Source organism: Ruegeria sp. CDSA221 (genome assembly GCF_059611825.1).
In genome coordinates this window covers 57672-114134 of the sequence record NZ_JBXWPK010000009.1, presented here as the reverse complement: position 1 = coordinate 114134, position 56463 = coordinate 57672, and the positions used below count along the sequence as shown (strand labels likewise).

Sequence of the window (56463 nt, the reverse complement as noted above, 5' to 3'; positions counted from 1 at the left end):
ACGGCCTGATGCAACAACATGCCAAGGCCATCTACGGGTGTGCATCCCGCCTGTTCTGCTGTTTCCAGCAAGCGTGTCTTAAGTGGCGCATAGACCAGATCGGTGACTATGGCACCGGGCTGTAACCCGTCCAGAGGCACCCGCAGCTCGGGCTGGCCGTGCATCCCAAGCGAACTTGTGTTGACCACAAGTTCCGCATCTTCAACCACGTTGCCCGCTTTCAACCAATCCACCACCGTTATGGTCGTACCAAACTCTTCCTTCAGGCGATCTGCACGTGTGCGCGTCCGATTGGTCAAGAAAATCTCGGGCACACCTGCATCGACCAACGCTTGAAGAACAGCACGCGCGGCGCCTCCGGCACCAAAGACAACCGCGGGACCATCCGCTGGAATCCAATCTGGGGCGCCGCTGCGCAGGTTCTGCATGAACCCGTACCCATCGGTGTTATCCGCATGGATCGAACCGTCGGGCTGAAACACAAGCGTATTAGCAGCCCCGATCTGCTTGGCCCGGTCCGAAGCCGTATCCGCCAGATCCAAGGCCACCTCTTTATGGGGCACTGTGATGTTGGCCCCGACAAATCCGGCTTTGGGCAAAGTTCGTAGAACAGCCTCAAGATCATCCGGTGCGACATCCATGGGGATATAGTGACCGGCCAGGCCATAAGTTTTCAGCCAATGGCCATGCAGTATTGGGGATTTCGAATGGGAAATCGGATGCCCGATCACACCCGCCAGCGGGATCTGCTTGCCACTCATTGATCAATCACCCCTTTGACCGCCAGAAAATTCAACAGCTCCAATAGGGGCATACCCAAAACGTTAAAATAGTCACCGTCAATGGTTGCGAACAGCCGCACGCCTTCTTCCTCAAGCTTATAGGCCCCGACTGCGTGGCGGATGCTGTCCCAGTTGCGCGCAACATAGTCGCGTAGATAGGCGTCCGAACTCATCCTCATCCGCAGGCGCACCTGACCTACATGTCGCCAGATCGGCTCGCCATTCTGATAGATGACGGCTGCGGATAACAGCATATGCCGCTTGCCCCGCATCGCTTTGAGCTGCGCCAGCGCATCCTCGGGCGATTGCGGTTTGGACAAAAGCTGACCTTCGAAATCCAGCACCTGATCACATCCCAGAACCATCGGCCCCGGCACCTTGTCGCTGACCTTGCGGGCTTTCATCTCTGCCAGAGTATCGGCAATATCACGTGGAGATGCCTCTTCGGCCAGCAAAGCCCGTTTGGCGGTCTCTTCGTCCACGCGTGCAGTTTGAACGGTAAACCGCACGCCCGCATTCTCTAGCAACTGCGCACGAATGGATGACCCCGAGGCCAATATGATGGGGACAGAAATGTGGAAAACCCCCTGAGCAAATGGTTGATCGTTCAAGGATGGTTTGTATGGTTTTCCTGTTGACACGCAAGCCCGGTGTTTTCGCGAAAAACTTCTATGAGTCGCCCGAACCCTGTCCAGTCTGGACAAGGATAACTTTGAACATCGGGACAAGCGGGATATCCCAGCTTATTCATCAAGTTATCCCCGGAAGTCTACGCATTACATATTCATAACATATTGTTTTATTGTAGTTTTTTATGAAATCAACAGAAACACCCAGTTCTCGGGTGAAACTATCCACCTGGGGAAAACAGATGGGTAAATAAGTAATCCACGGAATTTAATCTCCCTACAAAACCATCATCCTTTCTCTTTTCCTATTTTTTTTATAGGGAGAGATCCAAACCACGCCCGGAGCTGGAATGACTGATCTTCTTTTCACCATCTATCCCTGGGTGAAGTCCCTGCACATCATGGCCGTGATCTCTTGGATGGCCGGTTTGTTCTATCTGCCTAGATTGTACGTCTATCACGTAGAAAAAGCCCAAGGCGTTGACGGGGCGCAGGAGATCTTCTTTGAAATGGAAGAAAAGCTGCTGCGGGTGATCATGCGCCCGGCGATGTACGTGGCCTGGGCCTGCGGCCTGATCATGGTATTCACACCAGGCATAGTCGGCTGGGATTTTGCCTGGCCCTGGGTCAAAGGCGCAGCAGTGATTGCGATGACTTGGTTCCACTACTGGCTGATGGTACGTCGAAAGGACTTTTTAGAGGGCCGAAATACGCTCACTGGGCGGCAGTATCGCATGATGAACGAGGTGCCCACTATTTTGATGGTTATCATCGTTCTGGCGGTCGTTCTGAAGTTCTGAGCAGCTATTTGACTCTTTGTAGGTAAGTGCTTATTTATCGCGTAACACGCCCGTCCGGGCGGCGTATCTTCCGTATTGAAATTCCAGTCCGAGCCGCATCCATGCGGCCAAGGTTCTTATCATCATGTCTAATGAATCCCTCAATCTGGCCGATCTGAAAGCCAAAAGCCCCAAAGACCTTCTGGCGATGGCCGAAGAGCTTGAGATCGAAAACGCCTCGACCATGCGAAAAGGCGAGATGATGTTCCAGATTCTGCGCGAACGCGCAGATGAAGGCTGGACCGTGGGCGGCGATGGCGTACTTGAGGTTCTGCAAGATGGGTTCGGGTTCCTGCGTTCGCCCGAGGCGAACTATTTGCCCGGTCCTGATGATATCTATGTCTCGCCAGAAATGATCCGCCAGCATTCGTTGCGCACCGGTGATACGGTCGAAGGTGATATCAAGGCGCCGGACGAGAACGAACGGTATTTCGCACTGATCAAGGTCACCAAGATCAATTTCGAAGATCCCGAGAAAGCCAGGCATAAAGTTGCTTTCGACAACCTGACACCGCTTTATCCGGATGAGCGCCTGAAGATGGAAGTCGAAGATCCAACCATCAAGGACAAGTCCGCCCGTGTCATCGATCTGGTTTCGCCGATCGGTAAAGGTCAGCGGTCGTTGATTGTGGCACCGCCACGGACCGGTAAGACGGTGATCCTGCAGAATATTGCGAACTCGATCGAAAAGAACCACCCTGAGTGCTATCTGATCGTCCTACTGATCGACGAGCGGCCGGAAGAGGTGACTGACATGCAGCGTTCGGTGAAGGGCGAGGTCGTGTCGTCGACCTTTGATGAACCCGCCACCCGCCACGTTGCCGTATCTGAGATGGTTATCGAAAAAGCCAAGCGTTTGGTCGAACATAAACGAGATGTTGTTATTCTTCTCGACTCGATCACAAGACTTGGTAGGGCATTTAATACCGTGGTTCCATCCTCGGGTAAGGTTCTGACCGGCGGTGTAGATGCAAACGCTCTGCAACGGCCTAAGCGGTTCTTTGGTGCGGCACGGAATATCGAAGAAGGCGGCTCGCTGACCATCATCGCCACTGCGCTGATTGATACCGGCAGCCGGATGGACGAAGTCATCTTCGAAGAATTCAAAGGCACTGGTAACTCGGAAATCGTTCTGGATCGTAAGATCGCAGATAAGCGTGTGTTCCCGGCCATCGACATCCTCAAATCTGGCACAAGGAAAGAGGACCTGCTGGTCGACAAAGGCGATTTGGCGAAAACCTTCGTTCTGCGCCGCATCCTCAACCCGATGGGCACCACCGACGCGATCGAGTTCCTGTTGTCCAAGTTGAAACAGACCAAGACAAATGGCGAGTTCTTCGATTCGATGAACACCTGACACAGGTCCCGGACGCAAGCGAGGCGGTCGAATGGATACGATATTCGCCTTGGCCAGCGCGCAAGGCAAGGCAGGGGTGGCGGTCATCCGTCTCTCGGGCCCCTTGGCGCATCCTGCCGCGGCTGCTCTTTCCGGTGCTGCTTTGCCCTCCCGCGGAATTCGGGTGCGCAGCCTGTATGGCAAAGACGGATCGCGCCTGGATGATGGGGTAGTTCTGACCTTCCAGGCCCCGGCCAGCTTTACTGGCGAAGACGTGGCAGAGCTACAGATTCACGGCAGTACAGCGGCGGTCAACGCCGTCATGCGCTGCCTTGCGGACATGGACGATTTGCGCCTAGCCGATCCCGGGGAATTTACCCGCCGTGCCTTGGAAAACGGCAAAATGGATTTGACACAGGTCGAGGGCCTTGCCGATCTGATCGACGCTGAGACAGAAGCTCAACGCAAGCAAGCACAGATCATTCTGGCCGGAGAGCTTGGAAATTTGGCTGAACGCTGGCGGCGCGATTTGATTCGCGCCGCATCGCTGCTTGAGGCAGTGATTGATTTTGCCGATGAAGAGGTGCCAACCGATGTTACCCCTGAAGTACGCCAGTTGATCACAGATGTCATTGCAGATTTACAACGTGAAGCTGAAGGGGTTCGTATTGCAGAACGCATTCGAACCGGGTTCGAGGTTGCGATTGTTGGCTTGCCAAATGCCGGAAAGTCGACATTGCTGAATGCTCTGGCCGGTCGCGATGCAGCGATCACGTCGGAATATGCCGGCACAACGCGCGATGTGATTGAAGTTCGAATGGACCTTGAGGGACTTCCCGTTACTTTGTTGGATACAGCGGGCTTGCGGGAAACCGACGATCACGTCGAAAGCCTGGGAATTGAGCGGGCCAAAAAGCGCGCCGAGGCCGCCGATCTGCGCGTATTTCTGACTGATGATCCAAAAGAGCTGGGCGTTCAGATGTTGGAAGGAGATATTCAGGTTCTTCCGAAGTCCGATCTGAGAAACAGTTCTGATGAAGGAATCTCAGGGAAAACCGGGCAGGGTGTGGATCGGTTGATTTCCAACATATCGCGTGTTTTGGGTGATCGTACTACTACCCATGGTATCGCCACGCGTGAAAGGCATCGTATAGCGCTGATCACAGCGCGCGACGCACTTAGTGCTGCAATCGCTGTTCTGGAATCAGGTCCCGACCTGTATGATATTGCAGCCGAGGAACTGAGGACCGCGATCCGCGCTTTGGAAGCTCTGGTTGGCAGAATTGGTGTAGAAGACTTGTTGGATGAAATATTCTCAAGCTTCTGCCTGGGAAAGTAAGGAGTGTTTCACGTGAAACATTCGGATTTTGACGTCGTCGTTATCGGAGCGGGCCACGCCGGAACAGAGGCGGCCCATGCGGCCGCCCGGATGGGTGCGACTACCGCCCTTGTGACTCTGTCGGCCACTGATATCGGCGTAATGTCCTGTAACCCGGCTATTGGGGGCCTCGGGAAAGGGCATCTTGTTCGCGAAATTGACGCGTTGGACGGGGTGATGGGGCGCGTCGCAGACCAGGCGGGAATTCAGTTTCGTTTACTGAATCGCCGTAAAGGCCCCGCTGTGCAGGGGCCCAGAACGCAGGCAGACAGGGCTTTGTACCGAGCTGCGATGCAGCGAGAAACCACGGCACAGCCGGACCTCAGCGTCGTAGTCGGCGAGGTGACAGATTTCCTGGTGAATGGACCTGCTGTTACCGGAATTCGATTGGCGGATGAGTCTGAAATACGGGCCGGCGCTGTGATCCTGACGTCTGGGACATTTTTGCGAGGCGTTATTCACATTGGTGACGTATCGCGCCCTGGCGGACGTATGGGGGATCGTCCCTCGGTAAAGCTGGCCGAGCGTTTGGATAGCCTTAACCTGCCGCTAGGACGCTTGAAAACGGGGACACCGCCCCGGCTGGATGGTCGGACGATTGATTGGTCAGGTCTCGAAAGTCAGGACGGCGATGATGAACCTACGCTGTTCTCATTCCTCTCGATGGGGGTGGTGGCGCCGCAGATTTCTTGTGGGATTACGCATACCAATGCCAGAACACATGAGATCATTGAAAAGAACCTTTCCAGATCGGCGATGTATGGGGGGCATATTGACGGTATAGGCCCCAGATATTGCCCTTCGATCGAAGATAAGATTGTGCGGTTTGCGGATAAGGAATCTCATCAGATTTTCCTCGAGCCAGAAGGTGTGAATGATCACACAATCTATCCGAATGGAATTTCTACCTCACTGCCACAGGATGTTCAGGTCGATTATGTCAGATCCATTAAGGGGCTGGAAAAGGCAGAGATCCTCCAACCTGGCTACGCCATCGAATATGACTACGTAGATCCTCGCGTTCTGACATCATCACTGTCGTTGCCTGAGGCGCCAGGACTATATCTTGCGGGTCAGATTAACGGCACCACAGGATATGAGGAAGCTGCAGCTCAGGGAATGGTGGCTGGCCTCAATGCTGCCCTTCAGGTCTTGGGTCGGGATCCAATCCATTTCACGCGTTCCGACAGTTATATTGGCGTCATGGTCGATGACCTGACCACTCGCGGAGTGGCGGAACCTTATCGGATGTTTACCTCACGGGCAGAGTTTAGATTGTCTTTGCGCGCCGATAATGCCGACCAACGACTGACACCTATTGGCCTACGCCTAGGTTGCGTAAGCGAGACACGCCGCAAGCACTTCTCTGAAAAGATGGAGAAGTTGGAGGCTGCAAAAAAGAAGCTCACAGATCATACCTATACTCCGAAAGAAGTGCGAGAAGCTGGTATCGAGGTCAATCAGGATGGCAATCGCCGCGATGGTATGGCGATTTTGGCCTTTCCTGATGTGAGCTTTGAGGACCTTGTTCCCTTGATTCCTGAGTTGCAGGACGTTGATTCAGGCATTCGGCAGCAAGTGGAACGCGATGCGCTATATGCGAATTATATCGAGCGGCAAAGACGTGATGTAGAAGCGATGAAACGCGATGAAGCCTATGAGATTCCGCGTGATTTTGACTTCTTCGCATTGGATGGGCTGTCGTCAGAGATGAAGCAGAAGTTGTCCAACGCCCGTCCCGAGAATGTAGCGCAGGCAAGCCGGATAGAGGGTGTGACACCGGCTGCGCTGACTCTGGTGTTGGCCAAGCTTCGCCGCGATCAGAGGGTGCGCAAAGCATGAAGGAAGAGCTGTTTGACGGTCTGAATGTTTCACGTGAAACATTTGATCGACTGGCAACATATGTTGCCCTTGTCGAGCGCTGGAACCCGAAAATCAACCTCGTATCGCGCAAAAGCTTGTCCGAAATCTGGACACGGCACATTCTGGATTCCGTTCAGGTTTTTCGATGTGCCGAGAACTTTTCGCATTGGGTTGATATTGGAAGTGGTGGTGGGTTTCCCGGTATGGTCTGTGCAATTATGGCGATCGAAGAAGCGCCAGGCGCAAAATTCACCTTTGTTGAAAGCGATCAGCGAAAATCTGCGTTTTTACGCAATGTATCCCGGGAATGTGGCGCAAACTGTAAAGTGGTGGCGAAACGCATTGAAGCGGTGGACCCCCTGAATGCAGATGTTTTGTCTGCCCGCGCCTTGGCAGATCTCGGGGTATTATTATCTTTTTGTGACAGACATTTAGGCGATTCTGGCGTCGCTTTGTTGCCGAAAGGTGTAAGCTGGAAAAAAGAGGTACAGGATGCGCAGGAAGAATGGAATTTCACCTGTGATCCGATTACAAGTTTAACAGAACCCCAAGCCGTCATCCTCAAGGTCAAAGGAGTATCACGTGGTTGATCTATCTCGTCCCTCAGGCCCCCGGATCATAGCGGTAGCCAACCAGAAGGGCGGGGTTGGGAAGACGACAACAGCCATAAACTTGGCAGCAGGCCTGGCCGAGGCCGGATGCAGGGTTTTAGTGGTTGATCTGGATCCACAGGGGAATGCTTCAACCGGTTTAGGTGTCGAGGATCGAGATTGGACAACTTATGACCTGATTCTGGATGATGCGCCTTTGGATGCGGTCGTTCAGGACTCGGAGATTGAAGGCATTCTCGTTGTCCCCGCTACGGTAGACCTCAGTTCCGCCGATATTGAACTGATTTCGAACGAAAAACGCAGCTATTTACTGCATGATGCGTTACGCCAGACTGCTATTGATAAGTACGATCTGGATTTCGTCCTGATTGACTGTCCGCCATCGCTGAATCTTCTGACGGTAAACGCGATGGTCGCAGCGCATTCCGTACTGGTGCCATTGCAAAGCGAGTTCTTCGCATTAGAGGGTTTGTCCCAGCTCATGCTGACCATTCGCGAGGTGCGACAGACTGCGAATCCAGACCTCAGAATCGAAGGTGTTGTGCTAACTATGTATGACAACCGCAACAACTTGTCCCGTCAGGTCGAAAAAGACGCACGTGACAATCTGGGCGAGATGGTATTTAAAACCAAAATACCCAGAAATGTGCGGGTCAGTGAGGCTCCGTCATACGCGTTGCCGGTTTTGCAATATGACTCGGGGTCTCTGGGCGCGATGGCCTATCGGCATTTGGCCCGGGAAGTCATGCATAAGAACAATAAAACCGCAGTCTGAGCGGTACTAGGAGGACCCTGTGACAGCCAGAAAATCAAAACCAAGAGGGTTGGGTCGCGGGCTTTCGGCGTTGATGGCAGATGTCACACAAGAGCCCCAGGGACGCGTGCCAACTGATTCACGGCGGCCGGACCTGACGATTCCAATCGAAAAGCTTCACGCAAACCCAAATCAGCCGCGCCGCACCTTTGCCCGGGAACATCTGGATGAGCTTGCCGCTTCGGTCAAAGAGAAGGGGATCATTCAGCCGTTGATCGTCCGCGAGATTGCCGAAGGCGATTATGAAATCGTCGCGGGTGAACGCCGCTGGCGCGCGGCGCAAATGGCGCAGTTGCATGATATCCCCGTTATCGTTCGCGATTTTGATGACACTGAGGTTCTGGAAGTCGCCATTATCGAAAACATTCAGCGCGCGGATTTGAATGCGGTGGAAGAGGCGGCCGGCTATAAGCAGCTGATGGACCGCTTTGGTCATACGCAAGAAAAGCTGGCTGAAGCATTGGGCAAAAGCCGCAGTCATATTGCCAATTTGCTGCGCCTGTTGTCCCTGCCAATGGATGTACAAACCCTTGTAATAGAAGGAAAATTATCGGCTGGCCATGCACGGACGCTGATCACGGCCGAGAATGCCTCGGATCTTGCAAAGCAAATTGTCAAAGACGGGCTGTCGGTGCGGGCAACGGAAGCGCTGGTGAAGAAGCAACAGCAGGGGGATGCGGCCCGACCGGCACCAAGGTCTCGGGATCTGAATGCGGGTAAAGATGCGGATACCCGGGCGCTGGAGAAGGATCTTTCCGCGATTCTGGCGATGAAAGTGGCGATCAATCACAAAGCGGGCTCGGAAACGGGGCAGGTGGTCCTGACCTATGAGAACCTAGATCAACTGGATGATCTTTGTTCCAAGCTCAGCCGCTAGGGCGGGTCCAGATAAAGAACATCACGCCGCCTAGTACAATCGCCTGGATGATCAGGACATGAGACGGCGCAGACATCATGACCGATAGTCCAAATACGGCGGTGACCGACAGGGTGGCCGCCTTTTTTGCGGCCGGACGAATCGCGCCTGAACTCTGCCAATCGACGATCATTGGGCCAAACAGTCGGTGCGTTATCAGCCAGCTATGCAGCCGTGAAGACGAGCGGGCAAAGAAGAAGGCGGCGAGAAGCAGAAATGGAACCGTTGGTAGTAGGGGAAGCACCACCCCAACAGCGGCCAGCCCGACACATAACAATCCAAGCCCTGCCCACAGATATTGCATGGTCTATCCCAAAAGTTCGCGGATCACCGCGTTCAAGACGGCCCGCCCGTCGGTTGTGGCCATCAGTTTACCATCCAGCATTTGAACCATGCCGATATCCTGAAGATGGCCCAATGGGTCTTGTGGTAAGGGGTGGCCTGATATTCCCATATATCTATCTATATCTAGCCCGTCGGCAATCCTAAGACCCATCATAAGGTATTCACTTGCCTGATCTTCACGCGACAATGCGGCGCGTTCTTTCTCTCCGCTACCACAGGAAGCCGCGTCCAACCACCGCTGCGGATTCAGATAGGTTTCAGTCGCGTATTTCTGGCCATTCTGAGTGATCCGCCCATGGGCGCCGGGGCCAATGCCGACATAGTCACCATAGCGCCAATAGATCAGATTGTGCTGTGATTCCGCGCCGGGGCGGGCGTGGTTCGATACCTCATAGGCGGGCAGACCATGAGCCTCGCAGATTTCTTGCGTGGCCAGATACATATCGGCGGCGCTATCATCCAAGGGCAGGCCGCGTAGCTTGCCCACGGCATAGCGATCACCAAAGGCGGTTCCGTCTTCTATGGTCAGTTGGTACAGCGACAGGTGATCGACCGCCATCGACAGGGCTTCGGTCAACTCTGCGCGCCAGGCATCAAGGGTTTGATGTTGTCGCGCATAGATCAGGTCAAAGCTGACCCGTTCAAAACAATGACGGGCTATGTCATAAGCAGCCCGCGCTTCGGCCACGCTGTGAATGCGGCCCAACCGGCGCAGATCGTCATCATTCAGCGCCTGAACCCCCATTGAGATACGGTTGACGCCTGCTTCCCGGTAGGCAGCGAACCGTCCCGCCTCGACCGAGCCGGGATTGGCTTCAAGTGTGATTTCCATGTCATTGGCGGGGTGCCAAAGGGCGCGGGCGGTATCAATCACTGCGGCGACGGTTTCGGGATCCATCAGAGACGGGGTGCCGCCGCCAAAGAAGATGGTGTTCAGGACACGGTTCGGGGTTTCGGAAGCACTACGGCGCAGCTCGACCAGATATGCATCAAGCCATTGTTTTTGATCAATATTTTTGGAAACATGGCTGTTGAAATCGCAATAGGGGCATTTGGCCTCGCAAAAGGGCCAATGCACATACAGGCCAAAGCCCCCATTGCGCCAATCATCCGCCAAAACAGCCTTTCACGAACATCTCAACCGCGCGACCGCGATGGCTGATCTTGTTCTTTTCCCAGCGATCCATCTCCGCAAAGGTAATGTCATGACCCTCGGGCACAAACATTGGATCATAACCAAAGCCGTCCGCACCGCGAATGGGCCAGACCAAGTGACCGGGGGCGATGCCTTCGAACACCTCATCATGCCCGTCGGGCCAGGCCAAAACCAGCGTGCAACGAAATTGTGCAGTGCGGGGATGGGCGGCGTTCTTCGCCTCAAGCTCCTCATGTGCGCGTGTCATCGCCACAAGGAAATCGCGGCGATTGCCGGTTTCTGCCCAATCGGCGGTGTAGACGCCCGGCGCCCCGTCAAGCGCGTCGATGGTGATCCCGGAATCGTCCGACAGGGCAGGAAGGCCGGTGGCTTTGGCGGCGGCATGGGCCTTGATCCGGGCATTGCCGACGAATGTATCCTCGGTCTCTTCCGGTTCAGGCAGGTCCATGTCCGCGGCGCCGATAACAGTGACGCCAAAGGGTTCAAGCAGATGTGCCATCTCCTCAAGCTTGCCTTTGTTATGCGTGGCCACCAGCAACCTGTCGCCGTCGAACTTGCGGGTCATGCGGTGGCGGCCTTTTGCGCAGCAGCCAGTTCACTAACGCCCTGTTCAGCCAGATCCATTAGTTGATCCATCTGAACGCGGCTAAAGACCGAGCCTTCGGCGCTCATTTGAACTTCGATCAATTTGCCGGACCCGGTCATGATAAAGTTGCCGTCCACGCCGGCTTCGCTGTCTTCGGGGTAATCCAGATCCAGCACCGGTTGACCGGCGTAAATACCGCAGGATACGGCTGCAACCGGGTCAACCAGCGGGTCCGAGATCACGTCACCCGTTTTCATCAGCTTGTTGACCGCAAGACGCAGCGCAATCCAACCGCCTGTGATCGAGGCACATCGGGTGCCACCATCAGCCTGGATCACATCGCAGTCGACGGTGATCTGGCGTTCACCCAAGGCAACCCGATCGACACCTGCGCGCAGGGCACGGCCAATCAAACGCTGGATTTCCACGGTACGACCACCCTGCTTACCGCTGGCAGCCTCGCGCCGCATCCGTGTATTGGTCGCACGGGGCAGCATGCCGTATTCAGCGGTAACCCAGCCCAGGCCCGAACCCTTGATGAACGGTGGCACGCGATCTTCGATCGTGGCAGTGCACAACACATGGGTATCGCCCATCTTAATCAGGCAGGAACCTTCGGCATGTTTGGTAAATCCCGTTTCGATTGAAACGGCGCGCATTTCGTTTAGATCACGTCCTGAGGGTCGCATGGGAATTCCTTTGTTTGCTGGTTTGGGGATACCGCCCCGCAGCGTCAGGATGCAACCCTGATTGACCTTTCGCCTACCTGCTATTTAATGGCCATCCAGCAGAGGATTGCCGATGAGTGACGCAAGCAAAATTCTGAACGAGATGAATGACCGGTCGCGCGAGGTGTTTCGCCTGATCGTCGAAAGCTATCTGGATAGCGGTGAGCCTGTCGGCAGCCGTACCCTGACGCGCACTTTGTCGGAAAAAGTCAGTGCGGCGACGGTTCGCAATGTGATGCAGGATCTTGAGTTTCTGGGCCTGCTCGACAGCCCTCATGTCAGTGCGGGGCGGATTCCGACGCAACACGGGTTACGGATGTTCGTGGACGGATTGCTGGAGGTCGGTGATCTGGGCGCGGATGACCGGCAGAAGCTGGACGACACACTGGGCGCTAACTCGGGGGATGTCGGCGGGATGCTTGATCGTGTCGGCGCGGCCTTGTCACACGTGACACAAGGGGCCTCGCTGGTTTTGACGCCGAAACACGAAGCGGAAATCAAACATATCGAATTTGTGTCGCTTGGGCATGACAGGGCCCTGGTGGTTTTGGTCTTTTCCGACGGTCAGGTGGAAAACCGGCTGTTCAAGCCGCCACCCGGGCAAACGCCCAGCTCGATGCGGGAAGCGGCGAATTTTCTGAACGCGCTGATCGAGGGCCGCACCATCAGCGAGGTTCGCCGTCAGATGCTGACCCAGATCGATGTGCGGAAACAGGAAATTGACGTGCTGGCCCGTGAAATGGTCGACAGCGGCATGGCCGCATGGGACGGGGATGATGGCGACTCGGCTCGTTTGATCGTCCGAGGGCGGGCGAATCTGCTGGGTGAACGTGGCGAAGCAGATGAGTTGGAGCGCATTCGCACCCTGTTTGACGACCTCGAACGCAAGCGCGACATCGCCGAATTTCTGGAATTGACCGAAGAAGGCGAAGGTGTGCGCATTTTTATCGGGTCTGAGAACAAACTTTTCTCACTTTCGGGTTCCTCTTTGGTGGTGTCTCCATATATGAACGCTGATCGTAAGATAATCGGTGCGGTTGGGGTCATCGGGCCCACACGTCTGAATTATGGACGGATCGTGCCGATCGTGGATTATACGGCGCAACTGGTCGGCAAACTGATATCCGACCGGAGCTAGAGGGTAAGAGATGGCAGAGCCCAAGAACGAAGATTTTCTGGACGATATCGCAACGGCCGAGGCCGAAGAGCTGGCTGATGAATTTGCTGAGATCAGCGAAGAAGCGCTGGAGCTGGATGAGCTGCGCGCCGAGCGCGACGACTACAAAGACAAATTCATGCGTGCATTGGCCGATGCGGAAAACGCGCGCAAGCGCGGCGACAAGGCACGGCGCGATGCTGAACAATATGGCGGCTCGAAACTGGCTCGTGACATGCTGCCGGTCTATGACAATATGAAACGCGCGCTTGAGGCCGCAACCGACGAGCAGAAAGAGGTCGCAGGCGCTTTGCTGGAAGGTGTTGAACTGACCATGCGCGCGCTTAAGGACGTGTTTCAGAAACACGGGATTCAGGTGATCACGCCAGAAGTTGGCGATCGGTTTGACCCCAATGTGCATGAGGCGATGTTCGAGGCCCCTGTGCCCGGAACACGCGCTGGTGACATCATCCAGGTATCTGCAGAAGGCTTTATGCTGTACGACCGGCTCTTGCGCCCCGCGCAGGTGGGTGTGTCGTCCACGCCGGCAAGCTAAGCACCTAAGATATCAATCAATTATTGAGGCGGTCAGGATCTGGCCGCCTCTTTCAATTTATAGATCAGGTCCAATGCCTCGCGCGGGCTTAGCTCATCCGGCAAGATCTCACCCAACATATCCGCAACGGGTGAAGCTTTTGGGGGAGGCGGTGGCGGCGGGGCAGCCGAGAACAGCGGTAGATCGTCGATCAAAGCCTTTTGCTTGCCGCCTTCGCGTTCGGTTTTCTCCAGCTGGTCCAGCACAACGCGGGCACGTTCGACAACGGATGCCGGCAGGCCAGCCAGTTGCGCCACCTGGACACCATAAGATCGATCCGCGGCGCCTTTGTGAACCTCGTGCAAAAAGATCACCTCGCCCTCCCATTCCTTGACCGCAACGGTGGCGTTGTCGACACCTTCCAGATTTCCGGCCAGCGCGGTCAGCTCGTGATAATGCGTTGCAAACAGCGCGCGACATTTATTGGCGGCGTGCAGATGTTCGAGCGTGGCCCAGGCGATGGAAAGCCCGTCATAGGTGGCCGTCCCGCGTCCGATTTCATCCAGGATGACCAGCGCGTGATCGTCGGCTTGATTGAGGATGGCGGCGGTTTCGACCATTTCAACCATAAAGGTCGACCGACCCCTGGCCAGATCGTCAGATGCCCCGACACGGCTGAACAGCTGGCTGACCACACCGATATAGGCTTGTTCGGCTGGAACATAGCTGCCCATCTGTGCAAGCAAGGCGATCAGCGCATTCTGCCGCAGGAAGGTTGATTTACCCGCCATGTTTGGGCCGGTCAGCAACCAGATTGCAGCACCATCTTCCGCGCTGAGATCACAATCATTGGCGATAAACGCGTCACGGCTTTGTTGGCGCAGCGCATGTTCAACAACCGGATGCCGCCCGCCCTGAATATCAAAGGCACGAGAGGCATCGACCTGCGGGCGACACCAGTTCTCGCCCCGTGCCAGATCGGCCAGCGCAGTGGTTAAGTCCAGTTCTGCCAGCCCGCGCGCGGCTTGGTTCAGCTGCGCAGCACGGGTAAGAATCTCATCAGAAAGCCTTTGATAGAGCCGCTTTTCGATTTCCAAAGCATGGTTGCCCGCATTCAAGATACGGGTCTCGATCTCGGAGAGTTCGACAGTGGTGAACCGCACCTGATTGGCCGTGGTTTGCCGGTGGATATAGGTTTCGGAGAACGGCGGGTTCAACATCTTTTCGGCATGGGTTGCCGTGGTTTCAATGAAATAGCCCAGCACGTTGTTATGCTTGATCTTCAGTGAGGTGATGCCGGTGTGCTCGGAGTATTTCTGCTGAAACCCGGCGATGACGGATCGACCTTCGTCGCGCAGGGTGCGCGCCTCATCCAGTTCCGCGTCATAGCCGGGGGCAATGAAGCCGCCATCGCGCGCCATCAGGGGCGGTTCGGCCACAAGCGCCTCATCCAGCAGGGTCAGCAGATCATCAAACCCCGTCAGGTTTTGCACTGCAGTGGCCAGCAATACCGGCAGATCTCCGGCATTGCACAGTTCGGCGATGGCTGCGGCCTGCGCCAGCCCGTTGCGGATGGCGGCCAAATCGCGAGGGCCGCCACGATCTAGCGACAGGCGCGACAAGGCGCGGTCCAAATCGGGGGTTTTGCGCAAGGCATCGCGCAGATCTTGGGCGATCAGGCTGTCATCGGCTGTAAAACTTACCGCATCCAACCGCCCGTGGATCACATCCAGATTGCGCGAGGGGCTGGACAGGCGCTGTTCCAACAGCCGCGCGCCGCCCGGCGTCACCGTACGGTCAACCACCGACAAAAGCGATCCGGCGCGCCCACCAGACAGCGACCGGGTCAGCTCCAGATTGCGGCGCGTTGCGGCGTCGATTTGCACCACGCGGTCCTCGGATTCTTTCAGCGGCGTTTGTAGCAGTGGTAATTTGCCTTTTTGCGTGATCTCCAAATAGTCAATCAATGCGCCCATAGCGGACACTTCGGCCCGGCCAAAATTTCCAAACGCGTCCAGCGCGCCCACGTGAAACAAAGCGCAGATGCGCTTTTCAGCCGCCGTGCTGTCGAAACTGGCACGGCCGATGGGCGTCAGTGAGATGCCCAGATCGCGGGCAGGTTCGTGCAGGACCTGTTCGGCCCCGTCCGCCACGATCAGCTCCGACGGGGCCAGCCGTGCCAGTTCAGGGCTTAGGCGCACAGAGGTCAAAGGCATCACGTGAAACGCCCCGGTTGAGATATCGGCCCAGGCAAGCGCCGCTTCATCCCTCACCTCGGCATAACAGGCCAGAAAGTTGTGGCGGCGCGCCTCTAGCAGCGCGTCCTCGGTCAGTGTTCCGGGTGTCACCAGCCGGACAACACCGCGCTTTACCACTGATTTAGAGCCTCTCTTCTTGGCCTCAGCCGGGCTTTCCATCTGTTCGCAAACGGCCACGCGAAAGCCTTTTCGGATCAGCGTCAGCAGGTATCCTTCGGCGGCATGGACCGGCACACCGCACATCGGGATGTCTGCGTCGTTGTGCTTGCCGCGTTTGGTCAGGGCGATGTCCAGCGCCTCAGCGGCGTTGACGGCATCCTCGAAAAACATCTCGTAGAAGTCGCCCATCCGGTAAAACAGAAGGGCGTCGGCATGGGCCTCTTTGATTTCGAGATATTGCGCCATCATCGGCGTGACTGTGGACAAGGCTGATCCCTTTTGACGGCGTTCGGTCGCGACCTTACAAATCCGCCATCTGGTGCGAAAGGCAAAAGTATTCTCGTTGAGGCGCGCGCGTGCCTGCGCTATGAGGCAGAAGCCCCGTAGTTGCAGAGAAACGACGTATCAAATGCCCAAAGCGAAGATCACCAACGAAGAGGCGCTGGCCTTTCACCTGGATCCAACTCCTGGCAAGTGGGAGGTACAAGCCACCGTTCCCATGACCACGCAGCGCGACCTGTCGCTGGCCTACAGCCCCGGCGTGGCTGTTCCATGTGAAGCAATCGCGGAAAATCCAGAAACGGCCTATGACTATACCAACAAGGGAAATCTGGTCGCCGTGATTTCAAATGGGACGGCGGTTTTGGGTCTTGGTAATCTGGGCGCGCTGGGCTCAAAACCGGTGATGGAGGGCAAGTCAGTCCTGTTCAAGCGTTTCGCTGACGTAAACTCGATCGATATCGAGCTGGACACCGAAGACCCGGATGAGTTCTGCCGCGCCGTGCGTCTGATGGGCCCGACCTTTGGTGGCATCAATCTGGAAGACATCAAGGCGCCCGAGTGTTTCATCATCGAACAGCGCCTGAAGGAAGAAATGGATATCCCCGTCTTCCACGATGATCAGCATGGCACGGCGGTGATCTGTGCAGCGGGCCTGCTGAATGCGCTGCGTATCTCGGGCAAGAAGATTGAAGATGTGAAGATTGTTCTGAACGGTGCTGGGGCTGCTGGGATAGCGTGTATCGAACTGCTCAAGTCCATGGGCGCGCGGCATGAAAACTGCATCGTGTGTGACACCAAAGGCGTGATCTATCAGGGCCGGACCGAGGGCATGAACCAGTGGAAATCGGCCCATGCGATCACCACGGATCTGCGTACGCTGGAAGATGCCATGAAAGGCGCAGACGTCTTTCTGGGCGTGTCGGTCAAAGGGGCTGTGACGCAAGATATGGTAGCCAGCATGGCCGATAACCCGGTGATTTTTGCGATGGCAAACCCCGACCCCGAGATCACACCGGAAGAGGCGCATGAGGTGCGCGTAGATGCCATCGTCGCCACAGGGCGCAGCGATTATCCGAACCAGGTCAACAACGTGTTGGGCTTTCCCTACCTGTTCCGCGGTGCGCTGGATATCCACGCCCGCGCCATCAATGACGAGATGAAAATTGCCTGTGCCCACGCCCTGGCCAACCTCGCGCGCGAAGATGTCCCGGATGAGGTCGCGATGGCCTATGGTAAGTCGCTGACCTTTGGGCGCGATTATATTATCCCGACACCTTTCGATCCGCGCCTGATTCACCGCATTCCACCCGCCGTTGCGCGGGCCGGGATGGATACCGGCGCGGCGCGGCGCCCGATTATCGACATGGACGCGTATGAGCTGAGCCTGAAATCCCGCATGGATCCGACCGCCAGCATTCTGCGCGGCCTGAACGCGCGGGCCCGTCAGGCGCAAAGCCGAATGATCTTTGCCGAGGGCGACGATCCGCGTGTGCTGCGGGCTGCGGTGATGTATCAACGCTCGGGCTTTGGTAAGGCGCTGGTCGTAGGCCGCCCGGATGACGTCAAGCAAAAGCTGGAAGAGGCCGGGCTGGGCGATGCTGTGCGTGAGCTGGAGGTCGTGAATGCCGCCAACACTGCGCATCTCGATACCTATTCTGATTTTTTGTACGATCGCCTGCAGCGTAAAGGCTTTGATCGAAAGGATATTCATCGACTTGCCGCGCGCGACCGGCATGTGTTTTCATCGCTGATGCTGGCGCATGGGCATGGCGACGGTTTGGTCTCGGGCGCGACGCGTAAATCGGCGCATGTGCTGGATCGGATCAACCATGTATTCGATGCAGATGCGGCGCGTGGCGCGGCGGGTGTGACGGCGCTGTTGCACAAGGGGCGGATCGTGCTGATCGGCGACACTCTAGTCCATGAATGGCCGGACGAAAACGATCTGGCCAATATCGCCGAGCGCTCAGCAGCCGTTGCCCGCCATATGGGGCTGGAGCCGCGCGTTGCCTTTGTCAGCTTTTCGACGTTTGGCTACCCGGTGTCGGAGCGGGCCGAAAAGATGCACCGCGCTCCTGCCGTTCTGGATCAGCGTGGCGTAGATTTCGAATACGAAGGTGAAATGACGGTGGACGTGGCGCTGAATGTCGACCAGCAGGCAAACTATCCGTTCCAGCGACTGACCGGACCGGCGAATATCCTGATTGTCCCAGCACGGCATTCGGCCTCGATCTCGACCAAGTTGATGCAGGAAATGGGTGGGGCCACGGTGATCGGCCCGATCTTGTCGGGCATCGACAAGCCGATTCAGATCTGTTCGACCATATCGACGGCCAATGACATTCTGAACATGGCCATTCTGGCCTCCTGCGATATTGGTTAAGCCATGACAATTTGGAATCTAGGCTCGATCAACGCAGACATGATTTATGATGTGCCACACCTGCCTGGCGCGGGTGAGACGCTTTCGGCCAACCGTTTGGATCGGTTTCTGGGCGGTAAGGGCGCGAATATGTCCGTCGCCGGCGCGCGGGCCGGCGCGCGGGTGGCGCATATTGGGGCCATAGGGCTCGACGGGCGCTGGGCGCGTGACAGGCTGACCGAATATGGCGTCGATACCCGGTGGATTGCCGAAGTTTCAGATCCTACCGGGCACGCCATTATCGCCGTAGACGCCGAGGGTGAAAACAACATCATCCTGTTTCAAGGCGCAAATCATGCAATTACGTCAGATCAACTGGGCCAGGCGCTGTCATCGGCGGATCAGGGTGATCTGATTGTGACGCAAAACGAAACCAACTTGCAGGTCGAAGCCGCAAAAATGGGCCGCGAAATGGGGCTGACTGTCTGTTACGCGGCGGCCCCTTTTCAAGCCGATGCAGTGCGGGCGGTTCTTCCGTATCTGGATTTCCTGATCCTAAATGAGGTCGAGGCCGAGCAGCTGCGGCAGGCAACCGGACAAGGCCTGTCCGAGTTGGGGATAGAGCATGTCATTGTGACCCTCGGATCAAAGGGCGCGCGATATCATCATAAGGGGACGACCTCGGATTTTTTGGCTCACAAGGTTCAGGCGGTGGACACAACTGGTGCGGGCGATACGTTCACAGGTTACGTTCTGGCAGGAATGGATCGTGGCATGCCGATGGAGCAGGCCATATTGCAGGCAAACCGGGCTGCCGCGTTGATGGTGACACGGCACGGTACGGCGGATGTCATTCCTGATCTGAAAGAGGTGCGCGAAGCGCGCTTTGATTAAGACCCGGCAAAGGGCGCGTCACTGCCCCACAGCTGTTTGACGCGGGCGTCGCGACCGCAGGCTTTGCGATAGGCCTTATAGGCGTTGCGCTGGCGTTTGGGACCGAACCGCGTAAAGACCAGTTTTTCGCCCTTATAGTAATCCTGATGATAGGCTTCGGCCGGGTAAAACCGGTCCTGTTGCAGGATCGGGGTGACAATCGTTTGACGCAGGGCGTGCTGTGCTTTGGATTTTGCAGCCTCGGCCAACGCCTTTTCGCCTGTATTAGAGACGAAAACCGCTGTGCGGTAACTCTCTCCACGGTCGCAAAACTGACCGCCCGCATCCGTAGGGTCGACCGAGCGGAAAAACAGGTTCAGCAGGGTTTCACGGGAAACACGGTCCGGATCAAAGGTAATCTGAACCGCCTCGTAATGGCCTGTGCCGCCTTTGGACACCTCGCCATAGGTTGGGTCGGCGGTCGCGCCCCCGGTATAGCCCGAGACCGCCTGAACCACGCCCGGCACGGATTCGAAATCGGATTCAACGCACCAGAAACACCCCCCGGCCACGGTCAGCGTCTCGGTTCCGGCAGCCGGTGCAGGCGCGGCGCGCAGCATTGCGACGATGAGGATCAGCGCAAACAGAAGCCAAGGTTTGACAGCGTCAATGTATGTGGTTCGGATCATGGTGGGTCTCCTTCCATGATCAGACTGCCTTGGGAAACCCCCGGGCGCAACGCGCTGACATCTGTTCTCACGCGCTGGTGAGACGAGTTTATCGCCTTAGCCCAGCAACTGCCCCAGCTTCATCGCCACACCCATATTGCCCGTGATCTTGAGCTTGCCCATAGCAATACCGGTCATCGGGTTCAGCTTGCCGGTCAGCAGCTTGGTCAGGTTCTCTTGTGAGATACGGATGGTGCAATCAGTGTCCTGATCCTGCGTCGTCGCCTGATTGTCGGCCAGAACAACCACACCGGCATCACCGCAATCGAATTTCAACGACCCATCAAAGTTCTTGCCATTCAGACCGTTCTGAATACCTTCTGCGATATCCTGCAACATGCCCTATCCTTTCAGTGTTGTGACTTGGGTAAAGACATATCCTGCGGTGGAGCAAGAGTGACCTGACGGGAGGTGGCAAAAATGGACGCATAAAAAACCCGGCATCCTGAGGGGCTGCCGGGTCTTCAGGTCAAAATCTCAGCTGTCTTACTTCGACAGCCGTTTGTCGCGTGCTGCCAGCAGTTTCAGGCGCAGGGCGTTCAGTTGGATGAATCCCGCAGCGTCTTTCTGATCGTAGGCACCAGCATCCTCTTCGAAGGTCACGTGCGCCTCGGAATACAGCGAGTGTTCCGACCAGCGGCCCACGGTCGATGCCAGACCTTTGTACAGCTTCACGCGCACGGTGCCGGTGACATGATCCTGAGATTTGTCGATGGCGGCCTGCAGCATCTCGCGCTCGGGCGAGTACCAGAAACCGTTATAGATCAGCTCTGCATATTGAGGCATCAGCTGGTCTTTCAGATGCATCGCGCCCCGATCCATGGTGATGGATTCGATGCCACGGTGTGCTTCCAACAGGATTGTGCCGCCCGGTGTTTCATAGATACCGCGCGATTTCATGCCAACAAAGCGACCTTCGACCAGATCGAGACGCCCAATGCCGTGCTTGCCGCCATATTCGTTCAGCTTGGTCAGGATGGTGGCCGGGCTCATCGCCTCGCCATTGATGCTGACCGCGTCACCTTTTTCGAACCCGATCTCGATGAATTCTGGTTTATTCGGCGCGTCCTCGGGGTGGACCGTGCGCTGATAGACGTAATCGGGCGCCATATCGGCGGGGTCTTCCAGAACCTTGCCCTCGGATGAGGTGTGCAGCAGGTTGGCATCAACCGAGAACGGCGCCTCGCCACGTTTGTCCTTGGCGATCGGAATCTGGTTCGCCTCGGCAAATTCCAGCAGCTTGGTGCGGCTGGACAAGTCCCACTCGCGCCACGGGGCAATCACCTTGATGTCAGGGTTCAGCGCGTAAGCGGCCAGTTCGAACCGTACCTGATCGTTGCCCTTACCGGTCGCGCCATGAGATACGGCATCCGCTCCGGTCGCCTCGGCAATCTCGACCAGACGTTTCGAGATCAACGGGCGCGCAATCGAGGTGCCCAGCAGGTACAGGCCCTCATACTGCGCATTCGCGCGGAACATCGGAAAGACGAAATCGCGGACGAATTCCTCGCGGATGTCCTCAATATAGATGTTTTCGGGCTTGATCCCCAGCAGCTCGGCCTTCTTGCGGGCGGGCTCCAACTCCTCGCCCTGACCCAGATCGGCGGTGAAGGTTACGACCTCACAACCATACTCGGTCTGCAGCCATTTCAGGATGATCGAGGTATCAAGGCCACCGGAATAGGCCAGAACAACTTTCTTGGGCGCGGACATCTGACTTCCCTTTATGCGTAGAACGACTGGCCCCTAGCGGGTTTTGAACGCGGGGGCAAGTTATCTGCGTTGACGCAGGTCGGGATTTGGGGTGAAACAGAAGGAAAGAAAACAAGGATTGGTTGAAGGGATAGATTTCAGATGTTGGGTTGGAAGATTTTTGCACATTCGGTGCGGATGGTTTTTGGGAATCTCAAACAGGTTTTGCAGATTACGTTCGGGCCATCTTTGGTTGCGACAGCGGTGATTGTCGCCCTGTTTTTTGTATTGGACGTTCCGCTGGATCAACTCAATACAACCACCGGAGAGTTGCCTGCAGGTGTTTCGAGCGGATCGGCGATTGGCTTCCTGGTGGGCTTTATGGTCGTGATATTTGTGACGATGTTCTGGATTGTGGTGTCGTGGCACCGCTTTGTCCTGCTTGAGGAATATCCAAGAGGTATTTTCCCAACCTTCCGGTTCGATAGAATTCTGGCCTATTTCGGGCGGGTTCTTCTGTTGGGTATCCTGATGGCCATCGCGTTCCTGCCGGCGGGCGCGGTACTTTCAGCGCTGGGCGGTGGAGCATTGTCAGTTGTGTTTGTCATTGTCCTTGTCGTCTTCCTCATCATCGGCTTCTACCGTTTGTCCATAATCCTGCCTGCAGCAGCGATTGGGCAACCGTTGACACTTGGGCAAGCTTGGAACAACACCGCCGGTGCGGGTGGTGCGATCATCGTTCTTTTGCTTGTAAGCTTTGTGTTCCAGGTCGTGGTCCAGTTGGTCTTTACAGCGCTCGCTTTCATCCCGGTTCTGGGTGTTTTGCTCTCACTGTTCTTTGGGGTTCTGGTTTTGCCGCTGATCAATGTCAGTATCTTGACCACCATGTACGGCGTGTTCGTTGAAAAGCGCCAGCTGACCTGAACTCGTACACATATGTATTCCTTGCTCTTTCAGCGATGATGGGGCAGGGAAACCGGCATGAGTGATTTCATGACCCGCGCCCGCGCTGCCGAACAGGCGATGCGCTCTGTGTTTCCGGTGACGCCTCTGCAGCGCAATGCCCATCTGTCTGATCGTTTCGGGGCCGATATCTGGCTGAAACGTGAGGACCTCAGCCCGGTGCGGTCCTACAAGATCCGCGGTGCGTTCAACGCCATGCGCAAACAGCAGGGGCAGAACCTGTTTGTCTGCGCCAGCGCGGGAAATCATGCGCAGGGCGTGGCCTTTATGTGCAAGCACATGGATGTGAAGGGTGTGATCTTCATGCCCGTGACGACGCCGCAGCAGAAAATCCAGAAAACTCGTATCTTCGGCGGCGACAATATCGAGATTCATCTGACCGGCGACTATTTCGATGACACGTTGGCCGCCGCGCAGGCGTGGTGCACCGAACAGGGCGGCCATTTTCTGTCGCCCTTTGACGATGTTGATGTGATCGAAGGGCAAGCCTCGCTTGCGGTTGAGATCGAAGCGCAGTTGGGTGGGTTGCCGGACCACATCCTTTTGCCAGTAGGCGGTGGCGGCATGTCTGCGGGCGTGGCTACGTGGTTTGGCGATCGAACCCATTGCCTGTTTGTGGAACCCAAAGGCGGTGCCTGTCTGCACGCGGCAATGGCAGCAGGACATCCGGTGGCATTGGATCAGGTGGACAATTTCGTTGACGGTGCTGCGGTTGGTCGGATCGGTGAAAAACCGTTCGAATTGCTGAAATCCCGTCATCTGTCGGATGCTCTGGTGCTGTCCGAAGACCGCATCTGCACAACCATGATCGAGATGCTGAATGTCGAAGGCATCGTTCTGGAACCCGCCGGGGCCCTCGCGATTGAGGCGCTGAGCGATATTCAGAGTTTTATCCGAGGGAAAACCGTTGTCTGCGTAACCTCTGGTGGCAACTTCGATTTCGAACGCCTGCCCGAGGTCAAGGAACGCGCGCAGCGCTATCTGGGGGTGAAGAAATACTTCATCCTGCGCTTGCCACAGCGCCCTGGCGCATTGAAAGAGTTCCTGAACATCCTTGGCCCCGAGGATGACATTGCGCGGTTTGAATACATGAAGAAATCGGCACGTAACTTCGGCTCGGTTCTGATTGGTATCGAAACCCGCAAGCCCGAAAACTTTGCCCGTCTGTTCGCGCATCTGGATGAAGCCGGGTTCACTTTTACGGATATCACCGAGGACGAGACCCTCGCCCAGTTTGTGATCTGAGCAAATGACCAGACTGCAATGTTGTCTGTCGCAGTGATAGATCAGCTGCAACTGAAACAGACAATATACAGGGCCGGGTTGTCACCCATCGCTAGTGTACCTGTTTGCTGCCTGTACGGCGCCGCTCAGAGCTCGTTCAATCCTGCCTGAAACTCCGTTGCTGAGGTCCGGAATGTGCCGTCTATTTCGGCGATATCGACGGTTGCGGCCTGACCCTGTGCCGAATGGCGCTCACCATCCTGGCAGAGCCTGGCCAATGTCCTGAATCCCAGACTAAGCGCGCTGCCCTTCAAGGAGTGTAGATGCTGTTCGAAGTCAGACCGATCATCATCGACCTGCAAATGCTCCAGGCCTTGTTGCACCTCATCGAGAAAGATTTCCACTACCTCGTCAAACTCGTCGGCGCCGACCTCGTCCCGCAGCTGTCTGACCCTGGACCAGTCGATCATGGCCATCCTTTCCCTAAAGATAACGACCCGATTATCACTACAGGCCGTTGGTAAATCCGTGGTTAAGATGGATGTATTTACGACCTTCACAGGATGTTAAATAGCCGTGCGCTAGGGTCGTCCCGTTCCGCATTATATGGCAGAGCTGAGGGTCAGGTGGCAGAGGTCAGTCAGGCAGAAACAAAGGCAGAGCTGGATTTTGGTGCGATTCGCAAGGTGCTGGTCGTTGATGACAGTCGTCTGCAACGTCGCATCCTTGTGGCCTCGCTGAAGAAATGGGGCTTTGAGGTGCTCGAGGCAGACAGCGGAGAGGCCGCCATCGAAATCTGTGCGGCCATGTCCCCCGACCTGGTCCTGAGCGACTGGGTCATGCCGGGGATGAGCGGGCTGGAATTCTGTCAGGCATTTCGGGCGTTGGAGAATGACGAATACAGCTATTTCATCCTTCTGACTTCAAAAAGCGAAAAGCAGGAGGTTGCGCGCGGACTGGATGCCGGGGCGGATGATTTTCTGATCAAACCTCTTGAGGCCGATGAATTGCGGGCGCGCATATCTGCGGGCGCGCGGATATTGGATATGCAGCGTGAGCTGTCTGATAAGAACCGTATGATCGAGACCGCGCTCGAAGAACTGAAAGTGGTCCATGATGCGATCGACAAGGACCTGATTCAGGCGCGTAAGATACAGGAATCTCTGGTCCCCGAACTCACGCGTGATTTCGGTAGATCGCGTATCAGCATGTTGCTGAAACCTTGTGGGCATATCGGTGGCGATCTGGTGGGAATGTTTTCACCGGGGGTCAACCGTGTGGGGTTTTACAGCATCGATGTGTCCGGCCACGGCATCACCTCGGCGATGATGACAGCACGGCTGGGCGGGTATCTGTCCAGCAAACATTTCGATCAGAACGTGGCGATGGAAAAGCGGTTCGATAAATTTTACGCATTGCTACCACCTGATCAGGTGGCAGAGATGCTCAATTCCCGCCTTATGGCCGATGCTGGCGTCGAAGAGTATTTTACCATGGTCTATGCCATTATCGACCTGCGAAACGGACATCTCAAGATGGTGCAAGCAGGGCATCCGCATCCGCTGTTGTTGCGACAGGATGGTGGGACCGAGTATCTGGGGCAAGGTGGCCTGCCCATCGGACTGTTGCCGGATGTCACGTTTCAGCGAACCGATACCTACATGAAGCCCGGTGACAAGCTGTTGCTATATTCAGACGGGTTCACGGAATGCCGGATGGCGGATGGATCCCTGCTGGAAGAAGAGGGGCTGTGCAGAATGGTGACGGATTGTGCCACCGATCTCAGCGGGCCCGAATTTCTGGACGATATGTTCTGGCGGCTGACACAGGCCATGGATCCGGACCAGGGTATGGATGATGACGTATCTGCGGTTTTCTTTGAATACAGCGGGCCTTAAAGCCCCATCAGGTGTCCCGAAGCGAAATGTCGGTCACCGCTGTTGCCCAGCATCTGCGCGGCATCCGCGCTGTCCAGCCAAAGGGCTTCGTGGAATGGCTCTGAAGGTGGACCTATGCGGCGCACAGGGCGGGCTCGATATATCAAACAGACCTTTTCGGCCCACAGGTCATATTCGGGCATGTATGTGAAACGGCGAAAGGCGCCGACCCGCCGCGGGCCGGCAATCAACCAGCCGGTTTCTTCAAAGACTTCGCGATGCAGGGCGGTGATGGGCGATTCGCCCGGGTCAATACCGCCACCCGGCAACTGCAGATCAGGGCCGGGCTCGGTCTGGCAGGTCAGCAACAGATGTCGTCCTCGAGGCAACAATGCGTATACACCCACACGTCGTGTGTATTTGCGCCCCGCTTGTGGGGTTTCACCGAACCGTCTGATCATGTATGGCCCCTTACAACCCGAAATCTTCGACCTATATGCTGGCGGTATGCCAATCTGTGGCGTTTAAGGAAACCCCATGTCTCTTGGAACAAAAATCGCGTGGGACGACACCGTCCTGCCCTTTCAACTTGATATACCGGATATGCGCGGACGTGTGGCGCGGCTGGACGGAGTGTTGGACGGCATTCTGGAACAGCACGACTATCCCGAAAAGGTCGAGGCTTTGGTGGCCGAGATGGCCTTGCTGACTGCTCTGATCGGCCAGACCGTCGCGTTGCGCTGGAAGCTGTCGCTTCAGGTTCAGTCCAAAGGCGCCGTTCGGATGATCGCAACCGATTACTACGCTCCGCAGGCCGAGGGCGAAGCGGCCCGCATCCGCGCCTATGCCAGTTTTGACCCGGACCGCCTGAACGATTCCACACCGTTTGATCAGGTGGGCGAGGGCTATTTCGCCATCATGATTGACCAGGGCGAGGGCACGCAGCCTTACCAGGGGATCACACCGCTGGCTGGCGGCTCTCTCAGCGCATGCGCAGAGGCGTATTTCGCACAGTCCGAACAGTTGCCGACGCGGTTTTCACTGAGTTTCGGCAAATCAACTGAACCTGGCGTCGGTGAGCACTGGCGCGCAGGCGGCATCATGCTGCAACACATGCCCAAAGCGTCACCATTTGTAGCCAATGCAGAGGGTGACGGTCAGATTCTGTCAGCGGATGATCTGGTTGACGGTGAAGAAGGTGAAAATTGGGGGCGCGTCAATATCCTTCTGGATACTATTGATGACCTTGAACTGATCGGCCCTTCGATTGCGCCAACCGACCTGTTGATCCGGCTGTTTCATGAGGAACAGCCACGGGTTTATGATGCGCAATCGGTTCAGTTCGGCTGCACCTGCTCGGAAGAGCGCGTGCGCCAAAGCCTGTCGATCTATTCGGCGCGCGACATCGAAAAGATGACAACTCCCGAAGGCCAGGTCACCGCCGATTGTCAGTTCTGTGGTGCCCATTACGTATTGGACCCCGTCACCGTTGGCTTCGATGCCGGTGAGGCCTGATCCAACAGAACAGCTGCGGGCGGCCCTGAGCCGCCCCGGCAACGGGTCCAGTGATTTCGATCTGAACCCTGATGCGGTTTTGCCAGCGGGGCGCAAGCTACGTCCAGCCGGGGTTCTGGTTCCGATTCTTGTAACGGATGAGTCCCCGCGCCTGCTTTTGACCAAGCGCTCATCGGCGCTGAAACACCATCCCGGCCAGATCGCCTTTCCTGGCGGAAAACAGGATGAGACCGATCCGGATGTAACCGCAACCGCCCTGCGGGAAGCACAGGAAGAGATTGGCCTTTCCTCGGATTTGCCTGAAATTCTCGGGCATTTGCCTACCCATGAAACCGTGACGTCTTTTGTCGTAACCCCGGTTGTCGCGATCCTACGAGACGGGTTCGACCCAATTCCTGAGCCGGGTGAAGTTGACGAAGTTTTTTCAGTCCCACTTGCGCATGTTCTAAACCCTGCGAATTATATCGTTGAGTCGCGTCGCTGGCGGGGCCAGCGGCGGTATTATTTCACCGTGCCCTATGGCCCTTATTACATCTGGGGGGCTACGGCCCGGATGTTGCGGGGCTTGGCTGCGCGGGTGAGTGAATGATGAAGCTATCAGAAAGCTGGGTTACAAACCCGGCAACCCAGACAGTCTGCGCCGTTTTGATCGATGCCGGTTTTCAGGCGCTTTTCGTCGGCGGTTGCGTCCGCAACGCGCTTTTGGGGGCGCCGGTCTCGGATCTGGATATTGCCACGGACGCTCCGCCCCAGCAGGTGCTGGATTTGATGCGGGCGGCGGGGTTGAAGGCCATTCCAACTGGGATCGAGCATGGCACGATAACTGTTGTCAGCCAAAGCATCCCGCATGAGATCACGACCTTCCGGCGAGATGTCGAAACCGATGGCCGCCGGGCTGTTGTGGCGTTCTCGGACAATGTTGATGAAGATGCCAGCCGGCGCGATTTCACCATGAACGCGCTGTATGCCCGCCCGGATGGGACGCTTTTGGACCCGCTGAACGGACTGCCCGATCTAAAGGCCCGAAAGGTTCGGTTCATAGGCAACGCCCAGCATCGCATCCGCGAAGACTATCTGCGGTCTCTGCGCTATTTTCGGTTCCACGCCTGGTATGGGGATGCCGAAGCCGGGTTTGATCCCGAAGCGCTGTCGGCCATTGCAACCAATCTGGACGGATTGGCAAGCCTGTCGCGCGAACGGGTTGGGGCCGAGTTTATGAAATTGCTGACCGCGCCTGACCCTGCGCCTTCGGTCGCTGCCATGCGCAGCACGGGCGTTCTGGCACAGATATTGCCGGGGGTTGAGGATCGATCACTTGCCCCGCTGATCGCCTTGGAACGGCAGGCTGGGGCAAAGCCCGAGCCGGTCCGGCGGCTTTCCTCCATCGCCACGCCCGAGATTGCCCAGACCCTGCGTCTGAGCAAGGCCCAGATGCAACGCCTGACACGGATGCGGGATGAGGCCGCGGGAACCGCGGGCACTGCCGAGCTTGGGTTCCGTTATGGCGAAGAGGACGGCCTGCACGAAGTTCTGCTGCGTTGTGCTTTGTTGGAACAGCCCTGGTCCGAGGATAAGCGGCAAGCGCTCCGGGACGGGGCGGCAGCGGATTTTCCCGTGCGGGCCGCTGACCTGATCCCTGACTTTACCGGCCCGGCGCTGGGCAAGAAACTGGCCGAGCTTGAGGCGCGCTGGATCGCCTCGGGTTTCACCCTGACGCGCTCCGAGTTGCTGGTCGAGTAAATTGAAGTCTCAAAAGGGGATGACAAGCCGGATCGTTTGTGTTTTCTTGCGCCTGTAACATGAATGGAGGGATGCGAATGTATTACGGGATCTGGTTCGGCTAAAGCCATAACACTTGACCCGTAGGGGTGGTGTTCTGGCGCCATCTTTTTTCGCATGACTTGTTATCTGCTCAATCGGAGCACTCTCTATGTTTCGCTATTTCGAAAATCTCGTCGACCCTTTTGTCGACTACGAAGAAACCGACACGCCGCCGACACGGCTGTGGCCCTTTATGTTGAACTATTCCCGCCCTTTTATGCGGGTGTTCTTCTGGGCCGGATTGATTTCGGTCGTGGTGGCCGCGGTTGAGGTCGGTCTGATCTATTATATGGGTCGCGTTGTTGACTTGCTGTCCGCCCCGCCGGACGAAGTTTGGCAGACCCATAGTACGGAACTGATCCTGGTGGCGCTTTTTGTGCTGCTGCTGCGACCCATGCTGCATGTCGTTGACGTGCTGTTGCTGAACAACACGATCCTGCCGAATTTTGGCACTTTGATCCGTTGGCGCGCGCATAAGCACGTGTTGCGGCAATCGGTGGGCTGGTTCGAGAATGATTTTGCAGGCCGCATTGCCAACCGGATCATGCAGACGCCGCCCGCTGCGGGTGAGGCCGTGTTTCAGGTGTTTGATGCGATTTCCTTCTCGCTGGCATACCTGATCGGCGCAGCCATTTTGTTGATGACGGCTGATGCCCGGCTGCTGTTGCCGTTGTTGATCTGGCTCGTGCTGTATGGGTTTCTGGTGCATTGGACGGTGCAGCGGGTGGGACCGGCTTCGAAGGCGGCCTCAGACGCGCGCTCGGCCGTAACGGGCCGGGTTGTGGACAGCTATACCAATATCCATTCCGTAAAGATGTTTGCCCATGGGGCACAGGAACTGGATTATGCGCGCGAAGCGATCGAGGAAACCCGCCGTACCTTTCAGGCTGAGATGCGGATTTTCACCATCATGGATGCGGTTCTGGTTGCATTGAACGGGCTGCTGATCGTTGGTGTGGTTGGCTGGGCGATTGCTCTGTGGATGCAGGGCAGTGCTACGGTCGGTGTGGTCGCGGCGGCCACAGCCCTGACCCTGCGCCTGAACGCGATGACCGGCTGGATCATGTGGGCGCTGACCAGTTTTTTCCGCCAGCTTGGTGTCGTTGCCGAAGGTATGGAGACAATCGCTCAGCCGATCGACCTGTTGGATGCGCCGCAGGCCAAACCCCTGCATCTGTCCAACGGCAAGATCGAGATTCGTTATCTGTCGCATCATTACGGTCGCAAAACCGGCGGGCTGGACCATATCAACCTGACCATCGAGCCTGGCGAAAAGATCGGTCTGATCGGACGGTCGGGAGCTGGGAAATCGACCCTAGTTAAGCTCCTACTTCGGTTCTACGATGTGGAGCAGGGGGCCATTTTGATCGACGATCAGGACATTGCCCGGGTCACTCAGGACAGCTTGCGCATCCATATCGGTATGGTGCAACAGGACAGCGCGTTGCTGCACCGCTCGGTGCGCGACAATATCCTCTATGGCCGCCCCGAGGCTTCCGAAGAGCAGATGATTGCCGCCGCCAAACAGGCCGAGGCGCATGAGTTCATCCTTGACCTGCAGGACCCGAAGGGGCGTACGGGCTATGATGCGCATGTGGGCGAGCGGGGCGTGAAATTGTCAGGTGGTCAGCGGCAGCGGGTGACGCTGGCGCGGGTGATCCTGAAGGACGCGCCGATCCTGTTGCTGGATGAGGCGACCTCGGCGCTGGATTCCGAGGTCGAAGCATCGATTCAGGAAACGCTCTATGGCATGATGCAGGGCAAATCCGTGATCGCGATTGCCCACCGCCTCAGCACCATTGCCCAAATGGATCGCATCCTGGTGATGGATGGCGGCCGGATCGTCGAGCAGGGCACCCATTCCGAATTGCTGTCACAGGGCGGGCTTTACGCCCAGTTCTGGGCACGGCAATCTGGGGGCTTCCTGAACACGGAGGCAGCTGAGTGAAACTTGCCGATCTCATAGATCCGTTCAAACCCACCGAAACGCCCCCGCCGCAAAGGCTGGGGGCGTTCATTCGCTGGTGCCTGTCCGGAGCTTGGCCGATGATCCTTGTCGCCTCCGTGTTTTCGGCCTCTGCCGGGGCGATGGAGGCCGGAACCGCCTGGATGCTGGGTCTGGTGATCGACATGGCAAACGAAAGCGGGCCGGATGGGGTTTTGACGGCGGGCAATCTTTGGATAATTGGAGGGGTCGCCGCATTTTTCATGCTGCTGCGACCGGCGCTGTTTGGTCTTTCGGCCTTTTCCAACAACTATATTGTCATGCCCAATATCCCGCCCCTGGTTCTGGCCAAGCTGAACCGGTGGACCTTGGGTCAGTCTGTGACCTATTTCGACGACGATTTTGCCGGGCGGATCGCTCAGAAACAGATGCAAACTTCGAACGCGATGGCCTCGGTCGTGTCCGAGACGATAAGCGCAATGGTATTTGCGCTGGCGTCTCTGGCAGGGACTTTGCTTTTGTTAGGGTCTATTCATCTGCTGGTCATGCTGCCCTTCGCCGCCTGGTTGGCGGTGTATTTCCTGCTGATCCGCTGGTATTTGCCACGCATCCGGGCACGCTCAGCGGCGCGGGCCGGGGCGCGGGCGATGGTGTCGGGGCAGGTGGTCGACACGATCACCAATATCAAAACCGTCAAGCTGTTCGCCCATTCCGAGTTCGAGGATCAGGCAGCCCGAAACTCGATGGTCGATCTGCGCGAAAAGATGCTGGCCTTTGGCAAGCTTTCCGCCAGTTTCAGGTTCATACTGATGGTTCTGGCTGGGGTGTTGCCCGTGCTGTTGCTGGGGGTGACCTTGCTGCTGTGGCGGTCTGGGATGGCCAGCGCCGGTGATATCGTCGCGGCGGGCGCGATGTCCGTGCGAATTTCGCAGATGACCGGCTGGGTCAGTTTCACGCTGATGGGGCTCTATGCCAATGTCGGCGAGATTGAGAATGGCATGAAAACCCTGGCCAAACGCGACCGGGTTGAGGATGCAGCCGACGCCACCCGGCTGAGCGCGCCCCAAGGCCAGATCGAGTTTGACCATGTCAGCTTTGCCTATGGCGGTGATATTGGCGGCGTGACTGACGTGACCATGACCGTACATCCCGGCGAAAAGCTGGGTATCGTCGGGGCATCGGGTGCGGGGAAATCTACGCTCGTTTCGCTTCTACTCAGGCTCTATGAAGGGGAAAACGGCGCAATTCGGATTGATGGGCAGGATGTGTCACAGGTAACGCAGGACAGTCTGCGCAGTCAAATCGGAATGGTCACGCAGGAAACTGCGATGTTCAACCGCTCGGCGCGTGAGAATATCCTCTATGGCCGCCCCGACGCCTCAGAAGAGGATATGATTGCGGCGGCGCGAAAGGCCGAAGCGCATGAGTTTATCCTTGGCCTGCGGGATGCCCATGGCCGCAAGGGTTATGATGCGCATCTGGGCGAGCGCGGCGTTAAGCTGAGCGGCGGTCAGCGGCAGCGGATCGCACTTGCGCGCGCCATCCTGAAAAACGCGCCGATTCTGGTGCTGGATGAGGCGACCTCGGCCTTGGATTCCGAGGTCGAAGCCTCGATCCAGACCGCGCTGCATCGCGTGATGCAGGGCAAGACGGTATTGGCGATTGCACATCGGCTGTCGACGCTAAGCGAGATGGACCGGATCGTCGTTCTGGATCAAGGGCAGATCGTTGAAATGGGAAGCCATGACGACTTGCTGGAACAGGGCGGGCTTTATGCCCGGTTCTGGGATCGCCAATCGGGCGGGTTTATTCAGGCCGCCGCCGCCGAATAAGGGTTTTGTTGTGGGTAAAGCCCAGCTATCAGGCCCTCATGACGCAGCATTACAGCATTTTACGCCTTGGTCATCAGGGCGACGGCATCGCCGATGGACCGATCTACGCCCCCCGCACCTTGCCGGGGGAGGTGGTCAGCGGGACATTGGTTGGTCAAGTGCTGAGCGACATACGGGTCGAGACCCCCTCGGACCAGCGGGTCAAAGCGCCCTGCCGTCATTACAAAGCCTGCGGTGGCTGCCAGCTGCAGCATGCCGCGGATGATTTCGTCGCGGATTGGAAAGTCGAGGTCGTGCGCAACGCGCTGGCCGCGCAGGGGCTCGATGCCCCGATGCGGCCCATTCACACCTCGCCTGAACGCTCGCGGCGGCGGGCCACAGTTGCGGTTCGGCGGACCAAAAAAGGCACTATGGCCGGGTTTCATGGCCGTGCCTCGGACACGATTACCGAAATCTCTGATTGTCATCTGCTTGATCCGGCCCTGATTGCAGCTGTCCCCGTGGCCGAGGCGCTTGCCCTTTTGGGCGGTAGCCGAAAGGGGGCGTTGGCCGTTACGTTGACCCTGTCCGAGGGCGGTTTGGATGTCGCCGTCAAAGGCGGCAAACCGCTGGACGGTCCGTTGGAACTGGCCCTGGCACAGGCGACCGAGGCACATGGGCTTGCGCGGCTCAGCTGGGACGGCGAGGTGATCGCCTCGCGCCATGCCCCGGTTCAGCGGTTTGGCGTGGCGGCTGTCGTGCCGCCTCCAGGGGCATTTCTGCAGGCCACGAAGGACGGAGAACAGGCTCTATTAAAGGCAGTTTTGCAGACAACCAAGGGCGCGAAGCGGGTTGTGGACCTGTTTGCGGGTTGCGGGACATTCTCATTGCCACTGGCCGAGGACGCCGAAGTACACGCGGTTGAGGGTGAGGCCCTGATGACCGCCGCTCTGGATCAAGGCTGGCGTCGCGCGCAAGGTCTGAAACGGGTCACGACCGAGGCGCGCGACCTGTACCGCCGCCCATTGATGCCTGATGAGCTGAAGAACTTTGACGCGGTTGTCCTGGACCCGCCCCGCGCCGGGGCTGAGGCGCAGGTGGCCGAGCTGGCGCAAGCGCTGCCCCCGGTCATCGCCTATGTCTCATGCAACCCCGTGACCTTTGCGCGGGATGCAAAAAACCTGATTAACGCAGGCTATACCCTTGAATGGGTACAGGTGGTGGACCAATTTCGATGGTCGTCACACACGGAACTTGCCGCGCGGTTTGCACTAAACCCCGCATCATGACCAAACAGGAGAGTTTCAGAATGGGGCTTGCCCAGCGCCTGCATGATATCACTGAAAACCCGACCTTCGGTCGGTTCATCACAGGTGTCATCATCTTCAACGCCATCCTGCTCGGCATGGAAACCTCACCGACGCTGATGGAGGCCGCGGGTCCCTTGATCGTGGTGTTGGACAGCCTCTGCCTGACCATCTTCGTTGCCGAGATCGCGATGAAGCTGGTCGCCACGGGGCGGCGGTTCTTTACCAATGGCTGGAACCTGTTTGACTTCATCGTTGTTGGCATTGCCCTGATCCCAAGCGCCGGTGGCCTGTCAGTTCTGCGGGCGCTGCGGATCCTGCGGGTCTTGCGGGTGATCTCGGTCGCGCCACGGCTGCGCCGGGTGGTTGAGGGTTTCATCTCGGCCTTGCCGGGTATGGCCAGCGTTTTCCTGCTGATGGCGATCCTGTTTTACATCGGCGCGGTAATTTCAACCAAGCTGTTCTCGGGCACATTCCCGGACTGGTTCGGCGATTTGGGCCTGTCGGCCTATACGTTGTTCCAGATCATGACGCTGGAAAGCTGGTCCATGGGCATCGTGCGCCCGGTGATGGAGGTTTATCCCTATGCGTGGATATTCTTTGTGCCTTTCATCATGGTTACGACATTTGCAGTGGTGAACCTGTTGGTTGGTCTGATCGTGAATTCAATGCAGGATGCCCATCACGCCGAGGATGAGGTGAAAACCGATGCCTATCGTGATGAGGTGCTGGAAAGGCTGGAATCCATCGAACGCCGCTTGCTTGAGCAGTCGAACAGCAAAAAGTGATTTCAGTTTTCTGGATTTCTGGCATAATCACAAAAAAAAGCAGAAGCAGGCATTAAACATGGATCGTCGAGCATTTGGAATGGGTGCTGTGGCTACGCTGGGTCTTTCGGCCTGCGCCTCGGCCAACCCCAGATTTCTGGCCTATGATGGCCCCGAGGTGACCTCTATGGTCATCAACAAAAGCGCGCGGAAGCTTTATCTTCTGCACAATGAACATGTCCTCAAGGAATATAAGGTCGATCTTGGCTTTGCCCCCAATGGCACCAAAACAAAACGCGGCGACGGCCGCACGCCAGAGGGCACCTATTTGATCGACCGGCGCAATCCCAAAAGCCGCTATCACCTGTCGCTGGGGATTTCCTATCCGGATTCGAAGGATATCGCAGAGGCCAAGGCTGCGGGCGTTGATCCGGGCGGTGACATTTTCATCCACGGCGAGCCGAAAACCCGGTCCGAGAAAAAGCGTGCCAAGAAGCAATCGGATTGGACGGCAGGGTGCATCGCTGTCAAGAATGAAGAGATCGAAGAGATCTATGCGATGGTGAATCGCGGCACAGTGATTACGCTGCGCCCGTAACCGGCTTCCAGACGTCAAACCCGAATTGCATATAGTCGCGCTGGTAGGTTTCGGCCGCCAGCGCCTCAAGTTTGGTGTCATAGATATCGCTCAGTGAAAACGGGATATCTGGTCTGGTATTGCCGGGCGCGGGCGGGCTGTCATGACCCAGCCGCCGCGCCAGATCAGGCAGGGCAGTTGCAATTTCTTCCTCGCGCAGGATCAGATCCGGCAGGGCAAAACCGACTACGCCCTCCAACACCTGCGCCTGACTGCACCAAACGCCGTCAACGCGCACAGGGGTTTGTCCCGCCAGGTTTTGCCGCAGGAAGGTCAGAAAAGCCGAGAATGCCTCATAATGCTGTTCGATGGGGTAGTTTTCAGCGCGTAACTGTCCGGGGATCGGAAGCTTGAACCGGTTGCGCAGCATATTGCGGATTTTCAGATAGGCGCCGGGCTCGGTGCTGAGGATATAGGAACAAAAGGCCGAATGTGCGCGTACCAGCGGGTGCCGCACCACGGTGAATTTGCGATGCCCCGGATGATCCTGTAACCACTGGCGGGTCTTTTTGCGGTTTTGATCAGTGATCAGGTCATCCGCACTGATTGAATCAAGCGCTGCCATCCATTGCTTCACAACCCCTTCAATGCCGCTCCGCACGGGCAGATACATTAACGGGGTTTTCGGCGTGGCGACATAGGTCGCAACGGCCGCGCCACGCCGGGGTTCAAAATTCGGAGTTCTGTGCAGGCTGAAACTGTCGATGCGCGACAAGGCCTGTTCGGTCTCATCAGGGTTTGTCACCTTGGACAAGGCCGGCTCAGGGTTTTGGGGTTTGAGCGTGTCGTCGATCGTGGTCAACCGACCCGATACCCCAAGCCAGGCCGCCAGGCCGTTCAGGCTGTCGAGCCGGTTCAGATCGTCGTAAGCGATGAAAAAGGCGGTTTGCCCGCTGGCCTGAAGATGATGCAGCAAAGTCAGTTGAAAGGCCTGTTGCTGGTCCAGATAGTTTTCGAACTCACGAGGGTTGAAGGCGATCTGCTCGGTGCGCCGCCGCTTGACGTTTTTCAGCTGCCATTGCTTGGTCTCGCGCGCAATCTTCAACGAGATATAGCTGTCCAGAGGGTTGCGCGTCAGAATGATCTTGGCGCAACTCGGATCATCTAAAACAGGCTCTAACACACGCGGATCATGGCCCTGGAAAAAGCGAAACCCGTTCATTTCACCCTCAGCTGATCGGATGGCGTTCAGCAGGGTTTTAGGGTCATTGTCGCGTTCTTCGAGAGTGACGCCCAACAGGCTGTCCCCCTTTAGCCTGCCAATGAAATGAGGATTGAAGGCCTCACCATGGCTGGAGACTCCTTCCAATGCGTTCAGATTTGCCTCAAGCAGGTTCGATCCGGTCCGCATGGCGGCAAGTATTACGAAATAGTCGAACTTGGATGACATGAAACGCTATTGCACCAGATATGGTTTTCGATAAGGCCTGAGTTGCCGGCCAAAAATGTCATCGGCTGGAAAATCTCCCATAAGATAAGGGTGCATACCCTGGTTCTTTAGGTTTTGTAGGAACTTCCCGAACCCGGACAGGTCGACCATCGTAGGGGCTTGGGTCAGGTGGCTGGGATTCTGGCATCCGGTTTCTTCCAGAATTGATTGCAGAGGCTCCATCGGAGATTCCACAAACTCGGCCAGCGACCAGGTGCGCACTTTGGCCTTGGTCCAGACCGAAGTTAAAACCTCAAGCTGTTTGGTCTCGATTTGTTGCAGGCGGGCGGCTTCGTTACGGATATCCGCGAAATTTCCATTCGAACGGAACAGGGGAATGGCCCAGGCGCCTGTGACAACGGAAATCTGCGCATTTCTGTCGCGCGCCAGAAACCAGTTGATATCCTGCGTATCCGTGGGGCCAAATTGAAAGCACTGCCTCTCGCCCCGAGTATTCCAGATCAGGTTCGACAGAAACGCTGTAGGGTTATAGTCCCGCAGGCTGGCACAATCGCTTAGTGCGCCGTTGACCAGAGGCGCCCCGCCGGCGAATTCCGCACGTTCGGGACCGAAGAGGTGACCGTGGACCTTTGTTCCGGTGGCTTCCGATAGCCAGGGCTCGAAATCTGCGAACAGTTCGGTAAACCCCTGGAATACCGAATAGGGGAACGACGTCAGTCCGTTCTCGCTGCCGTGGCGGGGAAAGCGGCTTTGCATATACAGGCCATCCCGGCCTCGGGTCCTGCGATCGACCGCTTTCGAGAATAACCGGTCGATCTTGCCCGGGTTGGGTTCTGTAGGCTTCATCGCCTGTGCCTGGTTGGTCAGAAACGCCTGATAAAGCCGATTGGCCTGGGGCCAGATCTTGCGTGCTACAAAACAGTCCGACCGTCGCAATAGCTGTAGATGATCGTCATAAAAGATATGCGGGCGACCTTGATAATCAAATTTGGACAGCGTCAGGGAGCGACTTTCGATATGTGTTGAATAAAGCCGGGTTAGGGTCTGAAAATAGCTTTCGTCGGGAATCCAGACGCGCCGGAAATAGCGGTCATATGTTTTGCGTTTGGGATCTTGCAGAATGGCCGACAGCGTTTGACGGGTCAGGCACCACCATTGACTGCCCATATGCGGCACCAGACCTTCGGGTATCGACCGTCGGATTCCGATGGTCCGCTGTAGCTTTACGTAAGCGTCGAACAATTTGCGCTGTTTACGCCACGAGAACGGAAATCTCAGAGTAAATCGTTCCTGATCCAGTCCGCCAATCGTCCAGCTTACATCAGCTGTTGTTGCGCTTTCGATAAAGTCGACACGGGGCCGTTCCGCTAGATATGTGACCAGCTCATCGACGGGCCGTAGCGGCAGGCAGGCGCCCGAGGCCAGAAAGATATGGTGTACATCGGGAAAGGCCTTCAGCATCAGTTCAGCCGCTGATTGCGAGGCTGCAACAATGCCCCAACCGCCCCAGTTGCAGGTGTGGCGCTCCGAGAACCGGATCAGAGATTCGTCCGCACAGGAGGCTACAAAGTCATCAAAAACAGTGTCCGCAACCTTGCGGTCGACATGGATCACCACCGGGCAGCCGGATGCCGCCCAATGGCGCGCGACCTGGTGCGCCCTTGGAAGCGCGGCATGCACCAGCATGATGACGCCAAGGCTGCTCATGCCCAGTTCCCTTTCGACATGAGGCCAAGAATCTCAAGCTGTCGCCAGTTGATATAAGCCTCGGACCAGTCGCACCAAAACACCGGACGGTCGTTCAGCCCATCGGCATAGGCGCGATATTCGCCGGACCCGCGATAGTGCTGACGCCGCTCCATCTCTTCATGTGCCTTGTCGCCCAAGGTGTTGATCAGCTTGGCATGCAGCAACGCCCCGCTGGTTTTTTCGCCGCCCCAATCGTCATAGACCTGGTTCAGCCCGCGTGGCAGCAGCGAATGGGTCGAACTGACATAGACATACCGACGGTCCCACTTGACCAGCGGTATCTTGTTCAACGCAGGCGCCTTTTCCGGAGCTTGGCGGAAAAAGACACGGGCGCGCGGTCCACCCTGTATCCAGAGATTCCCGTATTCAGGGTTTTTGCTGATCACATAATTTCCGGCATCGAACCAACGGGCAATCTCGAAGGGGTCCTGCCCCTCACGATAGGGTTCGGCATCTACCGGGCCCTGCGGGTACATGTCGATCAGCATGGTGCCGAAACTGCGGACGGCACAGCCATCAAGCCAGTCGGTCAGGGCGCGAATGGGCCGCGTGTCGCAGAACGGATAGATGAAGAACTCATCCGGATCGACCGTCAGAACCCAGTGCCCATCGGCGTATTTGCGCAGCAGATAGTTCGACCAATCAGTGCCATATGTGGCCCGCTTATAGCTGCCGTTCGACCGCCAGACCGATACGTCCGGCTGACTACTCAGAAACTCGCGGGTGCCGTCGTCGCTGTTGTTGTCCACAAACAAAAAGCGATCAACGCCAAGTTTTCGGTAGTATTCCAGAAAATAGGGCAGGCGGATTTTTTCGTTTCGCACCACGCTCATCAACAGGATGTCACCGGGTTGAATGGCGTTGGTTTTGTCGGAAACCGCTTCTAATTCGCGTCGTTTGCGAACGCAACGCAACAGGCGGCGCTTGCGCCGCAATCTCATTCGGTATGAATCCAACAGGCTCACGCGACTGCCCAACCTTTGTTTATACGCGAGCATACCCGGGGCCTGAACAAGCCAGAGTGGAGCCGGGCGAATGCCATTTTATGCCACTTTACTATCTAATGAAGCAACGCATTTAAAAGTAGTTAGTCCGAAACGTTGTTTTTCCAGTCAGTTTTACCCATCAAGCCAAGCTCACACAGTTGGCGCCATCCGATATACTCCACCGATTGTGGATCCCACATGATCGAGCGGTTAATTATGCCATCATAATAGTTGTCGAACTCCGCCGGGTCGTGAAAATGCTGCGCTCGGGTTTTCTCGATTCTTGATTTGATGACCACCTCGGGCAGGAACTTTGTGTGCAGTAACACGCCTGAAGGGTCGTGGCTCCCCGGTCCGTCATAGGTGGCGTTCAAACCTCGGGGCAGGGCGGAATGGCAGGAGTTCACGTAAGCATAGTGCCGCGACCAGCGTACCAGCGGTAGTTTGTTTAAAGTTGGTGACCGCTCGGGCCGGTCAGCAAAAAACACGCGTTCCCGTGCACCGCCTTGAACCCAGAGGTTGCCCAGCGGCGTTTGCCGTTTGGCGCGGAAGGGGCCGGGATCGAACCACCCCAAAACCTTGGTCGGGTCGGTTCCGGGCTCATAGGGCTGTGCACCGAGTTGATCTTTGGGGTAGAGGTCCAGCATCAGCGCCCCGAAAGCGTCGCGCCCCTGTGCCTCTAGCTGTTGGGTCAAATCCTGCAGCGGATGGCTGTCCCATTCGGGATAGATAAGCAATTCATCCGCATCCACCATCAAAGTCCAATGGCCGTGACCAAATCGCATCTGTAGCCAGGTCAGCCAATCCAGCCCGTATCGTGAGGCGCGATAGCTGGCATCGGTTTGCCACAGGGATACATCCGGTTGATCTTTCAGATATGCGACCGAGCCATCATCGCTGCCGTTGTCCACGATCAGAAAATGATCAACGCCCAGCGACCGGTAGTGATGGAAATACCAGGGCAGGCGCGTGATTTCATTTCGCAGGGTGGTAAAGACCAGTATCGCACCCGGGCGTATCTGGTCGGTTCGGTCGACCAGTTGGGTTAACTGATGGCGGCTGCGAAAGGATCGCCACAACAGCCGCCTGCGTTTCAGGCGCAAGCGATAGCGTTGCACCCATCCGATTGGCGGCAGGGTATCGCTCACGCGGCCCTCATCTGTCGTAATGCCCGTTCTGATGCCAGCGCCAGGCATCGGCAATCATTGTCTCTAACACGGACCTTTTGGGGGACCAGCCCAGTTCTTGCCCGGCCCTGTCCGAGCCCGAAACCAGCTTGGTGCAATCTCCGGCGCGGCGTGGACCGATTGTATAGGGCACTGCGCGATTGGTGACGGATTTCGACTGTTCGATCACCTCCATCACTGAAAAGCCGGACCCGGTGCCCAGGTTGAAAACGCGACTGTCTTTGCCCTGTTCCAGCCAGCGCAGCCCAAGAACATGCGCGTCCACCAGATCGCAGACATGCACATAGTCGCGGATGCAGGTGCCGTCGGGCGTGTCATAGTCGGTTCCGAACACAGTCAGCCCGTCGCGCTTGCCGTCAATCGCATCCAACATCAGCGGAACCAGATGGGTCTCGGGGCGGTGGAATTCGCCTACGTCTCCGTCCGGATCGGCGCCAGCCACGTTGAAGTAGCGAAAAATCACGTGGTTCATCCCGTGAGCGGCCTGGAAATCACGCAGGATATCCTCGATCGCGCGTTTGGAGGCGCCGTAAGCGTTCAGTGGATTTTGCGGGGTGTTTTCGTCCAGGACCACATTGTCATGTTCACCATAGGTGGCGCAGGTCGACGAAAACACGAAATCCAGACATCCAGCCGCCACGGCGGCCTCGATCAGGGTCAGCGAACCGGTGACATTGTTCGCCCAATATCTTCCGGGTTCGGACATCGCCTCACCCACCTGGCTGAGCGCGGCGAAATGCATCACGGCAGCGGGCTGATACTTGGCAAAAACCTCATCCAACCGCGCCCGGTCCAGCAGATCACCCTGTGCGAACGGGCCAAATTTGACCGCGTCCTGCCAACCGGTGATCAGGTTGTCATAGGTGACAGGTGTGTACCCGGCCAGCGCCAGCGCCTTGCAGGCATGGGATCCGATATATCCGGCACCGCCGGTTACAAGGATATGTGTCATATCAGATCCCGTTATTCCGGTTTTTCAGGGTGCGACAGCCTGCGGCACTCAGTCCAGCCCCATCGCGGCCATCATCTCTTCAAGTTTGGGAACGTCCTGCGGATTGTTTAGTTCCCAGAACTGGCGGCCTTTGGATTCGACCTCAACACACAGAACCTTACGCCCGTTTTCCATGAAACGCAGCTGTTCCAGCCCTTCCAGTTGCTCTAATGGACCGACAGGCCAGGACGGATAAGCCGCCAGCGCGTCAGGGCGGTAGGCATAGACGCCTACATGGTGAAACACCGGCGTTTCATCCCCACCCGCATAAGTCTGTGAAGTAAAGGGCACGACCTCTTTCGAGAAATACATCGCGCCGTGATCGGCGGCGAAAACGGCGGTTGTTCCACCGACGCGCCCGTGTTTACGGTCATTCAGCAGGCTGTTGAGTGCATCGCCGTCGCAGCGCAGAACCGGAGTGGCCACCCCAGCCTTGGGTGCGGCACGCAGACCGGTGATCAGATCTTCGACGAACCAATGCGGGGTCAGCGGTGCATCGCCCTGCAGGTTCACCACGATGTCATAGCTTGCGCCCAGCACATCATGCGCTTCGGCGCAGCGTTCGGTGCCATTGCCACAGGTTTCCGAGGTCATCACAACCTCGGCCCCGAACCCTTCGGCCACCTCGCGAATGCGGTCGTCATCGGTGGCAACCACAACGCGGTCCACGCCCGAGACCGAACTGGCCGCGCGCCATGACCGCTCGATCAGAGTCATTGCATTGCCACTGGCCCCGGTGAGCGGCACCAGAGGTTTGCCCGGATAGCGGGTCGAGGCGTAGCGGGCGGGAATGGCGATCAGAACGGACATCAGGCCTCCTTCAGGTCTACACCCGGAGCGTAGGCGATAAAGAACGGGTTTGCATAGCCGTCCTTGCCATAGGTCAGCGGCGCATGATTGTCGAACCGGACAACTTTGCCGCCCGCACCTGTCAGCACGGCGTGACCTGCTGCGGTATCCCATTCCATCGTGCGGCCAACGCGGGGATAGATATCTGCCTCGCCCGTCGCAATCAGGCAGAATTTCAGCGACGAGCCCGCGCTTTTGCTGTCCTGCACTTGATATTTGTTGATGTAATCGTCGGTCGCCTGGTCACGATGTGACTTCGAGGCCACGACCAAAAGCGCGGAATTGTCTGGATCAGAGACCGAAATCGGAGCCACGGCGCCGGGTTGATCCTTGTCCAGCGCGCCGGTTTCCTCGACCGATTGCCCGTCGGCCAAAGTATAGAACATCCGGCCGCGGGCTGGCGCATAAACCACGCCACGCGTTGGGGTGCCGTTTTCGACCAGCGCGATATTAACGGTGAAATCGCCGCGCCGGTTGATGAACTCTTTGGTGCCATCCAGCGGATCAACGATCAGGAACGTATCGCCTTTTTCAGAATGCGAGGCGGCCTGTTCCTCAGTCACCAGCAGGATATCGGGGAACGCCACGCGCAGACCGGCCGAGATCAGCGCATCGGCGGCCTCATCTGCTTCGGTCACGGGGCTGGCATCGGATTTGACCTTCACGTCAAACTCATCCGAGTTATAGATGTCCATGATCGTATCGCCCGCTTCCAGGGCCAGACGTCGGATGACGGGGATGAGGGCATCATAGGTCACAAAAAAGCTCCGTTCCTGTGATTTGTTGATCGAATAACCTGACGGCCTTATGCTGTGCTGGTTACGGAACGGCAAGAATTTCGTGCCAGATTGCAGGCAATAATACAGGAAAGACGCTTCGGGTGTTTTATTACAAGCGAAACCGGTCGCTTATAGGCGGTGCGTTTACGACGGCGGAACTGGTGTTTCACGCCGTGGTCCGGAATGTCCGATCTCAACACAGCAATGCTGTGCTTTCGGTGCTTATCAATATTTTCCAGGTTCTGGTGCTGGTGAGTGTGTTTTACGTGATCATGTCCCTTCTTGGCGCGCGCGTTGCCAAAATCCGGGGTGAGTTCATTCTGTATCTGCTGTCTGGGGTTTTCCTGTTTCTGACGCACATTAAAGCCGTCGGTTCGGTTTCCGGAGTGGACACGGGTAATAACCCGATGATGCTGCATTCGCCGATGAACATGATGGTCGTGCTTATGGCTGCTGCTTTCGGGTCGCTGTATACTCAGGTTTTGACAATCGTCATCATTCTGTTTGTCTACAGCGTATCGGTTGCTCCGCTGGAAATTCAGGAGCCCGGTGGCGCCTTTGCCATGCTGATGCTGGCCTGGTTCACGGGCTGTGCGGTCGGCGTGGTGTTCATGGCGATCAAGCCCTGGTTTCCGACCACTGCGACGATCATGAGCACGATTTACCGGCGTCTGAATATGGTGTTCTCGGGGAAAATGTTCGTCGGCAATGCGCTGGGCGGGTTCATGTTGACCATGTTCGCCTGGAATCCGCTGTTTCACATTATCGACCAGTGTCGGGGTTTCGTTTTTCGAAATTACTATCCGCGCAATACCAACTGGGAATATCCTGTCTGGGTCGGGTTGGCTCTGTTGTTGATCGGCTTGCTTGGAATTTTCTTTACCCGCCAGCATGTGTCGCAAAGCTGGAGCGCACGCCGTTAACCCGCCACGCGCAAGGTCAGGTTGATCCGCCCGCCCTTTGGCAACAGTTTTGAAGACCCGAAACGAATGCGATCTACCCCGTGATAGGTTAGGCGCGCGGGTCCGCCCATCACAACAACATCGCCCGAGCCAAGCCAGATCGATTCCGTTTTGCCCCCTCGGGTCGTGTTGCCAATGCGGAACAACGCGTCGTCACCTAATGAGATCGAAAGGACCGGCCAGGAAAAATCGGCCTCGTCCTTATCCTGATGCAGGCCCATTCGCGCCCCTTCGCCATAGTAGTTGACCAAGCAACAGTCGGGGTCACGTTCGGGGCTGGCAAGATCGCGCCAGATATCCAGAATGCAGTCTGGAATGGTGGGCCATTCCATGCCCTTTGGATGGTGCGGCTGGTACCTGTACCCGTTCTTGTCAGTGACCCAACCCAGCGCCCCGGCCGAGGTCATGCGAACAGACATTTCCTTGCCCGAAGGGGTGGTCGGGCGGAACAAAGGTGCTGATTTCAGAATCGGACGCAACAGCGTGATCAGCTGTGCCTGGGCAACTCCGTCAAGGTAAGCTTTCCTGATTTCAAAACCGCGTAAAAGCAGCCGCGCCATTCCAGATTCCTCAATCCTTGCCAAAACCTTGCTAAAAAGGCTGCAGATTCCTGAAAACCTGCATTTGTGAATGCTTGCAGGCCCCTGTTCCCGTCCTTATATACGCCGGGACGCGCGATGGTGTAGGACCATTGCGCAAATCAGATCGGGGCCAGATGCCATAACGGGTCGGGCCTCGGGACATCGCCTTGAAGAGAAAGGGATTGAACATATGGGAAAAGTAATCGGGATTGACCTCGGCACCACCAACTCGTGCGTTGCCATCATGGACGGTTCGCAGCCGAAGGTCATCGAAAACGCCGAAGGGGCGCGGACCACACCCTCGATCGTCGCCTTCACCGAAGATGAGCGACTGGTCGGTCAGCCTGCGAAACGCCAGGCGGTCACCAACCCTGACAACACGGTTTTTGGCGTCAAACGCCTGATCGGTCGTCGTGTGGATGATGCCGAAGTCGAAAAAGACAAGAAAATGGTACCATACGCCATCGTTGATGGCGGCAATGGCGACGCGTGGGTCGAAGCCCGCGGTGAAAAGTACTCCCCAAGCCAGATCTCGGCCTTCACTCTGGGCAAGATGAAGGAAACCGCTGAAAGCTACTTGGGTGAGGAAGTCACACAAGCCGTCATCACCGTTCCGGCCTATTTCAACGATGCACAGCGTCAGGCGACCAAAGATGCCGGTAAAATCGCCGGCCTGGAAGTGTTGCGGATCATCAACGAGCCGACAGCTGCCGCTCTGGCCTATGGTCTGGACAAGGAAGAAACCCAAACTATCGCGGTTTATGACCTTGGTGGCGGCACCTTCGACGTAACCATTCTGGAAATCGACGACGGGTTGTTCGAGGTCAAATCGACCAATGGCGACACCTTCCTGGGTGGTGAAGACTTTGACATGCGCATCGTCAACTACCTGGCGGATGAGTTCAAAAAGGAACACGGTGTCGATCTGTCCCAGGACAAGATGGCGCTGCAGCGTCTGAAAGAAGCTGCGGAAAAAGCCAAGATCGAACTGTCCTCGACCTCACAAACCGAGATCAACCAGCCGTTCATCTCGATGGGCGCCAACGGCCAGCCGCTGCACATGGTCATGAAACTGACCCGTGCCAAGCTGGAATCGCTGGTTGGTGATCTGATCAAGAAGTCGATGAAGCCCTGCGCGGCTGCTCTGAAAGATGCTGGCCTGTCGGCTGGCGATGTAGATGAGGTTGTTCTGGTCGGTGGTATGACCCGGATGCCGAAAGTGATCGAAGAGGTCACTAAATTCTTCGGTAAAGAGCCGCACAAAGGTGTGAACCCGGACGAAGTGGTTGCCATGGGCGCCGCCATTCAGGCCGGTGTTCTGCAGGGTGACGTCAAAGACGTTGTTCTGCTGGACGTGACACCGCTGTCGCTGGGTATCGAAACGCTGGGTGGTGTGTTCACCCGACTGATCGACCGCAACACCACGATCCCGACGAAAAAGTCTCAGGTCTTCTCGACCGCCGAAGACAACCAGAACGCGGTGACCATTCGCTGTTTCCAAGGGGAACGTGAAATGGCTGCGGACAACAAGATCCTGGGTCAGTTCAACCTCGAAGATATCCCGCCAGCACCGCGCGGCATGCCGCAGATCGAGGTGACTTTTGACATTGACGCCAACGGCATTGTCTCGGTTTCGGCCAAGGACAAAGGCACTGGCAAAGAGCAGAAGATCACCATCCAGGCATCGGGCGGCCTGTCCGACGAGGACATCGAAAAGATGGTCAAGGACGCCGAAGAGAACGCGGAGGCCGACAAGGAACGCCGCGAGCTGGTCGACGCAAAGAACCAGGCGGAAAGCCTGATCCACTCGACAGAAAAGTCGATGGAAGAACATGCCGACAAGGTTGATCCAACAACCATCGAAGCCATCGAGCTGGCGATTGCCGCGCTGAAAGACGAGCTGGAAACCGAGAATGCCGACAAGATCAAGTCGGGCATCCAGAACGTTACCGAAGCGGCCATGAAGCTGGGTGAAGCCATCTACAAAGCGCAAGCTGAAGACGGCGAAGATGAACCTGCCGCTGCGGATGCTGCACCGGGCGAGGATGACATCGTCGATGCCGAGTTCGAAGATCTGGACAACGACAAGCGTAGCTAACGGGTAACCGGGCCAATTCGGGCCGGTCCGGTCACCGGGCCGGCCCGATTACGTTGAGGCAGAAGGAAATACTGATGTCAAAACGCGACTATTACGATGTGCTCGGCGTATCCAAGGGTGCATCAGCGGACGAGATCAAGAAAGGCTTTCGTAAGAAGGCCAAAGAATTACATCCCGACCGCAACAAGGACAATCCGGAGTCAGAGGCACAGTTCAAAGAAGCGAACGAGGCCTATGACGTCCTGAAAGATGCCGAACGCAAGGCGGCTTATGACAGGTTCGGTCATGCTGCATTCGAAAATGGCATGGGCGGCGGTGGCCGACCTGGCGCTGGCTTTGGTCAGGGCGACTTTTCCAGTGCATTCTCGGATGTGTTCGACGACCTGTTCGGCGATTTCATGGGCGGCCAACGGGGCGGGGGCGGTGGACGTCGTGCTGCACGTGGTTCGGATCTGCGCTATAACCTGCGCGTCTCGCTGGAAGAGGCGTATTCAGGTCAGCAGAAAACCATCAATGTCCCGGCAGCGGTTGCCTGTTCGTCCTGCGACGGATCCGGGGCTGAAGGCGGTGTTGAGCCCACCACCTGTCCGACCTGTTCGGGTATGGGCAAGGTGCGTGCGCAACAAGGCTTTTTCACAGTAGAACGCAGCTGTCCGACCTGTTCGGGCCTGGGTCAAATCGTCAAGAACCCCTGCAAATCCTGTCAGGGTGCGGGCCGCGTTGAAAAAGAACGCGCTTTGTCCGTTAACATTCCAGCCGGTGTCGAAACCGGCACGCGCATTCGTCTGGCCGGTGAAGGCGAGGCTGGAATGCGCGGTGGCCCTCCGGGTGATCTATACATCTTTGTAGAGGTCTCAGATCACAGGCTGTTCGAGCGTGACAGCGTGAACCTCTATTGCCGGGTGCCGGTCAGCATGGCCAAAGCCGCGCTTGGTGGTTCGATCGAAGTTCCAACCATCGACGGTGGCCGCGGGCGTGTGCAGATTCCAGCGGGCAGCCAATCGGGTCGCCAGATGCGCCTGCGCGGCAAGGGCATGCCAGCCCTACGCGGTGGCGGTGTTGGAGATATGTTCATTGAGCTGGCCGTGGAAACTCCGGTAAACCTCACCAGCCGCCAGAAAGAGCTGCTGCGCGAGTTCGACGACCTGGGTGAAGATAATCACCCGGAATCCAACAGCTTTTTCTCCTCCGTCAAATCCTTCTGGGACGGGATGAAGGGCTGAAGTCTTTTCCCAAAAAGGGGGCGCTGCCCCCCGCGACTCCCCCGAGGTATCTAGGGCCAGATGAAGCAGGTGATCCGCATTTCATCTGGCCAAAAATACCTCGGAGCGCGAGGCAGAGCCTCGTAATTCTTCGCTTGATTATTGTCGCCGCGCCTGAAATGGTCCGCGCAACCGTTGGGGTGCCTTGTTCGCAAGGCTGAGAGGTGCTGCTGCATCAACCCATCGAACCTGATCCGGGCAATACCGGCGGAGGGAACGGTCTTATGAATACAGACGTTTTCCCTGCCCCGTTGCCCCTAGAAGATGGAGCAACGACATGGCGGCAATTGCCCTGACCATTGCAGGGTCCGACAGCGGAGGCGGGGCCGGAATTCAGGCGGACCTCAAGGCGATGTCGGCGCTGGGCGTTTATGGGGCCAGCGTTATTACGGCGGTGACTGCGCAAAACACCCTGGCCGTGACAGCCGTTCATGGCATTCCTCTGTGTGTGATCCGCGCGCAAATCGACGCCGTGCTGAACGATCTGGATGTCGGGGCGATCAAGATCGGCATGCTGGCAACACCCGAGATTATCGAGACCGTTGCAGATGCCCTGTCGGGCTATGCCGGGCCCATAGTTTTGGACCCTGTCATGATAGCGAAATCCGGGGATGCATTGCTGGCGGGTGACGCAATCCGGACCCTTATGGACCTTCTGATACCACGCGCGACTGTTCTGACGCCCAATTTGCCCGAGGCTGCGCGCCTGCTTGGACAGTCCGAAGCGCAGTCTCCGGATGAAATGGTGGTTCAGGGACAGGCCCTTTGCGCAAAGGGGGCCGCGTCTGTTTTGATGAAAGGTGGGCATGGACAGGGCGAGATATGTCATGATCTGTTGGTCGACGGTTCGGGATTGGTGGATGAATTCACAGCGCAGCGCCGGAACACAAAGAACACCCACGGGACTGGGTGTACATTGTCCTCGTCAATTTCCGCCGGGTTGGCCAAAGGTCTGAGCTTGCGGGATTCCGTGGCAGAGGCACATGCTTATTTGCAAGGCGCTATCGCCCAGGCTGATGGGCTGTGCGTGGGCCGGGGCCATGGTCCGGTGCATCATTTCCATCGGGTCTGGCCGGCGTGACGATCTGGTCTGTCATAGGGGCAGGAGTGGCCGGTTTGGCTGTCGCGTCCGAATTGGCTCATCGCGGCGCACGGGTGCAAGTCTTTGACCCCGCCGGCCTGCCGGGTCCGCATAGCTGTTCTTGGTGGGCCGGGGGAATGCTGGCCCCGTGGTGCGAGTTCGAAAATGCCGAAGAGCCGGTCTTGCGCCTGGGGCAGGGTGCTTTTGACTGGTGGGCGACCCGGACCAAGGTTCATCAGCGCGGTACTTTGGTCGTTTGCGGTGCGCGCGACTTGCCGGATTTGCGTCGATTTGGTCGTCGAACGCAGGGGTATCATGAGGTAGATCAGCGGGAACTAGCTGCATTAGAGCCTGATCTACATGGTTTCGGCAACGGTCTGTATTTCAAGGGCGAAGCCCATATAGACCCACGCATGGCGCTAAAGGATGTCTTCGACAATCTTATCGCGCGGGGCGTTGCCTTTCATCGCGAACCCGCCCCTGCTGGGTTGGAGAACGCGATTGACTGCCGTGGTCTTCAGGCGCGGGACGCTTTGTCTGATCTTCGGGGCGTAAAGGGTGAGATGCTGGTGATCCGCTGCCCTGATGTGACGCTGACCCGGCCCGTGCGCCTGTTGCATCCTCGGATGCCGCTTTACATCGTGCCGCGTGGCGATGGCATCTACATGCTGGGCGCGACGATGATTGAATCTGAGGATAAAACCCGCATCACCGCGCGCTCGATGCTGGAACTGCTCAGCGCGGCCTATGCGTTGAACCCCGCTTTTGGCGAGGCCGAGGTGCTAGAGATCGGCGTCGATCTGCGCCCGGCCTTTCCCGACAATCTGCCTCGGATCCGGCGTCGGGGCAGGACGATTTACGCCAACGGGCTGTACCGCCACGGGTATCTGCTGGCACCGGCGCTGGCCCAAGGCGTTGCCGATCTGGCGCTTGAACACAAACATTCGGAGATGGTCGATGAAGATCGTGCTTAATGGCGAGCCGCGCGAGGTGCGGGCCGAGACCTTATCGGAATTGCTGATGGAATGCGGCTATTCGGGCCGTGTCGCCACTGCGGTGAACGAAGATTTCGTGCCCTCGGGGCTGCGTGTTGCCCATGCTTTGGCAGAAGGGGATCGGATCGAAATCGTCGCGCCGATGCAGGGGGGCTGAGGATGAAATCCTTTTACGGAACCACATTGGCCAACCCGCTGATGCTGGGCACGGCGCAATATCCCAGCCCGGCTATTCTGGAGCAGGCCTTTCGCGAAAGCGGGGCGGGTGTTGCCACGGTCTCGCTTCGCCGAGAATCAGGGGCGGGGCAGGCATTCTGGCAGATGATCCGCGATCTGGGCGTGTTGGTGCTGCCCAACACCGCCGGATGCCATACGGTCAAAGAGGCGGTAACCACCGCCCAAATGGCGCGTGAGGTTTTTGATACCAAATGGATCAAGCTGGAACTGATCGGCCATACGGACAGCCTGCAACCGGATGTGTTCCAGCTGGTCGAAGCTGCGCGCATTCTGACCAGTGACGGGTTTCAGGTCTTTCCCTATACGACCGACGATCTGATTGTTGGCGAACGGCTGCTTGCCGCCGGGTGTGAGGTGCTGATGCCATGGGGCGCGCCGATCGGGTCAGGGCGGGGGCTGAACAATGAATATGCCCTGCGGGCGATGCGGGCAGAGTTCCCGGATGTGCCCTTGGTGATTGACGCGGGCATCGGCCTGCCCAGCCACGCCGCCCACGCGATGGAGCTGGGTTATGACGCTGTACTGCTGAACACTGCTGTGGCCCGCGCCGGGGACCCCGTTTTGATGGCCCGCGCGATGGCCCGCGCGATCGAGGCCGGGCAACTGGCCCATCAGGCCGACCCGATCGAGGCGCGCGATATGGCGGAACCTTCGACCCCGGTTATTGGAAAGGCATTTCTGTCATGACACTCGACCGGTTTTATCCGATCTTCGATCATTCGGACTGGCTGCGCCGGATGCTGCCGCTGGGCATCAAGTTGGTACAGCTGAGGGTCAAGGACCAGCCCATGGATGTGGTGCGTGACCAGATTGCCAAGTCGCGTGACCTGTGCCGCGCAAATGGGACAGTTCTGGTGGTCAATGACTATTGGCAGGCGGCCATCGACGCCGGCTGTGACTGGGTGCATTTGGGGCAAGAGGATCTGGACGAGGCCGATTTGATTGCCATCCGCAAGGCGGGTTTGAAACTGGGCGTGTCCACCCATGATGATGATGAGTTAGAGCGCGTGCTGGCCATGGACCCCGACTATGTGGCGCTTGGCCCGGTCTATCCCACCATCCTGAAAAAGATGAAATGGCAGCAGCAGGGTCTGCCCCGCGTCACAGAATGGAAAGCGCGTGTTGGAGATACGCCGCTGGTTGGCATTGGCGGGATGAGCGTCGAACGTGCGCCGGGTGTCTTGCAGGCGGGGGCGGATATCGTCTCGGTTGTGACCGATATCACCCTGAACGCGGACCCCGAGGCGCGCTTGCGCCAGTGGATCGAGGTCACCAGATGAGCCGATATGCCCGCCAGACGCTGTTGCCAGAGGTTGGGGCCGAAGGGCAGGCGCGCCTGTCCTCGGCACGTGTGTTGGTGGTCGGTGCGGGCGGTTTGGCCGCACCGGTCCTGCCGCTGCTGGCTGGGGCTGGGATCGGGCAGATCACGATATTGGATGGGGACCGGGTTGAGCTGTCCAACCTGCATCGGCAGACCCTGTTTACTGAAACGGATTGCGGACATCCCAAGGCTGAGCGTGCAGCGGCACGATGCAAGGCGATCAATGGGGACATAGACGTCAGTGGCAAAAAAAAGGCTCTAACAAGTGAAAATGCTGGAAATTTGGTCGCTCAGGCGGATGTGATCCTGGATTGTGCAGACAGCTATGCGGCCAGCTATATCCTCTCGGACACTTGCTTGGCGCAGGGCAAGCCGCTGATCAGCGCCTCGGTGCTTGGGCTGATGGGCTATGTCGGCGGTTTCTGCGGCGGCGCGCCGTCCTTGCGCGCGCTGTTTCCCGATGCGCCGGACAGCGGCGCAAGCTGCGCCACCGCTGGTGTTCTGGGCTCGGTCGTTGGGACGATAGGCGCGATGCAGGCGCAGATGGCGCTGAACCTGATCCTTGGGCTGACGCCCTCGGTGCTGGGTCAGATGGTTCAATACGATGGTCGGACACTCCGTAGCACGGCCTTCCGCTTTGACGATGCGCCCGAGCCGAACAGCTGTTTCCGGTTTCTCTCGGCCGGGCAACTGACGACAGATGACCAGATCATCGAGCTGCGCAGCCCCGAGGAATCCCCGCGCCCGGTACATCCTGATGCGCAACGGATATCGCCGGATGATCTGAATCAGATAGACCCTAATAAGGGCAAAAGGCTGGCATTGTGCTGTGCTACCGGATTGCGCGCCTGGCGCGCTGCCGAACGAATTCAACCGAATTGGCCGGGCGAGATTGTTCTTGTCGCGGCTTCAACCTCGTGAACAGAAGGAACCGCGAGATATGAAAAAACTGATCGCTGCAATCGCCCTGCTGGCTGCCGCGCCGGCCTGGGCCGAGGATAAGATGACCGTCTTGTTGGATTGGTTTGTGAACCCTGACCATGGTCCAATTATCGTCGCACAGGAAAACGGCTATTTTGCCGACCAGGGGCTTGAGGTTGAGATCATTCCGCCCGCGGACCCCTCCGCGCCGCCGCGTCTGGTGGCCGCTGGTCAGGCCGATCTGGCGGTGTCCTATCAGCCGCAGCTGCACCTGCAAATCCATGAGGGCTTGCCGCTGAAACGGGTCGGCACGCTGGTTGCCACCCCGCTGAACTGCCTGCTGGTGCTGGATGATGGCCCGATCAAGTCGCTGGCCGATCTGCGGGGCAAGAAAATCGGTTTCTCGGTCGCCGGTGTCGAAGAGGCGATCCTGACAACCCTTCTGGGTCAGCATGATATCGGTCTGGATGAGATTGAGATGGTCAACGTCAACTTCTCGCTGTCGCCGTCGCTGATGACCGGTCAGGTGGATGCGGTTATCGGGGCGTTCCGGAATTTTGAGCTGAATCAGATGGATATCGAAGGTGTCGCGGGCCGGTGTTTCTATATCGAAGAGGAAGGCATCCCGCCCTATGACGAGCTGATCTATGTCGCCAATCCCGACACGATGGATGCCGATAAGGTCGCGCGTTTCCTGGCCGCGACCCAGAAAGCGACCCAGTACATCGTCAACAATCCGAAAAAAAGCTGGGAAATCTTCGCGGCCACCTCGACCGAGCTGAAGGATGAGCTGAATGCCCGCGCCTGGGTCGACACGCTTCCCCGGTTCGCGCTGCGTCCGGCGGCGTTTGATGCGGGTCGCTATGCGCGGTTCGAGGAGTTCCTGAAGAACAGCGGCATGATCGACAGCCTGAACCCGGTCAGCGACATTGCCATCGACGTGACCGCGCAATGAGCGATTACGGCAAAGCTTTCGCGCTGATGCGCGATGCTGCGCAAGGGTCGTGGCGGGATTACACCCGCCACGCCTTTGTGGAAGGAATGAAAGAAGGAACGCTGCCGCGCGCGGCGTTCCTGCATTACCTGCGACAGGACTATGTGTTCCTGATCCATTTTTCCCGCGCCTGGGCGCTGGCGGTTGTCAAATCCGAGACTCACTCCGAAATGCTGGCGGCCGTGGCCACGGTAAATGCGTTGGTTGCCGAGGAAATGCAGCTGCATATCGGTATCTGCGAGGCCGCCGGGATTTCCCAGGAGGAGCTGTTCGCAACCCCTGAACGCGTCGAAAACCTGGCCTATACGCGCTTTGTGCTTGAGGCCGGGTATAGTGGCGATTTGCTGGACCTGCTGGCGGCTCTGGCCCCCTGTGTGATGGGCTATGGCGAAATCGGGACGCGGTTGGCCTCCGAGGCAACTTCCGAGGTCTATCGTGACTGGATCAATACCTATGCCAGTGACGACTACCAAGGCGCGTGCGAAGCGGTCGGAGAACTGTTAGATCAGGCTCTAATACGGCGTATTGGTGAGAACTTTGCAGCCTCGCCTCGCTGGGACCGCCTGTGCCAGACCTTCCGCACCGCAACCGAGCTAGAAGTCAACTTCTGGCAAATGGGCCTGACCCCATGACACGGGCGCCCGATCTGAGCATCAACGGCATGGCTACGATTGACGGGGCGACGTTGTTCGCGCCGCTTACCCTGACCCTTGGGGCCGGGCAGTGGACTTGCCTGTTGGGCGGATCGGGCGTCGGTAAAACCACAATTCTACGTCTGATTGCCGGGCTTGATACAGGTGCCGTGTTCACCGGGCAGATCACCGCCGGTGACGGTGCTCCGATGCAGGACCGCGTGGCCTATATGGCGCAGGATGATCTACTGCTGCCCTGGGCAACGGTTGCACAGAATGTCTCGTTAGGTGCGCGGCTTCGGGGCAAGTCGGTCGATCTGGAGCGGCGCAACCGTCTGATTCAGCGCATGCGATTGCAGGATCATATGACCAAGAAACCCGCCGAACTGTCGGGCGGCCAACGCCAACGCGTGGCCTTGGCCCGGACGTTGATGGAAGACCGCCCGATTGTTCTGCTGGATGAGCCGTTCTCGGCCCTTGATGCTCGCACCCGCGCCGACATGCAGGATCTTGCGGTCGAGGCATTGCAGGGCCGGACTGTTCTGCTGGTCACCCATGACCCGGGTGAGGCCGCCCGGCTGGGCCAGTCCATCATGGTGATGACACAGCAGGGCCTTACCCCTTGTGAACCGCCGCATGCACCTGCCCCGCGCCATGTGGACGACCTTGAGACGCTTGAGACGCAAGGTGCGCTGTTGCGCTTGCTGCGCGAGGCGGTCGCATGAAATATCTCTCAGCCCTTGCAGCCACCGTGTTTGCGATTGCGATCTGGCAGGGGATCGTCTGGACGACCGGCCTGCCTAAATTCATCCTGCCAAGCCCCGCCGTGGTGGTCGAGACCTGGTGGCAGAACCGTTGGCTGATCGCCGAACACACTTGGATCACTGCGGTCGAAGTGGTGATTGGATTGGCTTTTGGGACGGTTCTGGGTGTGGTCACGGCGCTGCAACTGGCCAATTCGCGGGCGGCGCGAGTTTTGGTACAGCCGATGCTGGTGTTCACGCAGGCTCTGCCGGTTTTTGCGCTGGCCCCGTTGCTGACGCTTTGGCTGGGCTATGGTCTGTGGTCCAAGGTCGCGATGGCGGTGCTGATCATCTATTTCCCGATCACCTCGTCTTTCTTCGATGGGCTGATGCGGACGCCGCAGGGCTATCTGGACCTTGCGCGCACGATGCAGGCCAGTCCGCGTGCAGTGCTGTGGTATATCCGCATTCCGGCGGCGATGCCCTCGCTGGCGTCGGGGATGAGGCTGGCCGCCGTCTATGCGCCGATCGGGGCGGTGATTGGTGAATGGGTCGGCTCGTCCCAAGGGTTGGGATATTTGATGCTGTTGGCCAATGGCCGTGCAAAGACTGATCTGATGTTCGCCGCGATGCTGACCTTGGGGGTGTTTTCCATCGTGTTGCATATGGTTGTCCGCCGCGCCACTGCCCGCATGGCAGGTGAGGTGCGTTAACCATCTGGAAACCGATTCTGCGTCAGGCTGAGAGCATGACACAGGACGCCTTTTCCGAAGCCCCAATGCTGTTCGATACAGACGAAGCCCCCGCGCA

General features: G+C 57.5%; 56 protein-coding genes and 1 riboswitch (2 of these 57 running past the window's edge). Of the genes, 36 read left to right on the top strand and 20 right to left on the bottom strand.

Features of this window, described 5'->3' with window-relative positions:
* Both AC2FJ5_RS14675 and AC2FJ5_RS14670 read right to left on the bottom strand, forming a co-directional pair.
* Positions 1–761, bottom strand: the 5' portion of a protein-coding gene (locus AC2FJ5_RS14675; RefSeq protein ID WP_496692597.1) for a shikimate dehydrogenase. 73 nt of this gene lie to the left of the window's left edge; only the first 761 of its 834 coding nucleotides appear in the window; it begins with the start codon at positions 759–761; the stop codon falls past the left edge of the window.
* Positions 758–1357 (bottom strand): Maf family protein, encoded by a 600-nt coding sequence (locus tag AC2FJ5_RS14670; RefSeq protein ID WP_142637605.1) that lies wholly within the window; start codon positions 1355–1357, stop codon positions 758–760. Before AC2FJ5_RS14670 ends, AC2FJ5_RS14675 begins: the two co-directional genes overlap by 4 nt.
* Positions 1358–1761: 404 nt before the next feature.
* On the opposite strand from AC2FJ5_RS14670, the gene AC2FJ5_RS14665 reads away from it, so the two are divergent.
* The 7 genes from AC2FJ5_RS14665 to AC2FJ5_RS14635 all read left to right on the top strand — a co-directional run bounded on the left by AC2FJ5_RS14665 (position 1762) and on the right by AC2FJ5_RS14635 (position 9129).
* Entirely contained in the window at positions 1762–2211 is a 450-nt protein-coding gene (locus AC2FJ5_RS14665; protein ID WP_142637422.1) for a CopD family protein, read from the top strand.
* A gap of 124 nt (positions 2212–2335) precedes the next feature.
* Positions 2336–3607, top strand: a complete 1272-nt coding sequence (rho, locus tag AC2FJ5_RS14660) for a transcription termination factor Rho (protein WP_142637421.1) — start codon at positions 2336–2338, stop codon at positions 3605–3607.
* Positions 3608–3638: 31 nt separating this feature from the next.
* The gene (mnmE, locus tag AC2FJ5_RS14655; RefSeq protein WP_496793795.1) at positions 3639–4925 is read left to right on the top strand and encodes a tRNA uridine-5-carboxymethylaminomethyl(34) synthesis GTPase MnmE; all 1287 of its coding nucleotides are present in this window, start codon (positions 3639–3641) and stop codon (positions 4923–4925) included.
* Between the two features lie 12 nt (positions 4926–4937).
* The gene (gene mnmG, locus AC2FJ5_RS14650; RefSeq protein ID WP_496793794.1) at positions 4938–6806 is read left to right on the top strand and encodes a tRNA uridine-5-carboxymethylaminomethyl(34) synthesis enzyme MnmG; all 1869 of its coding nucleotides are present in this window, start codon (positions 4938–4940) and stop codon (positions 6804–6806) included.
* Positions 6803–7417 carry a 16S rRNA (guanine(527)-N(7))-methyltransferase RsmG gene (gene rsmG / locus AC2FJ5_RS14645; protein WP_496793793.1) on the top strand — a complete coding sequence of 205 codons (615 nt, stop codon included), beginning with the start codon at positions 6803–6805 and terminating at the stop codon, positions 7415–7417. The genes mnmG and rsmG overlap by 4 nt, the downstream gene beginning before the upstream one ends.
* The gene (locus AC2FJ5_RS14640) at positions 7410–8213 is read left to right on the top strand and encodes a ParA family protein (protein WP_142637414.1); all 804 of its coding nucleotides are present in this window, start codon (positions 7410–7412) and stop codon (positions 8211–8213) included. Before rsmG ends, AC2FJ5_RS14640 begins: the two co-directional genes overlap by 8 nt.
* 19 nt (positions 8214–8232) lie before the next feature.
* The gene (locus AC2FJ5_RS14635; protein WP_142637412.1) at positions 8233–9129 is read left to right on the top strand and encodes a ParB/RepB/Spo0J family partition protein; all 897 of its coding nucleotides are present in this window, start codon (positions 8233–8235) and stop codon (positions 9127–9129) included.
* Here the strand turns inward: AC2FJ5_RS14635 and AC2FJ5_RS14630 are convergent.
* From AC2FJ5_RS14630 to rph, 4 genes are read right to left on the bottom strand one after another with little or no spacing between them, the layout of a single operon-like run.
* Positions 9119–9472, bottom strand: a complete 354-nt coding sequence (locus AC2FJ5_RS14630) for a YbaN family protein (RefSeq protein ID WP_142637410.1) — start codon at positions 9470–9472, stop codon at positions 9119–9121. The genes AC2FJ5_RS14635 and AC2FJ5_RS14630 overlap by 11 nt on opposite strands.
* A 3-nt stretch (positions 9473–9475) precedes the next feature.
* Positions 9476–10630: a radical SAM family heme chaperone HemW gene (gene hemW / locus AC2FJ5_RS14625; protein ID WP_496793792.1), complete on the bottom strand. Its 1155-nt coding sequence runs from the start codon at positions 10628–10630 to the stop codon at positions 9476–9478.
* The gene (gene rdgB / locus AC2FJ5_RS14620) at positions 10620–11234 is read right to left on the bottom strand and encodes an RdgB/HAM1 family non-canonical purine NTP pyrophosphatase (protein ID WP_496793790.1); all 615 of its coding nucleotides are present in this window, start codon (positions 11232–11234) and stop codon (positions 10620–10622) included. The genes hemW and rdgB overlap by 11 nt, the downstream gene beginning before the upstream one ends.
* Positions 11231–11944, bottom strand: a complete 714-nt coding sequence (gene rph, locus AC2FJ5_RS14615; RefSeq protein WP_496793789.1) for a ribonuclease PH — start codon at positions 11942–11944, stop codon at positions 11231–11233. The genes rdgB and rph overlap by 4 nt, the downstream gene beginning before the upstream one ends.
* 112 nt (positions 11945–12056) lie before the next feature.
* Here rph and hrcA point away from each other — a divergent pair, with 112 nt between their 5' ends.
* Together hrcA and AC2FJ5_RS14605 are read left to right on the top strand one after the other, a co-directional pair.
* Entirely contained in the window at positions 12057–13121 is a 1065-nt protein-coding gene (gene hrcA / locus AC2FJ5_RS14610) for a heat-inducible transcriptional repressor HrcA (protein WP_496690208.1), read from the top strand.
* Positions 13122–13131: 10 nt separating this feature from the next.
* The gene (locus AC2FJ5_RS14605) at positions 13132–13695 is read left to right on the top strand and encodes a nucleotide exchange factor GrpE (protein ID WP_142637400.1); all 564 of its coding nucleotides are present in this window, start codon (positions 13132–13134) and stop codon (positions 13693–13695) included.
* A gap of 32 nt (positions 13696–13727) precedes the next feature.
* Here the strand turns inward: AC2FJ5_RS14605 and mutS are convergent, their stop codons facing one another.
* Positions 13728–16340 (bottom strand): DNA mismatch repair protein MutS, encoded by a 2613-nt coding sequence (mutS, locus tag AC2FJ5_RS14600; protein WP_496793817.1) that lies wholly within the window; start codon positions 16338–16340, stop codon positions 13728–13730.
* A 160-nt stretch (positions 16341–16500) separates the two neighbouring features.
* Here mutS and AC2FJ5_RS14595 point away from each other — a divergent pair, with 160 nt between their 5' ends.
* Positions 16501–18756: an NADP-dependent malic enzyme gene (locus AC2FJ5_RS14595; protein ID WP_142637398.1), complete on the top strand. Its 2256-nt coding sequence runs from the start codon at positions 16501–16503 to the stop codon at positions 18754–18756.
* Between the two features lie 3 nt (positions 18757–18759).
* The gene (locus AC2FJ5_RS14590; RefSeq protein WP_496793788.1) at positions 18760–19629 is read left to right on the top strand and encodes a ribokinase; all 870 of its coding nucleotides are present in this window, start codon (positions 18760–18762) and stop codon (positions 19627–19629) included.
* On the opposite strand, the gene msrA is transcribed toward AC2FJ5_RS14590, so the two are convergent.
* From msrA to AC2FJ5_RS14575, 3 genes are all read right to left on the bottom strand, one after another.
* Positions 19626–20297 carry a peptide-methionine (S)-S-oxide reductase MsrA gene (gene msrA / locus AC2FJ5_RS14585; protein WP_496710546.1) on the bottom strand — a complete coding sequence of 224 codons (672 nt, stop codon included), beginning with the start codon at positions 20295–20297 and terminating at the stop codon, positions 19626–19628. The genes AC2FJ5_RS14590 and msrA overlap by 4 nt on opposite strands.
* Before the next feature lie 96 nt (positions 20298–20393).
* Positions 20394–20675: an SCP2 sterol-binding domain-containing protein gene (locus tag AC2FJ5_RS14580; RefSeq protein WP_496702890.1), complete on the bottom strand. Its 282-nt coding sequence runs from the start codon at positions 20673–20675 to the stop codon at positions 20394–20396.
* Between the two features lie 147 nt (positions 20676–20822).
* Entirely contained in the window at positions 20823–22049 is a 1227-nt protein-coding gene (locus AC2FJ5_RS14575; protein WP_142637390.1) for an argininosuccinate synthase, read from the bottom strand.
* Positions 22050–22226: 177 nt separating this feature from the next.
* Between AC2FJ5_RS14575 and AC2FJ5_RS14570 the strand changes: the two genes are divergently transcribed.
* Positions 22227–22952 carry a hypothetical protein gene (locus AC2FJ5_RS14570; RefSeq protein ID WP_271950599.1) on the top strand — a complete coding sequence of 242 codons (726 nt, stop codon included), beginning with the start codon at positions 22227–22229 and terminating at the stop codon, positions 22950–22952.
* Between the two features lie 57 nt (positions 22953–23009).
* Positions 23010–24236: a threonine ammonia-lyase IlvA gene (gene ilvA / locus AC2FJ5_RS14565; RefSeq protein ID WP_142637386.1), complete on the top strand. Its 1227-nt coding sequence runs from the start codon at positions 23010–23012 to the stop codon at positions 24234–24236.
* A gap of 125 nt (positions 24237–24361) precedes the next feature.
* Here ilvA and AC2FJ5_RS14560 read toward each other — a convergent pair whose 3' ends face one another.
* Complete coding sequence (locus AC2FJ5_RS14560) at positions 24362–24685, bottom strand: Hpt domain-containing protein (RefSeq protein ID WP_496793786.1); 324 nt, start codon at positions 24683–24685, stop codon at positions 24362–24364.
* A 93-nt stretch (positions 24686–24778) separates the two neighbouring features.
* Here AC2FJ5_RS14560 and AC2FJ5_RS14555 point away from each other — a divergent pair, with 93 nt between their 5' ends.
* Positions 24779–26113, top strand: a complete 1335-nt coding sequence (locus tag AC2FJ5_RS14555; protein ID WP_496793785.1) for a PP2C family protein-serine/threonine phosphatase — start codon at positions 24779–24781, stop codon at positions 26111–26113.
* Here the strand turns inward: AC2FJ5_RS14555 and AC2FJ5_RS14550 are convergent.
* Positions 26110–26553, bottom strand: a complete 444-nt coding sequence (locus AC2FJ5_RS14550; RefSeq protein WP_496692609.1) for an NUDIX hydrolase — start codon at positions 26551–26553, stop codon at positions 26110–26112. The genes AC2FJ5_RS14555 and AC2FJ5_RS14550 overlap by 4 nt on opposite strands.
* 76 nt (positions 26554–26629) lie before the next feature.
* Between AC2FJ5_RS14550 and hslO the strand changes: the two genes are divergently transcribed.
* From hslO to AC2FJ5_RS14510, 8 genes are all read left to right on the top strand, one after another.
* Positions 26630–27607: an Hsp33 family molecular chaperone HslO gene (gene hslO, locus AC2FJ5_RS14545; protein WP_496793783.1), complete on the top strand. Its 978-nt coding sequence runs from the start codon at positions 26630–26632 to the stop codon at positions 27605–27607.
* The gene (locus tag AC2FJ5_RS14540) at positions 27591–28196 is read left to right on the top strand and encodes a CoA pyrophosphatase (protein ID WP_496707354.1); all 606 of its coding nucleotides are present in this window, start codon (positions 27591–27593) and stop codon (positions 28194–28196) included. The genes hslO and AC2FJ5_RS14540 overlap by 17 nt, the downstream gene beginning before the upstream one ends.
* Positions 28196–29347, top strand: coding sequence for a CCA tRNA nucleotidyltransferase (locus tag AC2FJ5_RS14535; RefSeq protein WP_496793816.1), 1152 nt, complete (start codon positions 28196–28198; stop codon positions 29345–29347). Before AC2FJ5_RS14540 ends, AC2FJ5_RS14535 begins: the two co-directional genes overlap by 1 nt.
* 190 nt (positions 29348–29537) lie before the next feature.
* The gene (locus AC2FJ5_RS14530) at positions 29538–31376 is read left to right on the top strand and encodes an ABC transporter ATP-binding protein (protein ID WP_496793782.1); all 1839 of its coding nucleotides are present in this window, start codon (positions 29538–29540) and stop codon (positions 31374–31376) included.
* Positions 31373–33205: an ABC transporter ATP-binding protein gene (locus tag AC2FJ5_RS14525; protein WP_496793781.1), complete on the top strand. Its 1833-nt coding sequence runs from the start codon at positions 31373–31375 to the stop codon at positions 33203–33205. The genes AC2FJ5_RS14530 and AC2FJ5_RS14525 overlap by 4 nt, the downstream gene beginning before the upstream one ends.
* A 38-nt stretch (positions 33206–33243) precedes the next feature.
* A complete protein-coding gene (locus AC2FJ5_RS14520; RefSeq protein ID WP_496793779.1) occupies positions 33244–34473 on the top strand; it encodes a class I SAM-dependent RNA methyltransferase in 1230 nt (409 codons plus the stop codon).
* Between the two features lie 20 nt (positions 34474–34493).
* Positions 34494–35279 (top strand): ion transporter, encoded by a 786-nt coding sequence (locus AC2FJ5_RS14515; RefSeq protein ID WP_271950705.1) that lies wholly within the window; start codon positions 34494–34496, stop codon positions 35277–35279.
* A 58-nt stretch (positions 35280–35337) separates the two neighbouring features.
* The gene (locus tag AC2FJ5_RS14510) at positions 35338–35856 is read left to right on the top strand and encodes a L,D-transpeptidase family protein (protein WP_142637369.1); all 519 of its coding nucleotides are present in this window, start codon (positions 35338–35340) and stop codon (positions 35854–35856) included.
* On the opposite strand, the gene AC2FJ5_RS14505 is transcribed toward AC2FJ5_RS14510, so the two are convergent.
* The 7 genes from AC2FJ5_RS14505 to cysQ form a co-directional block, all read right to left on the bottom strand.
* On the bottom strand, positions 35840–37285 hold the full coding sequence (locus AC2FJ5_RS14505; protein WP_496692615.1) for a nodulation protein NodH: 1446 nt from the start codon (positions 37283–37285) through the stop codon (positions 35840–35842). The two genes, AC2FJ5_RS14510 and AC2FJ5_RS14505, sit on opposite strands and share 17 nt — an antisense overlap.
* 6 nt (positions 37286–37291) lie before the next feature.
* Entirely contained in the window at positions 37292–38992 is a 1701-nt protein-coding gene (locus tag AC2FJ5_RS14500; protein WP_496793778.1) for a DUF5927 domain-containing protein, read from the bottom strand.
* The gene (locus AC2FJ5_RS14495) at positions 38989–39975 is read right to left on the bottom strand and encodes a glycosyltransferase family 2 protein (protein ID WP_496793777.1); all 987 of its coding nucleotides are present in this window, start codon (positions 39973–39975) and stop codon (positions 38989–38991) included. Before AC2FJ5_RS14495 ends, AC2FJ5_RS14500 begins: the two co-directional genes overlap by 4 nt.
* 146 nt (positions 39976–40121) lie before the next feature.
* Positions 40122–41216: a glycosyltransferase family 2 protein gene (locus tag AC2FJ5_RS14490; protein ID WP_496793776.1), complete on the bottom strand. Its 1095-nt coding sequence runs from the start codon at positions 41214–41216 to the stop codon at positions 40122–40124.
* Positions 41176–42159 (bottom strand): UDP-glucose 4-epimerase GalE, encoded by a 984-nt coding sequence (gene galE, locus AC2FJ5_RS14485; RefSeq protein ID WP_496787218.1) that lies wholly within the window; start codon positions 42157–42159, stop codon positions 41176–41178. Before galE ends, AC2FJ5_RS14490 begins: the two co-directional genes overlap by 41 nt.
* Before the next feature lie 48 nt (positions 42160–42207).
* Positions 42208–43008 carry a 3-deoxy-manno-octulosonate cytidylyltransferase family protein gene (locus AC2FJ5_RS14480; RefSeq protein WP_496793774.1) on the bottom strand — a complete coding sequence of 267 codons (801 nt, stop codon included), beginning with the start codon at positions 43006–43008 and terminating at the stop codon, positions 42208–42210.
* A complete protein-coding gene (cysQ, locus tag AC2FJ5_RS14475) occupies positions 43008–43805 on the bottom strand; it encodes a 3'(2'),5'-bisphosphate nucleotidase CysQ (RefSeq protein WP_496702870.1) in 798 nt (265 codons plus the stop codon). The genes AC2FJ5_RS14480 and cysQ overlap by 1 nt, the downstream gene beginning before the upstream one ends.
* A 122-nt stretch (positions 43806–43927) precedes the next feature.
* Here cysQ and AC2FJ5_RS14470 point away from each other — a divergent pair, with 122 nt between their 5' ends.
* A complete protein-coding gene (locus tag AC2FJ5_RS14470) occupies positions 43928–44749 on the top strand; it encodes an ABC transporter permease (RefSeq protein ID WP_496692621.1) in 822 nt (273 codons plus the stop codon).
* On the opposite strand, the gene AC2FJ5_RS14465 is transcribed toward AC2FJ5_RS14470, so the two are convergent.
* The gene (locus AC2FJ5_RS14465; RefSeq protein WP_496698734.1) at positions 44746–45348 is read right to left on the bottom strand and encodes an alpha-ketoglutarate-dependent dioxygenase AlkB family protein; all 603 of its coding nucleotides are present in this window, start codon (positions 45346–45348) and stop codon (positions 44746–44748) included. The two genes, AC2FJ5_RS14470 and AC2FJ5_RS14465, sit on opposite strands and share 4 nt — an antisense overlap.
* Before the next feature lie 211 nt (positions 45349–45559).
* Between AC2FJ5_RS14465 and dnaK the strand changes: the two genes are divergently transcribed.
* From dnaK to radC, 13 genes are all read left to right on the top strand, one after another.
* Positions 45560–47467, top strand: a complete 1908-nt coding sequence (dnaK, locus tag AC2FJ5_RS14460; protein WP_281973405.1) for a molecular chaperone DnaK — start codon at positions 45560–45562, stop codon at positions 47465–47467.
* 74 nt (positions 47468–47541) lie between these two features.
* The gene (gene dnaJ / locus AC2FJ5_RS14455; protein ID WP_142637347.1) at positions 47542–48690 is read left to right on the top strand and encodes a molecular chaperone DnaJ; all 1149 of its coding nucleotides are present in this window, start codon (positions 47542–47544) and stop codon (positions 48688–48690) included.
* Positions 48691–48855: 165 nt separating this feature from the next.
* A riboswitch (TPP riboswitch) is annotated at positions 48856–48962 on the top strand.
* 44 nt (positions 48963–49006) lie between these two features.
* Positions 49007–49810 (top strand): bifunctional hydroxymethylpyrimidine kinase/phosphomethylpyrimidine kinase, encoded by an 804-nt coding sequence (gene thiD / locus AC2FJ5_RS14450; RefSeq protein WP_496793773.1) that lies wholly within the window; start codon positions 49007–49009, stop codon positions 49808–49810.
* Positions 49807–50784: an FAD-dependent oxidoreductase gene (locus tag AC2FJ5_RS14445; protein WP_496793771.1), complete on the top strand. Its 978-nt coding sequence runs from the start codon at positions 49807–49809 to the stop codon at positions 50782–50784. The genes thiD and AC2FJ5_RS14445 overlap by 4 nt, the downstream gene beginning before the upstream one ends.
* Entirely contained in the window at positions 50768–50962 is a 195-nt protein-coding gene (gene thiS / locus AC2FJ5_RS14440) for a sulfur carrier protein ThiS (RefSeq protein ID WP_496707339.1), read from the top strand. The genes AC2FJ5_RS14445 and thiS overlap by 17 nt, the downstream gene beginning before the upstream one ends.
* Positions 50963–50964: 2 nt before the next feature.
* Positions 50965–51729 carry a thiazole synthase gene (locus tag AC2FJ5_RS14435; RefSeq protein ID WP_496793770.1) on the top strand — a complete coding sequence of 255 codons (765 nt, stop codon included), beginning with the start codon at positions 50965–50967 and terminating at the stop codon, positions 51727–51729.
* On the top strand, positions 51726–52322 hold the full coding sequence (locus tag AC2FJ5_RS14430) for a thiamine phosphate synthase (protein WP_496789919.1): 597 nt from the start codon (positions 51726–51728) through the stop codon (positions 52320–52322). The genes AC2FJ5_RS14435 and AC2FJ5_RS14430 overlap by 4 nt, the downstream gene beginning before the upstream one ends.
* Positions 52319–53284 (top strand): ThiF family adenylyltransferase, encoded by a 966-nt coding sequence (locus AC2FJ5_RS14425; protein ID WP_496793768.1) that lies wholly within the window; start codon positions 52319–52321, stop codon positions 53282–53284. The genes AC2FJ5_RS14430 and AC2FJ5_RS14425 overlap by 4 nt, the downstream gene beginning before the upstream one ends.
* A 19-nt stretch (positions 53285–53303) precedes the next feature.
* A complete protein-coding gene (locus AC2FJ5_RS14420; RefSeq protein ID WP_496793767.1) occupies positions 53304–54239 on the top strand; it encodes an ABC transporter substrate-binding protein in 936 nt (311 codons plus the stop codon).
* Entirely contained in the window at positions 54236–54910 is a 675-nt protein-coding gene (tenA, locus tag AC2FJ5_RS14415) for a thiaminase II (protein WP_496793766.1), read from the top strand. The genes AC2FJ5_RS14420 and tenA overlap by 4 nt, the downstream gene beginning before the upstream one ends.
* Positions 54907–55635: an ABC transporter ATP-binding protein gene (locus AC2FJ5_RS14410; RefSeq protein ID WP_282022165.1), complete on the top strand. Its 729-nt coding sequence runs from the start codon at positions 54907–54909 to the stop codon at positions 55633–55635. The genes tenA and AC2FJ5_RS14410 overlap by 4 nt, the downstream gene beginning before the upstream one ends.
* Positions 55632–56366 (top strand): ABC transporter permease, encoded by a 735-nt coding sequence (locus AC2FJ5_RS14405; RefSeq protein ID WP_282022166.1) that lies wholly within the window; start codon positions 55632–55634, stop codon positions 56364–56366. Before AC2FJ5_RS14410 ends, AC2FJ5_RS14405 begins: the two co-directional genes overlap by 4 nt.
* 35 nt (positions 56367–56401) lie before the next feature.
* On the top strand, positions 56402–56463 hold the beginning of the coding sequence (radC, locus tag AC2FJ5_RS14400; RefSeq protein ID WP_282022167.1) for a RadC family protein. 694 nt of this gene lie beyond the right edge of the window; 62 of the gene's 756 nt are visible here — the first part of the coding sequence; the start codon lies at positions 56402–56404; its stop codon lies off the right edge, out of view.

Bases quoted from the DNA above. Each gene is read 5' to 3' on its own strand.
- AC2FJ5_RS14530 (WP_496793782.1), top strand. From the start codon at position 29,538: ATGTTTCGCTATTTCGAAAATCTCGTCGACCCTTTTGTCGACTACGAA.
- dnaK (WP_281973405.1), top strand. From the start codon at position 45,560: ATGGGAAAAGTAATCGGGATTGACCTCGGCACCACCAACTCGTGCGTT.
- AC2FJ5_RS14430 (WP_496789919.1), top strand. From the start codon at position 51,726: ATGACACTCGACCGGTTTTATCCGATCTTCGATCATTCGGACTGGCTG.
- AC2FJ5_RS14580 (WP_496702890.1), bottom strand. From the start codon at position 20,675: ATGTTGCAGGATATCGCAGAAGGTATTCAGAACGGTCTGAATGGCAAG.
- AC2FJ5_RS14560 (WP_496793786.1), bottom strand. From the start codon at position 24,685: ATGATCGACTGGTCCAGGGTCAGACAGCTGCGGGACGAGGTCGGCGCC.
- AC2FJ5_RS14500 (WP_496793778.1), bottom strand. From the start codon at position 38,992: ATGAGCAGCCTTGGCGTCATCATGCTGGTGCATGCCGCGCTTCCAAGG.
- AC2FJ5_RS14480 (WP_496793774.1), bottom strand. From the start codon at position 43,008: ATGTCCGTTCTGATCGCCATTCCCGCCCGCTACGCCTCGACCCGCTAT.
- AC2FJ5_RS14435 (WP_496793770.1), top strand. From the start codon at position 50,965: ATGAAATCCTTTTACGGAACCACATTGGCCAACCCGCTGATGCTGGGC.
- AC2FJ5_RS14630 (WP_142637410.1), bottom strand. From the start codon at position 9,472: ATGCAATATCTGTGGGCAGGGCTTGGATTGTTATGTGTCGGGCTGGCC.
- AC2FJ5_RS14575 (WP_142637390.1), bottom strand. From the start codon at position 22,049: ATGTCCGCGCCCAAGAAAGTTGTTCTGGCCTATTCCGGTGGCCTTGAT.
- msrA (WP_496710546.1), bottom strand. From the start codon at position 20,297: ATGATCCGAACCACATACATTGACGCTGTCAAACCTTGGCTTCTGTTT.
- AC2FJ5_RS14510 (WP_142637369.1), top strand. From the start codon at position 35,338: ATGGATCGTCGAGCATTTGGAATGGGTGCTGTGGCTACGCTGGGTCTT.
- AC2FJ5_RS14570 (WP_271950599.1), top strand. From the start codon at position 22,227: ATGGTTTTTGGGAATCTCAAACAGGTTTTGCAGATTACGTTCGGGCCA.
- AC2FJ5_RS14605 (WP_142637400.1), top strand. From the start codon at position 13,132: ATGGCAGAGCCCAAGAACGAAGATTTTCTGGACGATATCGCAACGGCC.
- thiD (WP_496793773.1), top strand. From the start codon at position 49,007: ATGGCGGCAATTGCCCTGACCATTGCAGGGTCCGACAGCGGAGGCGGG.
- AC2FJ5_RS14595 (WP_142637398.1), top strand. From the start codon at position 16,501: ATGCCCAAAGCGAAGATCACCAACGAAGAGGCGCTGGCCTTTCACCTG.
- AC2FJ5_RS14515 (WP_271950705.1), top strand. From the start codon at position 34,494: ATGGGGCTTGCCCAGCGCCTGCATGATATCACTGAAAACCCGACCTTC.
- ilvA (WP_142637386.1), top strand. From the start codon at position 23,010: ATGAGTGATTTCATGACCCGCGCCCGCGCTGCCGAACAGGCGATGCGC.
- AC2FJ5_RS14410 (WP_282022165.1), top strand. From the start codon at position 54,907: ATGACACGGGCGCCCGATCTGAGCATCAACGGCATGGCTACGATTGAC.
- AC2FJ5_RS14555 (WP_496793785.1), top strand. From the start codon at position 24,779: ATGTTAAATAGCCGTGCGCTAGGGTCGTCCCGTTCCGCATTATATGGC.
- AC2FJ5_RS14550 (WP_496692609.1), bottom strand. From the start codon at position 26,553: ATGATCAGACGGTTCGGTGAAACCCCACAAGCGGGGCGCAAATACACA.
- AC2FJ5_RS14465 (WP_496698734.1), bottom strand. From the start codon at position 45,348: ATGGCGCGGCTGCTTTTACGCGGTTTTGAAATCAGGAAAGCTTACCTT.
- AC2FJ5_RS14425 (WP_496793768.1), top strand. From the start codon at position 52,319: ATGAGCCGATATGCCCGCCAGACGCTGTTGCCAGAGGTTGGGGCCGAA.
- rho (WP_142637421.1), top strand. From the start codon at position 2,336: ATGTCTAATGAATCCCTCAATCTGGCCGATCTGAAAGCCAAAAGCCCC.
- hslO (WP_496793783.1), top strand. From the start codon at position 26,630: ATGTCTCTTGGAACAAAAATCGCGTGGGACGACACCGTCCTGCCCTTT.
- AC2FJ5_RS14495 (WP_496793777.1), bottom strand. From the start codon at position 39,975: ATGAGATTGCGGCGCAAGCGCCGCCTGTTGCGTTGCGTTCGCAAACGA.
- AC2FJ5_RS14420 (WP_496793767.1), top strand. From the start codon at position 53,304: ATGAAAAAACTGATCGCTGCAATCGCCCTGCTGGCTGCCGCGCCGGCC.
- thiS (WP_496707339.1), top strand. From the start codon at position 50,768: ATGAAGATCGTGCTTAATGGCGAGCCGCGCGAGGTGCGGGCCGAGACC.
- AC2FJ5_RS14520 (WP_496793779.1), top strand. From the start codon at position 33,244: ATGACGCAGCATTACAGCATTTTACGCCTTGGTCATCAGGGCGACGGC.
- rph (WP_496793789.1), bottom strand. From the start codon at position 11,944: ATGCGACCCTCAGGACGTGATCTAAACGAAATGCGCGCCGTTTCAATC.
- dnaJ (WP_142637347.1), top strand. From the start codon at position 47,542: ATGTCAAAACGCGACTATTACGATGTGCTCGGCGTATCCAAGGGTGCA.
- AC2FJ5_RS14405 (WP_282022166.1), top strand. From the start codon at position 55,632: ATGAAATATCTCTCAGCCCTTGCAGCCACCGTGTTTGCGATTGCGATC.
- AC2FJ5_RS14540 (WP_496707354.1), top strand. From the start codon at position 27,591: ATGCCGGTGAGGCCTGATCCAACAGAACAGCTGCGGGCGGCCCTGAGC.
- mutS (WP_496793817.1), bottom strand. From the start codon at position 16,340: ATGATGGCGCAATATCTCGAAATCAAAGAGGCCCATGCCGACGCCCTT.
- AC2FJ5_RS14535 (WP_496793816.1), top strand. From the start codon at position 28,196: ATGAAGCTATCAGAAAGCTGGGTTACAAACCCGGCAACCCAGACAGTC.
- galE (WP_496787218.1), bottom strand. From the start codon at position 42,159: ATGACACATATCCTTGTAACCGGCGGTGCCGGATATATCGGATCCCAT.
- hrcA (WP_496690208.1), top strand. From the start codon at position 12,057: ATGAGTGACGCAAGCAAAATTCTGAACGAGATGAATGACCGGTCGCGC.
- AC2FJ5_RS14590 (WP_496793788.1), top strand. From the start codon at position 18,760: ATGACAATTTGGAATCTAGGCTCGATCAACGCAGACATGATTTATGAT.
- tenA (WP_496793766.1), top strand. From the start codon at position 54,236: ATGAGCGATTACGGCAAAGCTTTCGCGCTGATGCGCGATGCTGCGCAA.
- rdgB (WP_496793790.1), bottom strand. From the start codon at position 11,234: ATGACCCGCAAGTTCGACGGCGACAGGTTGCTGGTGGCCACGCATAAC.
- mnmE (WP_496793795.1), top strand. From the start codon at position 3,639: ATGGATACGATATTCGCCTTGGCCAGCGCGCAAGGCAAGGCAGGGGTG.
- AC2FJ5_RS14665 (WP_142637422.1), top strand. From the start codon at position 1,762: ATGACTGATCTTCTTTTCACCATCTATCCCTGGGTGAAGTCCCTGCAC.
- AC2FJ5_RS14490 (WP_496793776.1), bottom strand. From the start codon at position 41,216: ATGCCTGGCGCTGGCATCAGAACGGGCATTACGACAGATGAGGGCCGC.
- AC2FJ5_RS14505 (WP_496692615.1), bottom strand. From the start codon at position 37,285: ATGTCATCCAAGTTCGACTATTTCGTAATACTTGCCGCCATGCGGACC.
- rsmG (WP_496793793.1), top strand. From the start codon at position 6,803: ATGAAGGAAGAGCTGTTTGACGGTCTGAATGTTTCACGTGAAACATTT.